General features: G+C 39.1%; 54 protein-coding genes (1 of these 54 cut by a window edge). 24 read left to right on the top strand and 30 right to left on the bottom strand.

The window, feature by feature from the left end:
• A partial coding sequence (locus tag HMPREF0014_RS26380; RefSeq protein WP_020992370.1) for a multicopper oxidase domain-containing protein occupies window positions 1-1,223 on the bottom strand: 1,223 nt, incomplete at its 3' end.
• Window positions 1,224-1,304: 81 nt separating this feature from the next.
• Window positions 1,305-1,655 (bottom strand): hypothetical protein, encoded by a 351-nt coding sequence (locus tag HMPREF0014_RS22475; RefSeq protein ID WP_000853615.1) that lies wholly within the window; start codon window positions 1,653-1,655, stop codon window positions 1,305-1,307.
• Window positions 1,656-1,803: 148 nt separating this feature from the next.
• On the opposite strand from HMPREF0014_RS22475, the gene HMPREF0014_RS22480 reads away from it, so the two are divergent.
• Window positions 1,804-2,487, top strand: a complete 684-nt coding sequence (locus HMPREF0014_RS22480) for a heavy metal response regulator transcription factor (RefSeq protein ID WP_001221582.1) — start codon at window positions 1,804-1,806, stop codon at window positions 2,485-2,487.
• Window positions 2,477-3,850 (top strand): heavy metal sensor histidine kinase, encoded by a 1,374-nt coding sequence (locus HMPREF0014_RS22485; protein WP_000149041.1) that lies wholly within the window; start codon window positions 2,477-2,479, stop codon window positions 3,848-3,850. Before HMPREF0014_RS22480 ends, HMPREF0014_RS22485 begins: the two co-directional genes overlap by 11 nt.
• A gap of 77 nt (window positions 3,851-3,927) precedes the next feature.
• Here HMPREF0014_RS22485 and HMPREF0014_RS22490 read toward each other — a convergent pair whose 3' ends face one another.
• Window positions 3,928-6,285 (bottom strand): heavy metal translocating P-type ATPase, encoded by a 2,358-nt coding sequence (locus tag HMPREF0014_RS22490; RefSeq protein WP_005079053.1) that lies wholly within the window; start codon window positions 6,283-6,285, stop codon window positions 3,928-3,930.
• 278 nt (window positions 6,286-6,563) lie between these two features.
• Here HMPREF0014_RS22490 and HMPREF0014_RS22495 point away from each other — a divergent pair, with 278 nt between their 5' ends.
• Together HMPREF0014_RS22495 and HMPREF0014_RS22500 are read left to right on the top strand one after the other, a co-directional pair.
• A complete protein-coding gene (locus HMPREF0014_RS22495; protein ID WP_000689223.1) occupies window positions 6,564-6,944 on the top strand; it encodes a copper resistance protein CopC in 381 nt (126 codons plus the stop codon).
• Between the two features lie 67 nt (window positions 6,945-7,011).
• Window positions 7,012-7,893, top strand: a complete 882-nt coding sequence (locus tag HMPREF0014_RS22500; protein WP_020992371.1) for a CopD family protein — start codon at window positions 7,012-7,014, stop codon at window positions 7,891-7,893.
• A gap of 265 nt (window positions 7,894-8,158) precedes the next feature.
• On the opposite strand, the gene HMPREF0014_RS22505 is transcribed toward HMPREF0014_RS22500, so the two are convergent.
• The 7 genes from HMPREF0014_RS22505 to HMPREF0014_RS22530 all read right to left on the bottom strand — a co-directional run bounded on the left by HMPREF0014_RS22505 (window position 8,159) and on the right by HMPREF0014_RS22530 (window position 12,425).
• Window positions 8,159-9,208, bottom strand: coding sequence for a DUF932 domain-containing protein (locus tag HMPREF0014_RS22505; protein WP_000951143.1), 1,050 nt, complete (start codon window positions 9,206-9,208; stop codon window positions 8,159-8,161).
• A gap of 54 nt (window positions 9,209-9,262) precedes the next feature.
• Window positions 9,263-9,559, bottom strand: coding sequence for a hypothetical protein (locus HMPREF0014_RS22510; protein WP_000553831.1), 297 nt, complete (start codon window positions 9,557-9,559; stop codon window positions 9,263-9,265).
• Between the two features lie 91 nt (window positions 9,560-9,650).
• Window positions 9,651-9,980, bottom strand: coding sequence for a hypothetical protein (locus HMPREF0014_RS22515; protein ID WP_001068164.1), 330 nt, complete (start codon window positions 9,978-9,980; stop codon window positions 9,651-9,653).
• Between the two features lie 58 nt (window positions 9,981-10,038).
• Entirely contained in the window at window positions 10,039-10,737 is a 699-nt protein-coding gene (locus tag HMPREF0014_RS22520) for a hypothetical protein (protein ID WP_001985473.1), read from the bottom strand.
• 81 nt (window positions 10,738-10,818) lie between these two features.
• The gene (locus HMPREF0014_RS22525) at window positions 10,819-11,844 is read right to left on the bottom strand and encodes a molecular chaperone DnaJ (protein WP_031944371.1); all 1,026 of its coding nucleotides are present in this window, start codon (window positions 11,842-11,844) and stop codon (window positions 10,819-10,821) included.
• Window positions 11,845-11,914: 70 nt separating this feature from the next.
• Complete coding sequence (locus tag HMPREF0014_RS26130; protein ID WP_000682545.1) at window positions 11,915-12,061, bottom strand: hypothetical protein; 147 nt, start codon at window positions 12,059-12,061, stop codon at window positions 11,915-11,917.
• 100 nt (window positions 12,062-12,161) lie between these two features.
• A complete protein-coding gene (locus tag HMPREF0014_RS22530) occupies window positions 12,162-12,425 on the bottom strand; it encodes a hypothetical protein (RefSeq protein WP_000790976.1) in 264 nt (87 codons plus the stop codon).
• A gap of 546 nt (window positions 12,426-12,971) precedes the next feature.
• On the opposite strand from HMPREF0014_RS22530, the gene HMPREF0014_RS22535 reads away from it, so the two are divergent.
• The 5 genes from HMPREF0014_RS22535 to HMPREF0014_RS22555 all read left to right on the top strand — a co-directional run bounded on the left by HMPREF0014_RS22535 (window position 12,972) and on the right by HMPREF0014_RS22555 (window position 17,919).
• Window positions 12,972-13,187 (top strand): hypothetical protein, encoded by a 216-nt coding sequence (locus tag HMPREF0014_RS22535; protein ID WP_000489165.1) that lies wholly within the window; start codon window positions 12,972-12,974, stop codon window positions 13,185-13,187.
• A 361-nt stretch (window positions 13,188-13,548) separates the two neighbouring features.
• Window positions 13,549-14,661: a hypothetical protein gene (locus HMPREF0014_RS22540; protein WP_005079077.1), complete on the top strand. Its 1,113-nt coding sequence runs from the start codon at window positions 13,549-13,551 to the stop codon at window positions 14,659-14,661.
• Between the two features lie 749 nt (window positions 14,662-15,410).
• Window positions 15,411-16,646, top strand: coding sequence for an inovirus-type Gp2 protein (locus tag HMPREF0014_RS22545; protein WP_006580413.1), 1,236 nt, complete (start codon window positions 15,411-15,413; stop codon window positions 16,644-16,646).
• Window position 16,647: 1 nt separating this feature from the next.
• Window positions 16,648-17,628, top strand: coding sequence for a hypothetical protein (locus HMPREF0014_RS22550; protein ID WP_005079078.1), 981 nt, complete (start codon window positions 16,648-16,650; stop codon window positions 17,626-17,628).
• 18 nt (window positions 17,629-17,646) lie between these two features.
• Window positions 17,647-17,919 (top strand): pyocin activator PrtN family protein, encoded by a 273-nt coding sequence (locus tag HMPREF0014_RS22555; protein ID WP_004738135.1) that lies wholly within the window; start codon window positions 17,647-17,649, stop codon window positions 17,917-17,919.
• Here the strand turns inward: HMPREF0014_RS22555 and HMPREF0014_RS22560 are convergent.
• Window positions 17,903-19,051 carry a tyrosine-type recombinase/integrase gene (locus HMPREF0014_RS22560; protein ID WP_004738134.1) on the bottom strand — a complete coding sequence of 383 codons (1,149 nt, stop codon included), beginning with the start codon at window positions 19,049-19,051 and terminating at the stop codon, window positions 17,903-17,905. The two genes, HMPREF0014_RS22555 and HMPREF0014_RS22560, sit on opposite strands and share 17 nt — an antisense overlap.
• Before the next feature lie 152 nt (window positions 19,052-19,203).
• On the opposite strand from HMPREF0014_RS22560, the gene dusA reads away from it, so the two are divergent.
• The gene (gene dusA, locus HMPREF0014_RS22565; protein ID WP_082187662.1) at window positions 19,204-20,202 is read left to right on the top strand and encodes a tRNA dihydrouridine(20/20a) synthase DusA; all 999 of its coding nucleotides are present in this window, start codon (window positions 19,204-19,206) and stop codon (window positions 20,200-20,202) included.
• A 336-nt stretch (window positions 20,203-20,538) separates the two neighbouring features.
• Complete coding sequence (locus HMPREF0014_RS22570) at window positions 20,539-21,048, top strand: hypothetical protein (protein ID WP_006580416.1); 510 nt, start codon at window positions 20,539-20,541, stop codon at window positions 21,046-21,048.
• A gap of 11 nt (window positions 21,049-21,059) precedes the next feature.
• Here the strand turns inward: HMPREF0014_RS22570 and HMPREF0014_RS22575 are convergent, their stop codons facing one another.
• Window positions 21,060-21,953, bottom strand: a complete 894-nt coding sequence (locus HMPREF0014_RS22575; protein WP_020992372.1) for a LysR family transcriptional regulator — start codon at window positions 21,951-21,953, stop codon at window positions 21,060-21,062.
• Between the two features lie 102 nt (window positions 21,954-22,055).
• On the opposite strand from HMPREF0014_RS22575, the gene HMPREF0014_RS25680 reads away from it, so the two are divergent.
• Window positions 22,056-22,178, top strand: coding sequence for a hypothetical protein (locus tag HMPREF0014_RS25680; protein WP_082187658.1), 123 nt, complete (start codon window positions 22,056-22,058; stop codon window positions 22,176-22,178).
• Window positions 22,179-22,242: 64 nt separating this feature from the next.
• Here HMPREF0014_RS25680 and HMPREF0014_RS22580 read toward each other — a convergent pair whose 3' ends face one another.
• From HMPREF0014_RS22580 to HMPREF0014_RS22610, 7 genes are all read right to left on the bottom strand, one after another.
• On the bottom strand, window positions 22,243-23,004 hold the full coding sequence (locus tag HMPREF0014_RS22580; protein ID WP_000130925.1) for a tRNA threonylcarbamoyladenosine dehydratase: 762 nt from the start codon (window positions 23,002-23,004) through the stop codon (window positions 22,243-22,245).
• Between the two features lie 334 nt (window positions 23,005-23,338).
• Window positions 23,339-26,095, bottom strand: coding sequence for an aconitate hydratase AcnA (gene acnA / locus HMPREF0014_RS22585; RefSeq protein ID WP_006580418.1), 2,757 nt, complete (start codon window positions 26,093-26,095; stop codon window positions 23,339-23,341).
• A gap of 124 nt (window positions 26,096-26,219) precedes the next feature.
• Window positions 26,220-27,032, bottom strand: a complete 813-nt coding sequence (locus HMPREF0014_RS22590; protein WP_006580419.1) for a TatD family hydrolase — start codon at window positions 27,030-27,032, stop codon at window positions 26,220-26,222.
• Entirely contained in the window at window positions 27,032-27,973 is a 942-nt protein-coding gene (locus tag HMPREF0014_RS22595) for an RsiV family protein (protein ID WP_006580420.1), read from the bottom strand. Before HMPREF0014_RS22595 ends, HMPREF0014_RS22590 begins: the two co-directional genes overlap by 1 nt.
• 87 nt (window positions 27,974-28,060) lie before the next feature.
• A complete protein-coding gene (locus HMPREF0014_RS22600; protein WP_006580421.1) occupies window positions 28,061-28,903 on the bottom strand; it encodes a hypothetical protein in 843 nt (280 codons plus the stop codon).
• Between the two features lie 69 nt (window positions 28,904-28,972).
• Window positions 28,973-30,565, bottom strand: coding sequence for a peptide chain release factor 3 (locus HMPREF0014_RS22605; protein WP_004710644.1), 1,593 nt, complete (start codon window positions 30,563-30,565; stop codon window positions 28,973-28,975).
• Between the two features lie 227 nt (window positions 30,566-30,792).
• The gene (locus tag HMPREF0014_RS22610; protein ID WP_020992374.1) at window positions 30,793-31,656 is read right to left on the bottom strand and encodes a hypothetical protein; all 864 of its coding nucleotides are present in this window, start codon (window positions 31,654-31,656) and stop codon (window positions 30,793-30,795) included.
• Window positions 31,657-31,986: 330 nt separating this feature from the next.
• Here HMPREF0014_RS22610 and HMPREF0014_RS22615 point away from each other — a divergent pair, with 330 nt between their 5' ends.
• Window positions 31,987-32,559, top strand: a complete 573-nt coding sequence (locus tag HMPREF0014_RS22615; RefSeq protein ID WP_016803720.1) for a TetR/AcrR family transcriptional regulator — start codon at window positions 31,987-31,989, stop codon at window positions 32,557-32,559.
• Window positions 32,560-32,794: 235 nt separating this feature from the next.
• Here HMPREF0014_RS22615 and HMPREF0014_RS22620 read toward each other — a convergent pair whose 3' ends face one another.
• From HMPREF0014_RS22620 to HMPREF0014_RS22640, 5 genes are all read right to left on the bottom strand, one after another.
• Window positions 32,795-33,358, bottom strand: a complete 564-nt coding sequence (locus HMPREF0014_RS22620) for a TetR/AcrR family transcriptional regulator (protein WP_002053434.1) — start codon at window positions 33,356-33,358, stop codon at window positions 32,795-32,797.
• Window positions 33,359-33,962: 604 nt separating this feature from the next.
• The gene (locus HMPREF0014_RS22625) at window positions 33,963-36,017 is read right to left on the bottom strand and encodes a GGDEF domain-containing phosphodiesterase (protein WP_006580425.1); all 2,055 of its coding nucleotides are present in this window, start codon (window positions 36,015-36,017) and stop codon (window positions 33,963-33,965) included.
• A gap of 464 nt (window positions 36,018-36,481) precedes the next feature.
• Window positions 36,482-37,498 carry a ketol-acid reductoisomerase gene (ilvC, locus tag HMPREF0014_RS22630; RefSeq protein ID WP_002053209.1) on the bottom strand — a complete coding sequence of 339 codons (1,017 nt, stop codon included), beginning with the start codon at window positions 37,496-37,498 and terminating at the stop codon, window positions 36,482-36,484.
• 32 nt (window positions 37,499-37,530) lie between these two features.
• Window positions 37,531-38,022, bottom strand: a complete 492-nt coding sequence (ilvN, locus tag HMPREF0014_RS22635; protein WP_001215920.1) for an acetolactate synthase small subunit — start codon at window positions 38,020-38,022, stop codon at window positions 37,531-37,533.
• Complete coding sequence (locus HMPREF0014_RS22640) at window positions 38,022-39,746, bottom strand: acetolactate synthase 3 large subunit (RefSeq protein WP_002053493.1); 1,725 nt, start codon at window positions 39,744-39,746, stop codon at window positions 38,022-38,024. Before HMPREF0014_RS22640 ends, ilvN begins: the two co-directional genes overlap by 1 nt.
• A gap of 503 nt (window positions 39,747-40,249) precedes the next feature.
• Here HMPREF0014_RS22640 and HMPREF0014_RS22645 point away from each other — a divergent pair.
• The 7 genes from HMPREF0014_RS22645 (at window position 40,250) to HMPREF0014_RS22675 (ending at window position 49,824) form a co-directional block, all read left to right on the top strand.
• Window positions 40,250-40,603, top strand: a complete 354-nt coding sequence (locus tag HMPREF0014_RS22645) for a DUF4124 domain-containing protein (protein WP_020992375.1) — start codon at window positions 40,250-40,252, stop codon at window positions 40,601-40,603.
• Window positions 40,604-40,790: 187 nt separating this feature from the next.
• The gene (gene leuS, locus HMPREF0014_RS22650; RefSeq protein WP_004883283.1) at window positions 40,791-43,415 is read left to right on the top strand and encodes a leucine--tRNA ligase; all 2,625 of its coding nucleotides are present in this window, start codon (window positions 40,791-40,793) and stop codon (window positions 43,413-43,415) included.
• A 27-nt stretch (window positions 43,416-43,442) separates the two neighbouring features.
• The gene (gene lptE / locus HMPREF0014_RS22655; protein ID WP_002053498.1) at window positions 43,443-43,952 is read left to right on the top strand and encodes an LPS assembly lipoprotein LptE; all 510 of its coding nucleotides are present in this window, start codon (window positions 43,443-43,445) and stop codon (window positions 43,950-43,952) included.
• Window positions 43,953-43,972: 20 nt separating this feature from the next.
• Complete coding sequence (gene holA, locus HMPREF0014_RS22660; RefSeq protein WP_002053357.1) at window positions 43,973-44,962, top strand: DNA polymerase III subunit delta; 990 nt, start codon at window positions 43,973-43,975, stop codon at window positions 44,960-44,962.
• Window positions 44,963-45,069: 107 nt separating this feature from the next.
• Window positions 45,070-46,410 carry a MacA family efflux pump subunit gene (locus HMPREF0014_RS22665; RefSeq protein ID WP_002053440.1) on the top strand — a complete coding sequence of 447 codons (1,341 nt, stop codon included), beginning with the start codon at window positions 45,070-45,072 and terminating at the stop codon, window positions 46,408-46,410.
• Window positions 46,411-46,412: 2 nt separating this feature from the next.
• Complete coding sequence (locus tag HMPREF0014_RS22670; RefSeq protein ID WP_004710652.1) at window positions 46,413-48,407, top strand: MacB family efflux pump subunit; 1,995 nt, start codon at window positions 46,413-46,415, stop codon at window positions 48,405-48,407.
• A gap of 22 nt (window positions 48,408-48,429) precedes the next feature.
• On the top strand, window positions 48,430-49,824 hold the full coding sequence (locus tag HMPREF0014_RS22675) for an efflux transporter outer membrane subunit (RefSeq protein ID WP_079744810.1): 1,395 nt from the start codon (window positions 48,430-48,432) through the stop codon (window positions 49,822-49,824).
• A 69-nt stretch (window positions 49,825-49,893) separates the two neighbouring features.
• Here HMPREF0014_RS22675 and HMPREF0014_RS22680 read toward each other — a convergent pair whose 3' ends face one another.
• The 3 genes from HMPREF0014_RS22680 to orn all read right to left on the bottom strand — a co-directional run bounded on the left by HMPREF0014_RS22680 (window position 49,894) and on the right by orn (window position 52,286).
• On the bottom strand, window positions 49,894-50,697 hold the full coding sequence (locus tag HMPREF0014_RS22680; RefSeq protein ID WP_002027450.1) for an enoyl-ACP reductase: 804 nt from the start codon (window positions 50,695-50,697) through the stop codon (window positions 49,894-49,896).
• A gap of 136 nt (window positions 50,698-50,833) precedes the next feature.
• Window positions 50,834-51,565 carry a Bax inhibitor-1/YccA family protein gene (locus HMPREF0014_RS22685; RefSeq protein WP_002053496.1) on the bottom strand — a complete coding sequence of 244 codons (732 nt, stop codon included), beginning with the start codon at window positions 51,563-51,565 and terminating at the stop codon, window positions 50,834-50,836.
• Between the two features lie 154 nt (window positions 51,566-51,719).
• Window positions 51,720-52,286 (bottom strand): oligoribonuclease, encoded by a 567-nt coding sequence (gene orn, locus HMPREF0014_RS22690; protein ID WP_002053300.1) that lies wholly within the window; start codon window positions 52,284-52,286, stop codon window positions 51,720-51,722.
• A 125-nt stretch (window positions 52,287-52,411) separates the two neighbouring features.
• Between orn and rsgA the strand changes: the two genes are divergently transcribed.
• The 4 genes from rsgA to secB all read left to right on the top strand — a co-directional run bounded on the left by rsgA (window position 52,412) and on the right by secB (window position 54,739).
• Window positions 52,412-53,470, top strand: a complete 1,059-nt coding sequence (gene rsgA / locus HMPREF0014_RS22695; protein ID WP_006580428.1) for a ribosome small subunit-dependent GTPase A — start codon at window positions 52,412-52,414, stop codon at window positions 53,468-53,470.
• Window positions 53,471-53,567: 97 nt separating this feature from the next.
• Window positions 53,568-53,984, top strand: coding sequence for a rhodanese-like domain-containing protein (locus HMPREF0014_RS22700; protein WP_000443006.1), 417 nt, complete (start codon window positions 53,568-53,570; stop codon window positions 53,982-53,984).
• 11 nt (window positions 53,985-53,995) lie between these two features.
• A complete protein-coding gene (grxC, locus tag HMPREF0014_RS22705) occupies window positions 53,996-54,253 on the top strand; it encodes a glutaredoxin 3 (protein ID WP_000729828.1) in 258 nt (85 codons plus the stop codon).
• Window positions 54,254-54,280: 27 nt separating this feature from the next.
• On the top strand, window positions 54,281-54,739 hold the full coding sequence (gene secB, locus HMPREF0014_RS22710) for a protein-export chaperone SecB (RefSeq protein WP_002053511.1): 459 nt from the start codon (window positions 54,281-54,283) through the stop codon (window positions 54,737-54,739).
• A 71-nt stretch (window positions 54,740-54,810) separates the two neighbouring features.
• On the opposite strand, the gene HMPREF0014_RS22715 is transcribed toward secB, so the two are convergent.
• The 3 genes from HMPREF0014_RS22715 to bamB form a co-directional block, all read right to left on the bottom strand.
• Window positions 54,811-55,467 (bottom strand): 4'-phosphopantetheinyl transferase superfamily protein, encoded by a 657-nt coding sequence (locus HMPREF0014_RS22715; RefSeq protein ID WP_006580429.1) that lies wholly within the window; start codon window positions 55,465-55,467, stop codon window positions 54,811-54,813.
• A 114-nt stretch (window positions 55,468-55,581) separates the two neighbouring features.
• Window positions 55,582-56,991 (bottom strand): ribosome biogenesis GTPase Der, encoded by a 1,410-nt coding sequence (der, locus tag HMPREF0014_RS22720; protein WP_002053398.1) that lies wholly within the window; start codon window positions 56,989-56,991, stop codon window positions 55,582-55,584.
• A 188-nt stretch (window positions 56,992-57,179) separates the two neighbouring features.
• A protein-coding gene (gene bamB, locus HMPREF0014_RS22725; RefSeq protein WP_004883298.1) for an outer membrane protein assembly factor BamB crosses the window boundary here: on the bottom strand, window positions 57,180-57,671 show its 3' end. The gene runs 654 nt beyond the window's last position; the window shows 492 of its 1,146 coding nt (coding positions 655-1,146); the start codon falls outside the window, past its right edge — the gene reads right to left on this strand; its stop codon occupies window positions 57,180-57,182.

Below are 57,671 nucleotides of genomic sequence, written 5' to 3' on the forward strand. Positions count from 1 at the left end.
CCTTTCATTGAAGACATATCATGATCCATACCTTTCATTGAAGACATATCATGGTCCATTCCTTTCATTGAAGACATATCATGATCCATTCCTTTCATTGAAGACATATCATGATCCATACCTTTCATTGAAGACATATCATGGTCCATTCCCATATCTTCCATCGTCAGTAAAGCACGGGGACGAGGTGTCGGCATCGTAGTACTTTTTACAAGTGAAGTATTTTCATCATGTAATGTACCAATAGAAAAACCACTTCGATCAATAGATTCAGCTTCAATCTGATAATTTGCTTGTTTCGGTTCTACAATAACATCATAAGTCTCAGCTGTTCCTATCCGGAATTCATCCACTGGCACGGGTTTTACTGGTTGTCCATCTGCGCTGACTACTGTCATTTTCAGATTAGGAATTCTTACATCGAACAAAGACATTGCCGAGGCATTAATAAACCGAAGACGTACTTTTTCTCCAGCTTTAAAATTTCCAGTCCAATTTTGTTCTGGAGTCTTACCATTCATCAAGAACGTATACTTTGTTACATCAGACATATCTGTCTTAAGCATTCGCATCTGATTCCACATAGAGCGATCTTGCCATGTTGCTTTTAAGCCATCTTTTTTAATCTGTTTAAAAACATCAAAAACCGTTTCTCTTCTATTTTGGTAATAATCAGCCTCTTTTTTGAGATTACTCATAATTTGACCACTAGTCGAATTATGAAAGTCAGATAGTAGGACTACGTAATCTCTATCAGCCTTTTCTCCAGCTGATAAAGGTACTTTATTTTTTGGATAAATCACGAGGGGGCCATATAGGCCATCCTGTTCTTGTCCTTTACTGTGTGAGTGATACCAATAAGTACCATTTTGACGGACTTTAAATTTGTATTCATAAGTTTTATTTGGTGCAATACCATCAAACTGATTAAATCCAGGAACACCATCCATGATGCCAGGTAAGATTAAACCATGCCAATGAATAGATGAATCTTGGTTCTTTAACTTGTTATGTACACGAATAACAGCATCATCACCTTCCTCAAACTCAAGAAGAGGTGCAACAAACTTACCATTTACCGTAATTCGCTTTAAAGGCTTACCTGTTATATTCACCGTCTGTTCAGCAATAGTTAAATCATATTCTTTAACCGCGGCCATAACCCAAGTCGACGAAAATAAACCGATTCCTATTAAAAAGACATGACTTAATTTTTTAGACATTTACTTCACCTATCGGATATCAAGATAAGGGATAAAACATGTTTAACTGCTTTACCCCCAATCTCTCATTTATCGTATTCTTTATTTATTTGATGTATTTGACATGTTCATTTTAGAGTGATCCATGTTCATCATATTTGAGTGATCCATATTTCCCATTTTAGAAGGGTCCATATTCATCATCTTAGAATGATCCATTTGGGACATATCGGACATTTTACTGTGGTCGTGCTGGCTATGATCCTGTTGAGTTGTTTTATCATTCTTCATATCACAGGGTTTTTGACACTTACCTTGTTCTTTGATATCTGCTTGAACAGCAGTACTTACTGTACTGGTCTGTTTAGCCTCTGCAGCCCAAGACTGAGTTCCAGCGAACAAAGACCCAACACATAAAAAAGTAGTTAAACTACGACGAAATAAAGTTTTCATTTTTTGCTCCAAGATTAGCTCATATGAATACATTAAAGGCCGGCACTAAACATCTATATGACATGAAAATGACATTTTTGTAATCTACGCCGATTCACGGATTTATAACGTTATTATGATCCTAATTAATGCAATCAGGTTTTTATAAATGAGAATCTTATTAGTTGAAGATGAACAAAAAACTGGTGATTATCTTAAACAAGGCCTTTCTGAAGCTGGCTATATTACTGACTGGGTTACAGATGGATTAACAGGAAAACACCAGGCTCTTTCTGAAGAGTATGACCTAATTATTCTAGATGTAATGTTACCTAAGTTGGACGGCTGGAATATCATTAATGACATTAGAAAAAGCGGTAAAAGCATGCCTATTCTTTTTCTTTCAGCCCGAGATCAAATTGATGATCGAGTGAAAGGGTTAGAATTAGGGGCTGATGATTATCTTGTCAAGCCTTTTGCTTTTGCAGAGCTACTGGCTCGAATTAAGAGCTTACTCCGTCGGGGACAACAAAAAGAAGATAGCAACCTAATCACTATTGCAGACCTTGAACTTGATTTACGTAAACGTCGTGTTACTCGTGCAGGGCAACGTATTGACCTAACAGCCAAAGAGTTTGCATTGATGGAATTATTTATGCGTAGACGTGGAGAAATTCTACCTCGTGCTTTAATTGCTTCTCAAATATGGGACATGAATTTTGATAGTGATACCAATGTAGTTGAAGTCGCTATTAAACGGTTAAGAAATAAAATAGATAGCAACTTCACTCCTAAGTTAATTCAAAACATCCGGGGGATGGGATATGTCTTAGAGGTAGAAGATGACTCATAAATTGTTTAATGCAATTAGCTTCCGTATTGCAATTATCTTTTCTCTATCAACTGTCATCATCTTATTGATTATGGGGCTGGTCATTCATCAACTTGTTATGCATCATTTTGAAACTCAGGACCGGACCCAGTTAGAAGGAAAAATTCAGCTTTTAGAAAATTTACTTGAACAGAACCCTACAAATACCCATGAATTAAATACATATTTAAAAGATGCTTTAGTAGGTCATCATGATCTGATTGTTCAAATAGAACGTCCAACAGGCCAAATCATTTTTAGTTCAGCACCAGCAGTCATAAAGACGCAAACGTTAGTCAAATCTAAACAAGCCCCTTGGATAGAATGGGAAATTCAAAAAAAAATCTATCGGGGCTTAGTTTATAAAAAGTCCTTTAATAATATTAGTATTCCATCAGCCCAAATTATTGTGGGGATCGATACATCTGAACATCAACACTTTTTAAATGATTTTAGACGACAGTTATTATATATCGGCGTTGTAGGCACAATTTGTTTAATGTTTTTAGGTTGGTTTGCCGCTTGGAGAGGATTACGACCAGTTCAAAAAATGGCAAAAGTTGCAGAAGGCATTTCAGCTCAGCATCTATCTGAACGATTAGCGGTCGATAATACACGCACTGAACTAAAATCATTAGCCATAGCCTTTAACGATATGTTAGATCGGCTAGAAACGGCTGTAGAAAAACTCTCAGATTTTTCATCTGATCTGGCCCATGAAATTAGAACACCTATTAATAATTTAATGACTCAAACTCAAGTATGTTTATCTCGTAGTCGGGATATTAATACTTATCAGGAAGTTCTCTTTTCTAATCTGGAAGAGTTTGAACGTTTGGCTCGAATGGTTTCAGATATGTTATTTCTTGCAAAGGCAGAGCATGGCCTACACTTACCAAACCTACAACAGGTCAGCCTAGTAAAAGAGATTTCTGCTTTATTTGACTTCTATGATGCTATCGCTGCTGAAAAGGGAATGTCCCTAGAACAAAGTGGACAAGGATACGTAAAAGGCGATCCCTCAATGTTACGTCGTGCACTGAGTAATTTACTATCAAATGCGATCAAATATGGTAAACCTGATTCAATAATTAAGATTAATTGCCGACAAAATATTGATACCACTATATTCACAATCGAAAATGAAAGCTCACCAATAACATCTGAACAGCTGAATCGATTATTTGACCGTTTTTACCGTACGGATGCATCCAGACAAAGAGTTGAGGAAGGCACAGGTTTAGGTCTAGCAATTACCAAGTCAATTCTTGATGTACATGGCGCAACGATTCAAGCAGACTATAACAACGGTCGGATAGTTTTTAAAATAACTTTTAAAAACTAATTTTTGTAAATAAAAGACAACTGACTACTCATTTCCAGTATCTAAAAAATTATGAGTAGTCAGAAAATGATCCTTTCTTAACTACGTAGCCTTAAAGCATTACCAATAACCGATGCTGAACTTAGGCTCATTGCTAAAGCTGCGATCATAGGAGAAAGTAGCCAACCAGTAAATGGATATAAAATACCCGCGGCTAAAGGGATGCCTAATGCATTATAAAGGAATGCAAACATCAGGTTTTGCTTCATATTTTTAATAGTGGCCTCTGACAGGGAGCGAGCGATCTCTATACCTCGTAAATCACCTTTGACTAAAGTGACTTGAGCACTATTCATAGCCACATCTGTTCCAGTCCCCATTGCAATACCAATATCCGCTTGAGCTAAAGCTGGGGCATCATTGATACCGTCACCTGCCATTGCAACCATTCTTCCTTCTTTTTGTAATTTATTAACCAGTTCCAGTTTATCTGCTGGTTTAACTTCTCCGTATACTTCATCAATACCTAATTTAGCTCCAACTGATTTTGCAGTAGTTAAACCATCTCCTGTGGCCATTATAATTCTTAATCCAGAATTCTTCAGAGCATGCACAGCTTCAGGTGTACTGACTTTGATTGGATCTGAAACAGCCAATAGTCCTACGAGCGTCCCATCAACAGCCAAATGCATAACACTTGCGCCTTCTGCTCTTAATTGCTCAGCTTGAGGGATATATGTATCAACTGATATGCCGAGTTGTTCCATTAAAGCTGTATTGCCTAATGATAATTGTTGTCCATCTAACTCACCCTTAACACCAATTCCAGAACCTGACTCAAAAGATGTTGGTGTTGTTAGTACAAGATTTCTTTCACGGGCAGCCTGTACAATTGCATCCGCTAACGGATGTTCACTACCTTGATCCAAGCTGGCAGCTAATCTGAGAACTTCATTTTCTTCATATCCAGATAAAGCAATGACCTTATCAAATGAGGGGCGACCTTCTGTTAAGGTCCCTGTTTTATCAATAATTAATGTATCAATCTTACGTAAATTTTCTATTGCTGCAGCATCACGGAAGAGTACGCCATTGGATGCACCACGACCCGTTGCCACCATGATTGACATTGGTGTGGCTAATCCTAAAGCACACGGACAAGCAATAATTAAAACTGCGACAGCATTGATTAGTCCGTATACCCAACTCGGTTCTGGTCCAAATATTCCCCACCCAAAAAAGGTAAGGATAGATATACCGATCACCACCAGTACAAACCAGCCAGCTACCTGATCTGCCATTCTTTGCATAGGGGCTTTAGAACGCTGAGCTTGCGCTACCATTTGAACTATCTGTGAAAGTACTGTTGAAGAACCGACCTTTTCCGAACGTATCACTAATGAACCGTTCATATTCATTGTCGCACCGATTACTTGGTCACCTATACGTTTTGTTACTGGAACTGGCTCTCCCGTTAACATTGATTCATCAATAGAACTTGAACCTTCTGTAATTATTCCATCAACGGGGACCTTCTCACCTGGTCGTACTCTAAGCAAATCTCCAACATGTACATGGGAAAGTGGGATATCTTCCTCTGTGCCATCTTCATTAATTTTTCTTGCGGTTTTCGGTGCCAACCCAAGTAAAGATTTTATTGCTGACGAAGTTTGCGAACGTGCCTTTAACTCAAGAACTTGACCTAATAAGGTCAGTGAAATAATTGCGGCTGTTGCCTCAAAATATACAGCAACACGCCCCATAGAGATGAAAGACGCTGGGAAAACTTGTGGGGCTAGGGTTCCAACGACACTATAAATAAATGCAGCTCCAGTCCCAATTCCAATTAAAGTCCACATATTCGGACTACGATTTAAAATTGATTGCCAACATCTAACAAAAAATGGCCATCCCGCCCAAAAAACTATTGGCAAGGTAAGAAGAAGTTCAATCCAGGTTTGTACTTTAATTTCAAACCAGTTTAATTTATGACCAAACATCGCCAAGGTTATTACGATAACGGTCAAAGGTAACGTGTACCAAAATCTTCTTTTAAAGTCCTTGAGTTCAGGATTTTCATCAGCCTCATCTAAATTTGGAAGTAAAGGCTCTAATGTCATACCGCAAATTGGACAGTTTCCAGGTTGATTCTGTCGAATCTCCGGATGCATGGGACATGTATAAATTGTTGAAGTATTTACATGAGCTGAATTAGTAATTTCATTTGAATCTACTTCAGCTCTATTCATTGATTTTTTAGTTGGAGAAGATTTACCCTCTTCATTAATATAAAACAAAGGATCATTTTCAAACTTTAACTTGCATTTTTCACTGCAAAAGTAAAACGTTTTACTGTCAATTTTTTCATAGAATTTAGAAGCCTGCGTTACGGCCATTCCACAGACAGGGTCAATAAGTCTATTGCTAGTATTCTTATCTTCATGATGATGGTCCATAGAACCTCCTTCATATTAATTCTCAAAATAAAGAGCTCATTAGGATTAAACTAATTTTTCGTTTTCCGGTCATTTAGTGACCATTATTTTCAATAAAGTCAGTGTAACACTTGTGTGTTTTCAATTTTAAAAATGACAAAAATGTAATTTTGGAGTCATCAAGACGTTTCTATCTGTCTTGAATAATAAGCATACGAAGAGTGATGACCAACTCAATCTATTCATGAACGTCAACGGGTCATTACTTAGCTATGTATCAGTTTTAGAAGGATGATGAAATGAAAATTTTCCAAAATAAAGTATCAGTTCTACGCAATGTATTAGTTGGTGCAACTATGGTTGTAGCTGCTTCAAGTGCGTTTGCACATGTAAAACTTGAAAGTGCAACACCTGCTATTAATGCTTCTGTAGCAAGTCAACCCCAAAACATAACTTTAAATTTTGGTGAAGAGGTTATGTTAATGAACGTCAAATTGCTTGATGCCCAACGTAAGGATATCCCATTAAATTATAAAATAACTCATGATATGAAAAAGTCATTTGAAGTGGCCGTACCTAAACTTAAGAAAGGTAAATATACCGTGGTATGGACCACAATGGGTGCAGATGGCCATAACATGAATGGCGAATATAATTTCACGCTTAAAGCAGCAAAATAAAATAAAAACGAAGTTAGTAAACATGCCAGCAATTTGCTGGCATGTCGCTATAACGATGGAGAAAAATATGCTTCCTGAAACTTGGATATACGCAACATGGCTGGCTAAAGTCGTTTTATATTTAGGTATTGCATTTGTTGTTGGTGGCGCTTTCTGTTATTTCTTACTTGGTCGTTATGTAGAAATTAAACAGACTATTCTGAAGTACATAACTATTGGTGCAGGACTGGGTTTAATATCCAGTATTCTTGGCTTCTTCCTTCTCATTGGAAGTTTTGCCAATACAGGTCTTTCTGGCATGTGGGATAGCAACTACATAAACATTTTAATAAATACTCCCACAGGGCACGTTCATATTATTCGATCAATTAGTTTTGCTTTTCTACTTCTATTGATGATCATAAAACTTAGTAAAGGAACTATTCAGGTTTCAAAAATTGAAGGAGTAATATTTCTCATACTTTTAACTCCTATTGTTTTTAGTTTTTCTCAACATGGTCATGTTACAAATTTACCTTTATTCGCACAATTTTTATTATCAATCCATGTACTTGTAATGTCTTTATGGATGGGATCACTTTATCCTTTATGGAGAACAAGTAAAAAAATTACTGGTCTTCCCTTGAAAGAACGCATGCATCTGTTTGGAAGAATTGCTGCTTTTGTGGTAGGAATATTACTTGCATGTGGTGCCAGTATTGCTCTATTACTCATTAAAGATTTCAATATTCTACTGAATACTCCTTATGGGCATGGATTCATTATTAAAATAATATTTGTTTTAAGTATTTTATTATTGGCTGCCTTTAATAAATGGTATTTTACTCCTCGTTTACAGGATCCAAAATTTGCAAAACAATTGGGTTATGCCATTTTATTTGAAATGTCATTAGGTCTAATGATCCTTTTAATGACAGGATATATTACAACTGTAGTGGGAATTGATTAAATAGGTATATAGTAATTTAAAAAAATAAAATGAAAAAAATTATCTGATTCTGCTTGATTTCATCATTGGTTCAATCCTTGATATTTTTTCTAACTCCATAAGCTTTACTATTGTAAGTAGAGTGTAGTGTAAGACTGTAGAGTCTCAGATCTTTTAAAATATAGGGGTAAAATTACTTACCCCATAATCTGCCCATGTTTTTATAAATTAATTACATGATTTTCTGTAATTCATGTATAAATAAACTTAAACAAATAATCATAACTTATACAACCATTCTTAGTGCCTGTTCCAGCCCGCGTTGTTTAAGGTTGGCTCCTACCCCAAACCATGCTGAATCTAATCGGTGATCTTTTGAGATCGCACGTCGCTCATGATCAACAAACTCGGTAATACTACAAAGCAGTCCATACGCCGTATCTTTAGCTGAAGCTAACTCGGCACCACGACCATGCCCGTTAAACATGGTCATGACCTTAGACATCGCACGTCCATTTGGCTCAGTTTTATTGTCGGTTTTGGATGAGTTGATTTGTTTAGGCGTAGCTACATTACGGTAGAACTGAATGATACTTTCATCTTGTTCAGCAATATTCAGGTTTGTATTATTGAACACTGCATCGAAGTAAGCTGCTGCTTCCTGCTGGGTGACTTTACGCTGGCTGAGCTGCTTCATTTCATACATGTGCTCGTCCCATGCATGAACCGAAATACCCAATTGCTGTTTAATCTTTTCAGCATCAAACTTGGTACTGTGTGGAACTTTCACCACACCTGCACTACTATTCTGCCCACGTAAGGCAATCGCTAAGGTGTTATTACACACCACACGTACACTTGTAAATTGCGCCGTGGTGGCTAATGTCCCATCACATGCTGTTGCCAGAAGGATATAACCATTACTCACATCCTTTCCTTTCAGTGCTGTTGATTGTCCAGTCGTAGCCAGTGCCCAGAACTTACGACCACCTTTCAATACCCCTGCTGTTTCCAGTTCAAAGCCTGATTGTTCTGTCAGGTCTTTATAGAAGTTTAATATCTCCATCGGTTGCACCTCCTGATAACGCTGACTTACCACTGATAGCGGCGCATGAGTATCTGAACGATAAAGGACTCTCTGATCTTCATACGGCATGATGATGTTTTGTCCACGTTCATTTTTTGTCATATAGCTGACATTGGATGATTCAATTCGCCAATCCATCCCTGCTTGTTGTGCCCATACTTCTAAAGGTTGATTTCTAGTGAGTTGATTGCCCAAACCATGCCAAGGGGTTTGACCTACAAAAGCCATTGTTTCAACTTGATGTGCCATGATGTTTTTCCTATTAAGTGATTTAAATAATTTGATTAAGAGTTTGGGATGAAGTTAAGAAAAGCTTGATTGCTGGATTTCAAAATGTTGCAGACACTGCTCACACTGATAATGCAAGGACACTGTATTGTCTTGATGCTGGACGTAGAGCAGAAACATGCCCCCTACAACTAAACCAACAAAGCCACCGACTAGTGGGTGAATAGGACTACGTTTTGACAATTGCATACAGGCTGCTGCCAGAGACATGGGGGAGAATGATGAAAGTTTTGCAAATACACCTTGATGGCTTTGTTCTGACTGCCGTAGTAATTTCAGATGTCTCGAATGGCAGTAAGGACATTGATGCATAGTCGTCTCCTCTCAATAAAAGGCATAAAAAAAACCACAAGCAAATGCTTGTGGTTTGATTGAGCTTTATGTCGTTTTAGATTAAGTCAAATTAACGAGTTACTTTTGGAGTCGCTAAACCTTTCTTGCTACAAGGTTGGATACTTTCAATATATTGACCATCTCCAGTGTCTTTAAAGAAACCATGTTTTGATTTGATTTCTAAACATTGCCCCTTCTTAAAAGGTTTAACTTGTGGAACGACTTTAGCTGGTATAGCGTAGCTATTTAAAATGACTTCGCCTTTAGTAGTTGGAAATACAACTGACTCTTCGCCGTAATAGACATTGGCTTTAAGTGTAATCTGCTCAGTTTTAGCAAAAGCAATAGAACTGAGTGAAAGACTTAAAATTCCACATGCGATAAGTTTGATTGGGTTCATGGTATTTTCTCTGATTAAGTAAAGTAATAATTAAACGAATGCTACAGACCAGCTTTAATTAGTGACCAAAGCAGGGCTGGTATCCTTCGTGAAGGACTTGATTGCTGTTCTTATCCCAACTCACCACATACCAAGTACATTGGTAACGGTCAGAGTCCCATGCAGTACGATAGGTCATGGTATTACCTTGCTGGCTCCATCCTTCAACTCGTTTACTCACCTGATCTGGACTTGAGCGGCCCCATACATTCATGAGATGTGACGCTAACATTTGATCAATATTCGGGATGGTTGACTTTAAATCAGCTGGAGCAGATTTGATTGGCTTTAATCCATAGCGAGAAGCATTGGAACTTAAGGTTTTCCCTTCATGGTACTCACCATCAACTTCTGAACTGAGATTACCTAGACTTGTATCTTGTGCTTTTGCCTGATCAACCGCGGCTATTGCCCCCGCAACAACCTCATCTTCAGCTTGTGAATGAGCAGATTCTGATTCCGGGTTTTCCACCATACTTTCAATTCCAGTGAAACCTGATTCAACGGGTTCCGATGCTGCTTGTGTTGTGGCAGATTGATTTTGTACCTTAGATTGTTCTAAAGCGAGTTGTGCTAACTGAAGTTCAGTTTGTCGTTTTTGATGTTGATTAAATAAAATACCGCCTGCAATTAACACCGCCATCATGACTACAGTTAACAACCAATATAACGGTGGTATCTTTTTAGTTGAGTTAGTGCTGTTCTTTATCATATTCATATCATTACCTTGAAATAGAGGATATACGGCGCTTTAGGGCTGCCTTCATTGGGGTAATATGTAAGTAAAAATTCTTTATTTTCAGTTATTGTCCAAATAGCTCTTTAATAGAGTCCGTGCTTCATTCAGTTGCTGTGCTTGGCTTTCAATGAGCTGACGAACAGACTCTGGAAGGTTCTGATATTTATCTGGATGGAACTCAGCCATCTTTTTCCGGTAAGCAGCTTGAAGGGTTTGCTCACACAATACTTCAGACTGAATTTCAAGAAGTTTGCAGGCCTGTAGTTGTTCCTTAGTCAGATAAGAAACTTTTTTCTGATCTATTTCCTCTGCCAGACATTGATAGATAATTTTGACGAGGTCAGGAAGAACTGCCTTAGAGACATTAGCTACACGGCACAAATGGGTCATGAAAAGATAAGCCTGATTCTGCTCAACCAGACCCAGTGCCATGGCGTAGACCAGTTGTTCGATCATCTCCGTACGAAGTTTATAAGCCAGCACATCTTTCAGTTCTGCAAAGCGATGCAATAATTCTTCATAATCGAAGTTTGGTTTTTGATTCATTAGTTGTTCAACATACTGATGTACTGCTTGATTATTCAATTTAGAAAAATGACTGGATAGCGCTTCTTTCGACTGAGCATTCCATTGACCCACAGTAAATGTAATAAAATAAGCAAACAGATCAACAATCACCTTCAGTTCTGCATCAATCTGTGGTGGAGCTTGGTAGGTCTCTGTTTGTCCCTGACAGACTTCATTTAGAAATGAAGCCAATGTTCGTACTGTTCCCTTATCCAATTGGTTAAAGGTCAAAGTTTCCATCCGATTCAGTACGATGCCATGATTAATGACGCCAATATCTGCCTCGACATGATGAATACTTTTAAAGAGATAAACCGCTTCATCTCCAAAGCTTTCTTTATAAAAGAGTCCTGTCGCCGTCACACAAAGTCCAGCTTTAGCACTGCCAAATACCGTATCGTCAATTAGCATAAGGATTTCATCTGGATGAATTCCTTGAGGGAGATAACTCATAGCCCCTTGCAATTTTTTATAAGGAATAGCGGGTGCAAAATAAATATTGTCACTCGCTCTTAACATCAACATCCAACGGCTTTTCTGGAGTGATTCTCTCGATATGATTGTCATGGCAACTTCCCCAATTTAGCGACTAAAACAACCAACGTAGAAAATCAGCAGGCCAAACAAGTGCCCGACCCAAAGAATATGAACCAGAATAAATAGGGTACTGCCAAATCAAATACAGCCAATAACCAATCACAATGGTGAAATAAAGGCCAATCAATGGATGTTTCATTGTAAATTCCTCATTTTTTTAGGTAAGCCTATCCAACCCACTGCTCTATGGCAGCAGGTGAGATCAAAAGACAAACTAAGATTTAATGTGAATACGAGCTCTAAAGTTTATGTGCACATTGCTGACCAGACTTAAAAGACACCTCTTCGAAATCCTCTGGCATCCTGACTTGCATCATGCCAATCGCCTCCAGCTTTTCTTCACCATAATGTTCTTCCATCCTGTCGTAGAAGCAGGAACAGAAACTGCGACTTCCTCCCGTATTCCTACAGCTTTGTTTCATACCCTTTTCGAAATCAGAAGAACAACCAGTAACCAACAAAATACTGACACCTACCAAACCCATCAAAATTTTATTTTTCATCATTTTATCCAGTGACGTCGTCATGGAGCTTAGGCTTTTTTAGGCAACACGAAGCCTTGCCATGGTGTAGCTCACATGACATTTTTTTAAGTAAATTTTTAGACGAAAAGATCTAAAGCTTGAGAAACTAGAAGTTCATCAAATCCTATTAAAACTAATCAGGCGTTATAAAAAGAATATGCATAGCCAACTCCTTTATATTGGGAGTTCTGCCAAAGCATTAGAGAATTATGGTGGCAGAACGAGAAAGGGTTGACAGACCGGATTGGATTGACACCAGCACACTCGAAAGTGTCCCTCTCCCGTCCTACCGCAACGGGAGGAGACGAGATGTACCCTCAAAATTATTCCTCAGAAGGAATAACTCTGATGCAACCCAATAAAACGGTCTGTCAAAACCGACTGGCAATGTGGCCAGCAAGCAAAGGATAATGTGCAATATTTAAGGTGTCAATGATCTATCGACTAAGTCGTAAAGTGATTGTTATTGTTTTTCATTAGATTAATTCTTTAAACTAACCATTAGGTAAATTTAAGGATGATTCAGTGTTTCGGTTAAAGTGTCTTGGTGGTCCACTGTATGGACAAGAATATTCTCATGCTCAGGATGAGTTTATTTTTAAAGACAAACAGACAGGAAAGCAGACGCGTTATCGAAAGCAGGCTTTAAACTTCACCCCACCCCAAGAGTTCTTTATAGCAGAGTCAATTTCTACAACCGTAGCCTACAATCTTGCATTGCAATTAATGAAACGCTATTGAGACCTTTTAGTAATACAAAGACATACTATTAACTAACCAATAATGAGTGATTTTCTAGCACTTGATTCAGTCCATAATAAATTTATAATCCAGTAGAATGCTTCACAGTACTACAAGTTTAGTCCAACAATTATAACTCTAAGCTACATTTTGATTTTGACTACTTTTCACCCAAAACATCGCAAGTCGGTACAGAATCATCATAAGTCGGTACATAAATGGAGTGCAGTTTAACACCTAACACCCCTCTACAAATGCTCATAATTCACTCTCAAGTTAAGCTAAATCATTTTTAAATTATAAGTAGTTACGACTTATAATATATGCACTTCTTTTAAAATGAATAAGTGAACTTGATTACATGGCAACTTCAGCTAAAAAAAATGCTAAGGCTAAACAAGAAACCACATCTACGATTAACATCAAAAAACTTATTGGCTTAATTGACCAACTTGAAGAACATATTATTAAAAGACATAAATTTCCCTATGGTTTGCCATCAGCCTATGCCGAACACTACAAAGCTTATTTACCCGAACAAATGGAACCTATCAGTGAAGAAATGACGGATAATGACCGAAAGTGGTTTTATGAACAGCTTGATCAAGGCTTATTAAAAGAATCGCCAGAACAAAAGGCTCTCCGTCAACAGGCATGGAGATTACCCCCACCATTACTTCGAGGTAAATCGGAAATTTACATCTACATTCCCGAAGAGGACCGACTTGCCCGACACTATAGCGAAATCGCGACTGAAATTCGTAAATTCAAAAACTTGGTATCAACTAAAACCAGAATATTCAAAAAAACAGCACAACAAGCTGAGAAACATTTTGAAGAAGCATTTCGTCTCTACTCCAAACATTATGATTGTTCTTTCTATATTTACACGCTACCAGAAGATATCTATAAACAGATTAGGCAATCTCAATTAGCCCGAAACAGCCATAAAAAATCCCAGAGGGTAAAAAAAACTTACCTCTCACTTGTTCAACGTTTTATTACCAGTAATCAAAAAACTTACTCAAGTATGGATACGGTTCTAGGAGCCATTGAGCAGCAAGCTATCTCAAAAATTCCAGAATACCTCACTCAAGAATACAATGCTGAAATAGAACATTGTTTACGAAAAAAAGAAGAAGCTGAATATTTTCTTTTTGCAGCTCGAAATGATCTATCTACAGCTGAAGTCAAAGAAATTGAAGAATATGGTAAAAAAACTGTAATCATACAAGCTCAGAACCGTGATCAACCCCTAACTTCTTTTGCAGGTCGCCCTATCGAACGTTATAAGGAAATAAGAGTATTTTATCAGAAAAAGATTTCTGCCTTAGAAACTCAAAAAAGTAAAATTAGAACCGACGATCAGAGAATGAAGTTACTGAATAGCGCTAAATCTTGGTTAAAGGAAAGCGAGCCAAGCCTATATGATGCGCTGAACATTTTTATAGAAAAGAAAGGTAGAAAACTTTAGAATTCCCCTCCCACCCCAATAAAAATCCGATCACTCACATAATTTATTTAGAGCCTGTTAGTTCTACACTGACATGCTCTTAAAAAAAATTAATAAATTTTTAAAAGAGTAATAATTACAATGAAATTTCTATATTTTAAAGATTTTAAATACATATATATCAGTAGCTTAAATAAATTCTTCGCAGATTTTTAGAGGGTGCTTAATTTTTTTCTAGAATTTCCCTTATGCAATCAAGCATACAAAACTTGCTACATAAGGAACCAATATGACCAACTCAAACCTAAGCCAGCAACACATCAAATTAATAAGTACATTCAATTGGAAGCTTAGCAATTTACGGGTGTGGGTCACCCGAAGAATAGCTCAACGAAGCCATTTAAATGCTGCATAACGCAGGACATCACAACTTTTAAAAAGTCCTCGTATTACCGTCATTTTTTGGTAGAGCATTCTCGAAGTAAAGTGCAATCGGCTTTTCGGTTTAAATACAATTGTAATAAGTAATATTAGATATATGTAATTAATCTACTAGATACTTATTGTCATAAGCAGTGTGCCTTAGCAAATACTGCTTATAGATTAGATTGATTTAATTGTGTATCCATTTGAGATGAATACATTCCAGATAGATTAGCCAATATCCACTCTACGCCTACCCTAATGGACATTTCTAAACGATGTCCATAGGGAGAGCATTTACCTCATGACGCCTGATACGTAATTAATTATTTGTATGTAGGTATACTATGAAATCTCTGAACAACACAGCTAAACCAATTCTTCCACCTATCGCACAGTTCTCAGTTGCAGATAGAGATGCATTCCTAGAACAGCTCAAGGAAGATTTTTCAACTCATGAGTACATGACAGAAAACGGTAAGATTAAAATATTCAAAACGAGTATAAACCCTGAAGTTGAAAAAATGCTCAGTCGTGTTGAGTTCATCAAGTATTTTGAGAAAGAGCGCCCAATCGCTACTCTTAAATCTGTTCAAAGTTTTAAGGGCAAAGAGCAACTACGTGTTGAATATGCGAAGGATATTCCACTTTTGCTTAAGTGCCAGCTTACAACAATCTTTGTGTCTGCTCACTCTGGCAATTACAAGATGGGCATAGAGTTACAGGCCTTTAAGGATTCATTCTTAGAACTTTCAAAGGAAGAACAATATACCCTTTATGAATTTTCTCTGATCAATCAGTGTTACACATCTGAACAGGCTCAGGCTTATGTTGCAGCTTTAATTAAATTTCAGAAGTTGTTTGCAATAAGAATGAGCAGTGCCTCAATTCGTAAACAACTTTCGAATCGTGCTAGTAATCGACGCCGTTCTAAAGAGCGTTGTGTTGAGCTTGTAGAGACTCTACTCAAGATCCATTCTCGAATCCTTGTTGTTCGAGTAGACCTAGGATTAATACGCGATACAGCTAAGCTTCAACAGCTTGCTATCTCAACTGATTTTGCTCAGGCTGAACATGATAGTGAGTTTATGCAAGAGTCTTTTATTCGGTTCTATGATGCATCTAAGCATAATCAGCTTAAGCAAGCGCTCGGGTATATCCTGCGTATTGAACACACCCCAACCAAGGGATTCCATGGACATCTTTATTACTTCTTCAATGCCAATGACCATCGTGAGGACATCACGTGGGGGCAATATATTGCTGAAAAATGGAGGGTTGCTACAAACAATCTTGGGACTGCTTTTATCTGCAATATGAAGAAAGATGAGTACCGCTATCGTGCCTTAGGCATTTTGGAGTATACCGACCATGAAATGCTTAAGAATCTCAAGGCTACGTTTGACTACATATGCAAAAATGATCAGTACTTCGCCTTTACTAATGGAGAACAAATTCGGAGCTTCCGAACAAGCCAAATACCAAAAGTTCCTGCTACCAAACTTGGCCGTCCACGCAAGTTCGAGCAACTTAACCTACTAGACTCTGATCAGTCAGATGATGCTCAAGTAGGAGGACAGTAACATGACTAAGTACGCATCAGATGCTTTACTTGCAGCTACACATTCGTCATGCAGCATTCAACCTATTTGGGCTTACGATCTGATTGGTTCTGAGAAGTCAGCAAAAGCTCTTGGGAGATCAAAAACTACAAGCATGTTTGCAAAACAAAATTCTCAAAATAGTAATCAGGCATTATCTCTCAGTAAACCTGTTGAGTTGATTAGATCAGCATATCCATTAGTGACAGGCTCCCCTGTCACTAATGGGATGTTATCTGTTCGGCTAAAGCCAGAGAACGAATTGTTTATTCAGTTTATTAAACATATGGGGCCTATGCTTAATGGGGGGATTTACTGCCATGATCAGTATTTTTCTAATCAAATTACGGGCTACCAATATATGCTCAACACTAGGCAGTTTAATGAGGATTTAACAGCTTGGAATACAGAACAAATTCGTGCTGAAGAGTTATTTGATTCGACAATGAAGGTTCTATTCAAAGACTACGCAGGCTTCGAAACACATGAGCTATATTTGCCAATGCTATTTACGCTTTCAGCGAATACTCCAATATATTCAAAACAACAATATTTAGATCAGCAGAAGAAAGAGATGATCGCCATTTTCTTTAATGAAGGTGGTAATAATGAAATTATTGCCGTATTTTCGAAATGGGAACTTACACCCCAAGGACAATTAGCACTCAGACTGGTGTTTTTACTGGAACGCCAGTTCATAGATGATCCTGTTGGTTCTTCTGATGAAAATGCTTTCATTGCTTTACGAGGTAATCTGGAAGGCCTATTTAATTGCAAAGCATATCCTGTATCTATGCCATTAAACGGGTTTATGCAAACTAATCATTTTTTTAAAAGTGATCCAAGGTGCAAAGATCTTATTAAGCTGCTCAAAACGTACCTAGTAGGCAGTGATGCAGTCCTTCGAATTTGGGATACACAGTCCAATTTTGATGTGTTGTATTCCAAGTTTAAAACTAACTAGTTAAAAGGCTATTTCACAATGGGTGCATTCCAGTTAAACACAGCTGATTACCTATTTATGAAATATCGCTCTATGACTGTCGAATTAATGAGTGTAGTACAAGACTATTATCCTCACTTAAGCAAGGCAGAGGCGCTAAGAAAGGCAAATAATCAAGAATTTCCTTTCTCTGTCTTTAAAATAGATTCAAGCAAACGCGCACCATTTCTGGTGCACGTTAAAGACTTGGCTGATATCTTAGATAAGAAGTATTCTGAAGCTGCTAAAGACTTTGCTACGTTTCATCAATGAGGCGTAGCACCTCTTCCAATTGAATTACATTACGTCTTGACTTCACAGAAACATAACGTTGTAAGCTCCCCCAAGAATCATGCAAACTTACTTTCTGAATTTCAGGAATAGTAAAACTTTGTTCTGCAAGCCTCGTACATCCTTCATGCCTCAAATCATGAAAATGTAAATCTTCAATTCCCAATATTTTACATGCTTCACGAAACTCTTTTCCTATGCTTTTTGGGTTCAGAGGCAATAAAAGTTGTTCATCATATCCTAATCGAAGCATACGACTCCGCACTTCATTATCTAATAAAAGTTCAATTATTGTTTTACAAGGTTCCAACACGTCAAAAGACTTGTGATTACCTTTAGAACCGTTCGGATTTTTCAAATCATGAACTTTCCATGATGAATGGTAAGAATCATAATCTTGCAGCCATAAGCGTGTTAACTCTGCTTCACGTCTGCATGAAAAAATTGCGAACCAAATAATTAAATGCATTGGATACTTAGTACCATATTTATTTAATTTCCAACGCTCAGCAAAAAGTTTTGTTAAAGCAATTAACTCTTCATTTGTAGGAAGTCTATCTCTCACTTTGCTAGAGGAGATTTGGCGAGTTTTTCTAAGCTGTGCCGTAGCTTTATCGAAGCTACTTAAATCAACTTCCATGCCCCACATAACAGATGCATGAGATAGAACACCTCTAATATGTAAAAGCTCATGCTGCTGTGTACTTGTTGCAATAGGGTCTAAACCAAGATTCGGCACGCCTCTCCGTCTTAGAGCAACATGCTCAGCCAAATGTATTGAATGTATTTTTGTGATAATATTGCGCGCGATTGGCAACTTCTTAATTAAGAGTAGAGAATAGCGTTTCGTCCTACCGTACTCGCTCCCAACTTCATCCAAATATTTATCTATGGCATCTGACAAAGTTAGATCAATCAGTTGTTCTTTGCCAAGTAAAATGTCTGGATTTTCTTGAATCTCAACTTCTCTTTTTTTAAGCCAGTTTTCTGCCACTTTTTTTGAATGAAATGTTTTGCTTTCAGAATAAGCTGGATAACCTTTTTTGTTGATCCGGATAGCAGCTCGGTAACTAACACTTCCATCTGCACCTTTTCTGGCAGTAATTGACCCCATAAATTTACACCATGAACCATTTTCTCCATTATGGTGTAAATTTTGGTGTAAATGCAAACTGATTAACGCAGCTAAATATGAGTTCCCACAGATTCAAACAGGTTGCAAAACACTGATTAAAGGTATGATTTTTAATGACTATTAATAAAACCATTGAAACTATTAAATCTCCAAGAATCAGTGTAGCCCCAATGATGGACTGGACTACAAAGGATTACCGATTCTTTGCACGGTTGTTTAACCCAAACGTTGTGCTGTATACCGAAATGGTGACAACAGGCGCGATTTTATTTGGCGATGCAAAACGCCACTTGGACTATAACGCTCAAGAACACCCAATCGTACTGCAACTTGGTGGTTCAAATCCTCAAGAGCTTGCCACTTGTACAAAAATGGCTGAAGACTGGGGCTATGACGAAGTCAACCTGAATGTAGGCTGCCCAAGTGACCGTGTACAGAACAATAAAATCGGCGCATGTTTAATGGCAGAGCCAGACTTAGTTGCTGAATGTATTCATAGCATGCAAAAAGCGGTGAATATTCCAGTAACGGTTAAGCACCGTATTGGTATTGATGACATGCAGTCTTACGAAGAAATGCTGCACTTCGTAGACACCGTTGCGGCAACGGGCTGCACGCACTTTGTCGTCCATGCCCGTATTGCGATATTAAAAGGTTTATCTCCGAAGGAAAACCGAGAAGTACCACCGCTACGCTATGAAGATGTTTACCGTTTAAAGCAAGAACGCCCGCACTTAACGATTGAAATTAACGGCGGAATTAAAACTTTTGCCGAAACTCAAGCTCATTTACAGCACGTTGATGGCGTGATGATTGGTCGTGAAGCCTATCACAACCCTTACCTACTTGCTGAGCTTGGCCAACTTTGGAACTTAGAAGCACCAGACCGTTTCGATATCATGGAACAGATGTTGCCTTATATTGAACAACGCATGGCTCAAGGTGCGCCACTCTCTATCATTACGCGCCATATTTTAGGTTTATTTCAAAACCTACCGGGTGCCCGTAAATGGCGTCAAGCATTAAGCGGTGGAAATGCAAAAACTTTAACTGATGTCGAGAATGCTATTCGAAACATGCAAGCTGCAATTATTCGTACTGAAGAATATGTGAAAGAGCATCAGGCTTAAGCCCACTCAGCCTTCTTAAATTGTAAGAAAATGTGGCATTTTAAATCAGAGACTTAGATTTTGAGTATATTCGCAAATGTCGGCTCGAAATATTCAAATTTAAGCTCTGATTATTTATTTATACTCAATAATATCAGTTACTTAAATTTTACTAGTTTTAGCCACTATTTTAACTAGGCTATTTTTTCGCAGTCAGAAATAAAAACTGGAAAAAAGATACGTTATTACATAACATAAACAAAACTTTTAAGTTTGGGCAATTAGTATCTCTGAACGCCACAGGTAGGTGGTGATTTTCTAAATACGGATATAGGTAGTACGGGTAGAGATTTCACGATGATTATTTATGCCGGACAAGTAGCTGATAACTATATGTATCAGGATTCAAATAAGGCAGCGATTGTTGTATCACACAGCACACCAAGCCTTCCTTATCCCTTCACCATGAAACCCAACAATCACCGCACTGAAAGCAATACCCCTCCCGCCATTGATGTAGAAAAATTCGTAGCAAAACTAGAAAGTGTTACTTCTAGACGCAGCAAAGCTCGTTGTGCACGTAGCATTCGTCTTGCACTTGAATCTGCTGGTGCCGATGTTGAAAACCACCCAATTGCAGCATCTGATTGGGGCGATACCCTGAAAAAGATTGGCTATAAAGAAATTAACCCAGCTTTTGATGAGCCTCAAGAAGGCGACATTTACATCATTCACAGAACCCGCAATCATGTTTATGGTCACATCGCTGGTTACACAGGAAGTGAATGGGTTTCGGACTTCAAACAAAGCAGTTACGACGTCTATAAAGATGACAACGTCACCTATACTTACTACAGATTAGGTTAATTTACTGCTTTTTAAGATCGGAACATTTGATGAATTTGCTCGGCACAATGCTGAATCATTTCATCCTGATCTTTTCTATAAACCAAGAAAACTTCTGAGAATGACAAATCATCTGCCAAAGGTAATAGCTTTACCTGATTAGGTAAAATTTGTTTGAACTCTTCAGGAACTATACTGATTCCCAAATTTGCAGCGACCAATTGTAACTGCGAAACCTTACGTGACAGAATGGGGGCTTTTTGTGGAGTAAATCCTGCAGCTAAACACAGATTTGCGACCAAATAACTCAAGCCCCCTCTTTCGGCATGAGGTGTAGTTACAAAACACTCATCTTTCAAGTCTTTTAAATAAACCTTTTCTGCTTTAGCAAATTTGGCATGCTCGGTATGCACAGCCACCATTAAAGGCTCTTCATATAACTTAAAAATGCTCATCTCATCTAGAGTGTGCCGAACGGGAGGTCTAATAAAACCAATATCAATTTCACCGTTCATTAAAGCTAAGATTTGCTGCTCTGATGACAAGGTATTGATCTCAAAACCCAGCTGCTGCGTTAAGCTAACTTCTTTTAATATTTGTACCTTTTTATGATCCATAACAATGCTACTTGAATGAGCAATTTTAATCTGGCGGTTTTTCCCTTCCGAAACACTCTTGGCAAGATCAATAATTTCATTTAAGTAGAGCAAATTATCTTTTATTTTCTTATAAAACACTTCTCCCGCTGCCGTGAGTTTTGCCCTTTTATCAGTGCGATCAAACAACTGAAAACCTATCTCTTCTTCTAATAGCTTCATTTGTCGACTTAAAGCAGACTGAGCAATAAATAGTTTTTCGGAAGCAGCGGTAAAACTCCCTTCTTCAACAATTTTTATGAAATATTGGAATTGTTTTAATGTGAGCATTACCATCTCAAAATTAGATCATTCGGTCTATTTTCTATATTAGATTAGATGAATATCCTTGACTAGAATTTTATTAAGACCATTCACTTGATTGAATTCTTCATGAAGTATTTAAAAGGTTTCGCAATATGCAGCATCGTTATTTTAATTTTATGGTGCTTTAAATTTTATGATCAGCAACTACCTACACAGCCACAGCAAGACCGCATAGAGCTCTACGATTAAATAGTTTCTCTAAAAAGACAAAAGGCATGCCCTCACCTAAGCGCATGCCTTTTCAATATTTAAATTAGGCTTTCTTTAAATCGAGCTTTTTCAAAACTTCGGCCACAGCAATCATGGCAAAGCTTGAAGTCACTACTACTGCTGAACCATAGCCACCACAGCGCAACCCTGCCGATGGGCAGACATCCGCACTAGAAAACGGATTGTCGATAGAATAAATGCAGGTAATGCCAAATTTCTCTTTTGGCTTTTTACAGATGCCGCGAGCACGAAGTTGACTACGTAGCTTCGCTAACATTGGATCTTGTTCTGTTTTTGATAAATCAGCCACACGGATTTTAAGTGGATCGAGCTTACCACCTGCTCCGCCCGACACGATCAAAGGAATTTTATTAAAACGACAATGCAGCATTAAAGCCAGTTTTGCTTTAACATCATCGATGCAGTCCAAAACAATATCCGGTACAGGATTTAAAAGTTCTGCAACATTTTCTGGTGTTAAGAAGTCATCAATAATATTAACTTTAATACGTGGGTTAATTTGGCGACAACGCTCCGCCATAATCTCAACTTTTTCACAGCCCAGAGTTGATGTCATCGCAGGTAGCTGACGATTCACATTTGATGCCGCGACTACGTCCATATCAACTAGTGTGATCTCACCAATCCCCGTGCGTGCTAAAGCTTCTACCGCCCAACTGCCAACACCACCAATACCAATCACCATCACATGACTTTTTTCATAGTGCTGGAACGATGAATCACCATAAATTTTGGCTACACCTGCAAAACGGCGGTCATATTCATCTTGTTGGAGATCGGTCATTGCTACTCTTTGAAGGGATATAAAACACGGGAGGTATTTTACTGCTTTTCAGAAGAAAGTGTATTTCAGATCAAAGAAAACTTGAGATAGCGATATTTGAGTTCACGACAATTCTTATCATTATAAATCAAATTATATTATTTAAGATTTAAGTCATTATTTACTAACGTGACAGGCGGCATGGATGCCGCCCAGTTGGGCTGCGGTATAAGGATATACCGTCAGCCCGACAAAGGATTTTTGTTACTTTTTATCCTTAAAAAGTAAGGATACGCCTATATAGTCAACATTAGCCAAAGCACCCTCATTACAAGGCTATGCAAACTTAGCCAAATTAACCAGCAATCAAATTCCGCAGTACATAATGCAAAATACCACCTGCCTTAAAGTACTCAACCTCATTTAACGTATCAATTCGACATAACACATTAAAGTGGCTGGCTACTCCATTTGGCCCTTTCACATCAACTTCAAGAATTTCATGAGGCTGAATGCCATCCGATAAACCACGAATCGAAATAACCTCATGACCAGTTAAGTTAAGCGACTGTCTGGTTTGACCATCAACAAACTGTAATGGCAACACGCCCATACCCACCAAGTTTGAACGGTGAATACGTTCAAAACTTTCGGCAATGACAGCTTTAACACCTAGCAAATTCGTACCTTTGGCAGCCCAGTCACGTGAAGAACCTGTTCCGTACTCTTTACCAGCAATAATCACAAGCGGTGTATGTTCTTGTTGGTAACGCATCGCCGCATCATAAATAGCAAGCTTCTCGCCACTTGGCACATGAATGGTATTACCACCTTCTTCGCCACCCAACATTTCGTTTTTAATACGAATGTTGGCAAAGGTGCCTCGCATCATGACTTCGTGGTTACCACGTCGTGAACCATAAGAGTTGAAGTCTTTTGGCTCAACACCTTGTTCTTGTAAATATCGACCTGCCGGACTGTCTTTTTTGATATTACCCGCTGGTGAAATATGGTCAGTGGTTACCGAGTCACCAAGCACTGCCAAAATACGTGCCTGTTCAATATTTTTAATTGGTTTTGGTGGCTCACCAATGCCTTCAAAGAACGGCGGATGGCGAATATAAGTCGAATCATCAGCCCATTCGTAAGTTTTACTTTTTGGAATCTGAATCGCTTGCCAGCTTTCATCACCATCAAACACCGCAGCATATTCTTTGTGGAACATGTCGGTATTTACTTTTTGTAAGACGGCATCAATTTCTGCCTGACTTGGCCAGATATCTTTTAAGTAAACAGGTTGCCCATCTTTACCTTGCCCAATTGGTTGAGTCGTTAAATCGGTACGGATATTCCCAACTAAACCATAAGCAACTACAAGTGGTGGTGAAGCAAGCCAGTTGGTTTTAACCAATGGATGCACACGCCCTTCAAAGTTACGGTTACCCGAAAGTACAGATGCCACGTTTAGATCATGACACTGAATTGCATCTTCAATTGGTTCAGGTAAAGGACCCGAGTTACCAATACACGTTGTACAACCATAACCTACCAAGTTATAGCCTAACTCATCTAAATACGGGGTAAGTCCAGCAGCCAATAAATAGTCGGTTACGACTTTAGAACCAGGTGCAAGTGAACTTTTTACCCATGGTTTACGCTGCAAGCCTTTTTCAATGGCTTTTTTAGCAAGTAAACCTGCCGCCAGCATTACACTTGGGTTAGAGGTATTGGTACATGAAGTAATCGCTGAAATGACGACATCGCCATGATTTAATGGATATTCCTGTCCTTCAATCACACAAGATGGGCTTTCATGCTGAATATTGGCTTTGGTCGCTTCTACAGCCGTACCACCACCGCCTTCATTTTCCAAACGCTCTTTCGCTTCTTTGGCTGGCTTAAGTGTTAACTCCATGAGCGCATTAAACGTTTTTGGTACTTCCGATAAAAGCACACGGTCTTGAGGACGTTTTGGACCTGCCAAACTTGCCTGAACCGTACTCATATCTAAACTTAAGGTATCTGTGAAAACAGGTTCATCACCCGGATTACGCCATAAGCCTTGTGCCTTGCTATATGCTTCAACCAGTGCAATACGGTCACTTTGACGACCAGTTAATTTCAAATAACCCAAAGTCACTTCATCAATTGGGAAGAAGCCACAAGTTGCGCCATATTCAGGTGCCATGTTGGCAATGGTCGCTCGGTCAGCAAGTGGTAAGTCGGCTAAGCCATCGCCATAGAATTCTACAAATTTACCTACCACACCTTTTTGGCGAAGCATTTGAGTAATGGTGAGTACCAAGTCAGTTGCCGTAATTCCCTCTTGTAATTTTCCGGTCAGTTTAAAACCGATCACTTCAGGAATAAGCATAGAGATAGGCTGACCCAACATGGCAGCTTCTGCTTCAATACCACCAACACCCCAACCTAAAACCCCTAAACCATTAATCATAGTGGTATGTGAGTCTGTACCTACTAATGTGTCAGGGAAAGCAAAGGTTTGACCATTGTCTTCACCTAACCACACCGCTTGAGCCAAATACTCTAAATTGACCTGATGGCAAATACCGGTACCCGGTGGCACAACACTAAAGTTATTAAATGCAGATTGTCCCCAACGCAAAAATTGATATCGCTCGCCATTACGCTGCATTTCAATTTGAACGTTTTCTTCAAAAGCCTGATCATCGGCAAAATAGTCCACCATCACGGAGTGGTCAATGACTAAGTCTACAGGTGATAAAGGATTAATTTTTTCAGGGTCGCCGCCCGCTTGTGCCATTGCAGCACGCATTGCAGCCAAGTCAACAACTGCCGGAACACCGGTAAAATCTTGCATTAAAACCCGTGCAGGTCGATATTGAATTTCCTGATCGGAAGTACGGGTTTTTAGCCACTCAGCTAAAGCATGAATGTGTTCTGTTTTAACACTGTGCTGATCTTCAAACCGTAATAAGTTTTCCAACAGTACTTTTAATGATTTCGGCAGTTTGGCAATGTCACCTAGCTTTTTCTCGGCTTGGGTTAAGCTAAAAATCTGATAATTGCTGGAACCTACTGTTAGCGTCTGTAGAGCATTAAAACTATTGATATTGCTATACTTAGCCATTGGGTTATCCTCCCATGTCTGGCAATGTTATTTTTCACGTTTTTACATGTTGTTTTCTTACTTTAAGCTTCTTTTTTCATCGCTGTGTTTTGTTTTAGTTACTATTTCTAATCTTTGATTTTTATTACGATAATTTCAATGCTGATAGTGAGTTTTTCCATAGCAAATCAGCTAAATCTGACTCGGCCATATTTAAATTTTCGGCCAAACTTTTGAGTACATAAGGTAAGTTCACAGGCGTATTGCGAGTACGCTGCTCAGTTGAAGTTTGACAGCAAAGCGGGGTCATATCAGGACAGTCTGTTTCAATCACTAAATGCTCTGCACCTATAGCCTGTACCACAGTATGAAGCTTTTTCGCATTCGGGTTAGTCACTTGTCCCGTCACACCAATTTTAAAACCAAGCTTAATCAGGCCTTTTGCCTCTTCCACACCACCACTAAAGGCATGAGCAATTCCGCCGAGTTTAAACTTATGTGCTTTTAATATTGCTAATACGTCCCAGTGTGCTTTTCGAATATGAAGTAACACTGGCTTTTGATATTGAGTTGCCAGATCTAACTGGTCGGCAAAATACTGTTTTTGTTTGGCATATATATCGGGCTGCTTATGCTCTTTCAAAAAAGTGTCGAGGCCAATTTCACCCACTGCCACGCAGTCTTCTTGCTGCAAAATTTGTTCAAGATGAGAAAGATGTTCTGGCCTGTGTTGCTCAATATAAAATGGATGCAACCCTGGCGCTAAATAAGAAGTGGGCACATTCTCCCACTGTTTGAGCTGATAATGAGTGCGTACCAACTCATCAAAACGTGACTGTAAAAAGCCAATTAACACCAAAGCATCCACACCCACTTTTTTAGCCTCAAGTGCTAACTGCAGCCGATCTTCATTAAAATCGGCAACATCGAAATGGGTATGGGTATCAAACAAATGCATTAGCTAGCACTTTTTTCGGCAGGTGTCGAAGCTGGTTTAGCTTTAGCCTGCGGCAAATATTCTTCTTTCAATACATCTTGTAATTGGTCGTATGGAATAACTAAACGAGGCAACCCCACAACATAAGGACCAATTTCATATTCGCCATATTGAAGAATCAAGCCCTGATCACCGAGCAAGAAGTTTTCAGTGAGTTTAAATGGCCAAGCTTGTTCATATTCACTCACACTATTGGCAAGTTTTGAGTCAGTCACCCAAGCTTTAAACGCCTCATGTGCTAACTTTTCTAAAGCGGCTTTTTTCTCTGGACGCAGCAAGTTTTCAAGTTTGACTTGCTTTTCCTCTTTTAAATCAAAATTGTAATAGTGCTGGGCAGCCGAACCATGCGCCCCACCCAAATAGCTACTACTGTTAACTACAACAGTTACGACTTTACCTTGCGACTGTATGATTTTAGGTTTTACTAAAAGATTAATCTGATGATTACTACTTAACTCTTTTAGTTCCTTGTCTAAACCAATAAATGAGTTTGCATAGCGCTGAACCTGAGCATCGAAACTATCTTGTTGGTCAGCAGCAGCAACTCCCGAAGCTTCTGCCTTTTTATCAGTTTTTGCTGTTTTTGCATCTGGTTCTGCAATTTCAAGAATCTGGCCGAGTGCTTTTAAAACTTGTTGATCAATAATCTTATCAATAAATGGATAGTTACTTTGCAAGCGCTCTACAGTAAATTCAGGGCAAGTTTTACCACTACAGTCTGGCAAAACCACCTTACTTTGAACTGTTTCCCCTTTTAAAGTCAGTTCCACAGGCTTTTGCTCAACCACTGCTGGCTTTTGCTGATCTTTCGACTCTTTAGGATCACTTTTAGGCTGACATGCCACTAAAAATAGTGCAGAAGCAAGTAGCGTTAAACGTAGCGAGGCCTTAGAAGTTAACATCATATTTTGCCTTTATTCTGAGAAGATTATGCATAACTCATATGAAGTTAGCGCATCTATAAGTAGGTTGCAAATTCTGCTACCAACTTAAAACATTTGTTCATAAACCTCAGGTTGTAATATTTTTTTGGTTTGTTCTGTCGTTAAATAAATATCGAGCTGAGGCGCATCTTTGGTAATCTGATTTGCCTGATAATGCAGACCTACACCCTCACCATCAAAGAACCAGTCGGCCTGTCCCCAATACAAAGTTTTTGGTGCGTCTTTTTTAACGTCAGCATTTTGTTTTTTCAGCCAATCCTGATACGCAGTTTGCACGATTTGATGCACAGTGGTTTGCTGATCTTTTTGAAGTACATCAAGCAAAGTTAAGCTTTTATGCAATTTACGATCAGCCACGAAAAAATAATAACGATCTTTTATGGTGATCTCTTCTTGTTTACTGTCCAAAGCCAGTTGTAGTAATACATATTGATTACGCTGCGAGGCAATGCGTGTATGAATGTGTAATTCATAGGCACGGTTTTTAGAATATTTATCTTGCCATTCGTCTGACTTTTTAACGTAAGCATCAACTGCTTGTTGCAGGTTCAAATCTTTTTTCAAATTAATTTGAGTCTGAATGACTTTCGCCTGATTTTTTTCGATCCAGCTATTTAACCACGCATCTTGGGTTTTTATGGTTTGAATATCGACATCAATACAGTTTTTCTTTTCACAAAAAGGCACTGCATAATTTGCCTTGGTTTCAGTCAAGTTTAAGTAAGGTAAAACCTCTGCCTTTTCAGTAGTATTCTTTTGGGCAGAAGCTATATTTTTTTCAGAAGATGATGAGGACTGAGTGCTTTTCCAGACAAATGCAGAAATAGCAGAAATTAGTGCTATGGCTGCAACCACAAGCGCAATAATAGCCTTTTTACTCAAATTCATTTCATCATCCTTTCTTATTTTTCAAAACAAAACAGCTTCTGTTCGAAGCTGTTTGTCACATTTATATGCTTAGTGTTCACGTGTACTACGGAACTCAATATCAGGCCAACGCTCTTGCATAATCTGCAAGTTTACTCGGCTAGGAGCAAGATACGTTAAGTGACCGCCGCCATCAATTGAAAGTTGATCATGTGCTTTTTTCTTGAACTCATTAAGAATCTTGTCATCATCACAATGAATCCAACGCACAGTATTTACACTTACTGGCTCGTAAACACAGTCAACTTTATATTCTTCTTTCAAGCGGTAAGCAACAACGTCAAACTGAAGCACACCAACCGCGCCCACGATCAAATCATTGCTAATTTGTGGCATAAACACCTGAGTTGCCCCTTCTTCAGACAACTCTTTCAAGCCTTTTTGCAATTGTTTTGACTTTAATGGATCTTTCAAACGTACACGGCGGAACATTTCTGGCGCAAAGTGTGGAATACCAGTGAAGTGTAAGTTTTCACCGCTAGTGAAAGTATCACCAATCTGGATGGTACCGTGATTGTGTAAACCAATAATATCGCCCGGCCATGCTTCTTCTAAGTGCTCACGCTCGCCTGCAAGGAAAGTCAACGCATCACTAATGCGGACTTCTTTACCAATACGCACGTGGTTCATTTTCAGGCCTTTTTCATACTTACCTGAACAAATACGCATAAAGGCAATACGGTCACGGTGTTTAGGGTCCATGTTGGCTTGAATTTTAAATACAAAGCCAGAGAAACCTTCTTCTTTCGCTTCAACCATACGCTCTTGCGTTGGATGTGCTTTAGGTTCAGGTGCCCAGTTCATAAATGCATCAAGAACATGGTCAACACCAAAGTTACCTAATGCTGTACCAAATAGAACAGGTGTTTGTTTACCTTGTAAGAAAAGTTCACGGTCTAATGGTTCGTTTGCCATTTGTACCAACTCAAGCGACTCTTCAAAAGAAGCCCAAGCCAACTCACCTACTTTTTCACGAATATCGGCGTGATCATAGCCATCGCGTACTTCAATATCGGTAATGGTTGAACCAAAACCTGCTTTGTAAACATACAATTTATCTTCAAGAATATTGTATACACCAGCAAAGTCACGACCCATACCAAGTGGCCATGTAATTGGTACACAGCGAATATTTAAAACGTTTTCGATTTCGTCTAACAACTCAAGTGGCTCACGAATTTCACGGTCCATTTTGTTGACGAAAGAAATAATTGGTGTGTCACGCATACGACACACTTCCATCAATTTGATGGTACGTTCTTCGACACCTTTTGCACCGTCAATCACCATCAGTGCAGAGTCAACCGCGGTAAGCGTACGATAAGTATCTTCCGAGAAGTCTTCGTGCCCCGGTGTATCGAGTAAGTTAATGGTGTGACCTTTATATGGGAACTGCATAACAGACGTAGTGATCGAGATACCACGTTCTTTTTCCATTTCCATCCAGTCAGATGTAGCTGCACGGTCAGATTTACGGCTTTTTACCATCCCTGCAACCTGAATCGCTTTACCCCATAACAACAGTTTTTCTGTCATGGTGGTTTTACCGGCATCGGGGTGGGAAATAATAGCAAATGTGCGTCGTTGAGCGACCTGTGCCGCTAACTCATCTTTAAAACTCATGAAATACACCTACTGCGGAGATTGCAGTGCCAAAGATCTAAAGTCGATCAAAATAAAAATTGGCGTAATTGTAGCAGATTTATAGGTACTGTTTAGAGATTGTTGAGTTGTTGGCCCGTGTTTTCATATTTGAAATAACTTTGGTGAAAATATAAAAATTTGGGTCCTCACACCAATAAAAAAGCCTGTCCAATATAAACAGGCTTTTACGAGTGAACTTAAAAAACTTATGCCAATTTCTTTTCTTCAATAAAATGAACATCGGCAATTTGTGCATCCCAAAACTCAGTCCACAATGCACAATAATCAAGACATAGTTTGGTCAAGCTTTCATAATCATCTTTGGTAATCGCTTGAGCCAACGCAAACCACAAATCGTCTTGATGATCATCGTCAGCAGCTTCTGCTGTTTCATCTGTTGAGACGCCGTGGACGTGATAATAACCACCACCCTCAACATCAATATTAACGAACTTGGTGGCTTGTCTTAATGGCGGGCTAAAAAGAATAACCTCTTCTTCTGCTACAGCCAATAAAGCCACTACATTCATATAGCTATCATAAGAAGCTTCTAAAAATGTTCTCACCTGATCTGCAATTTTTGAAGGTTTATAATTACGGCGGTCGTTCTCAGACAAACCATAGTCATTTAATAAATCTTCATATAATGGATAATGTGCGTATTCTGGGTTTCCTAAATAATAATTATCTTTACCCAAACCCGGTCTAAAACCAAATTCATCTAATATATTTAGGCTTAATAACACACGTGGAAACATTTTGGCGCCAGAGTGAAGCTTTGGTTCCAATTGCTTTGTTAAAAACTGTGCCTGTAATAAAGCATCAGTAAAAATTTGTACGATGGCATGACGATATTCTAAATGAATACGTGTCAAGGTTTGTTTATCAAGATAACCGTTATTTAATATTTCAATGGCTGGATGATGACTTACTGGTAAATGTGCAATTCTATTCCTTAACTGTTTGAGAAATTGTAAGTTTTCTTCCCACTGTTGGGCAGAAATACTATTTTTCATACCTTGTAATGCTTTTTGTCTTGGATTATCAAAGTCTTCAAATTTTTTTGACATAATCATTCTCAATAAAAAGTTTTTCTTATAGTTAAGCTAAGGCTTATCCCTCTATTTCCATTTCGCACTCTATTGCTAAAAGGATAAATTCCATATACCCATACTTAACGAGTCGATATTATGTTTATTATCTCAACAAATCAATGGATTAATTAATATTATTTAAAAAAGTAAACTATTGCCAATAAAAAATATATATTATTGTTTTTTAAAATAAACCAAACTATTGAATAAATATAATTTTTTAAATATCATAAAATAAGTTTTATTTAAGCTTTCATACTTTACAATAGCAAAGTTAATCAAAAAATATCTATGACGGGGCAACCAATGTCAAAAAGAGAAACGATTATAACAACAGCAATGACCCTTTTTAATCAGAAAAGTTATACCTCAATTGGGGTAGACAAAATTATTGCTGAGTCCAATGTTGCAAAAATGACTTTCTATAAGTACTTCTCTTCTAAAGAAGTTTTAATTGAAGAATGCCTTCAGCGAAGAATTTTAGAAGTGCAGGCTTCTTTACTAGAAAAGGTAAACCGCGCACATGATCCGTTAAATAAACTTAAAAATGTTTTTAACTGGTATATAGACTGGATTAACACTGAAGATTTTTATGGTTGTTTATTTAAAAAAGCGACTATAGAAGTTTTACAAATGTATCCATCCATTAAAAGCCAAGTGAACCAATATAGACAATGGATTTACGACTTAGTAGTCTCTATGTTTTTAGAGCTAGACATTGAAGATCCAACAGTTCTAAGCAGCCTTTTTCTAAATATTATTGATGGACTTATTATTGATGGCACCATTAATAAACCAGAAATTAATGCTGAAAGAACATGGTCTTATATAAATAAACTCATTGAGCTTGAAACAACGCAGAGCTGTGCGGCTGCGTAAATAGATTTAATTATTTATGATGCTATCTCATAAATAAACCTTGTTTTAACCCATACGAAAGCTTGAATACATACTCTTTTACATGAACAGACTTGTTTCATCTTCTTAGCTATATATAGATTAGGCCGTTATGTTTTAAATGCATAGCGGCCTTATTTTATATAAGTTCAAGCTTTTCTTAAAAAAAATTTATTAATAAAACTCTAATGTTAGTTAAGCTCATCTATTTAATTAATTAATCACTAAGAAAAATACTTTTTAAAATATATTGCAATAACAGTTCTCTATTATCAGCCTTTGTTTCATCTAGCAGTTGAATAATGGCACCATCAATTACAAATAAAAACATATGAGCATCTTTTTTAGTAGCATCGTTCTTCGCTGTTAAAAGCAATTTATAAACTTCATCAATTAACCATTGACGGTACTGTATAACCACTTGATAGGCTGTAGGGTAAATTTTTTCAATTTCAAAAATAGCTCTAAATGGCAAATAATAATGCCCTTCCAGATTGACATGTAAAAAGAATATTTCCTTTAACTTTTCACGCACCACTAAATCTTTTTGTGTGTAAATAATTGAGAAGACTTTTTCTTTTAAAGCATCTTTTTGAAAGTTTAAACTCATTTCAATAAGCCGCTCTTTAGACTGAAAATATTTATAAAACGTGGTTTTGGTCACTTCCGCTTCTTCTACAATGCGGTCTACACCAACGTTGTGAAAACCATGGTCATTAAAAAGATAACGGGATGTATGAAGCACACTTAACGCGCGAAATGAGAGATCTGAATATGGCATATATGTACCGTTATAAAATAATTTGTTGTTGTGTCTAAATGAGATAAAACAGCCGCAACTTTTACTCTAGGCAAAAAAAGCATGCAAAGGCCCCAAAGATGGCCCTAGGGCATCTCAAGTTTTATTGTTGATATGATTTTTTAGTCATGACGAACTAAAGTCTGAAAACTCGAAAGTGATCAAACAACGCTAAAGACTAATCGGGAGGTGTAAAAAAAGTATGCACAGCCAACTCCTTATATGGGGAGTTCTGCCAAAGCATTAATAAAGGATTATGGTGGCAGAACGAGCAAGGGTTCGCAGACTGATAGTAAAGAATCAGCACACCCGAAGGTGTCCCTCACTCGTCCTACCGCAACGAGCGAGGGACGATTTACACACAAGACTACTCCTCAGAGGGAATAATCTGATGCCTTTACTAATCGGTCTGCGACAACCGGCTGGCAATGTAGGCCAGCAGGCAAAGGATAATCTGAGAGTTTAGAAGTGTCAATGTGGAATTTATGACAAGTTTTTAAAATTCTTATTATTTTTCATTAGATTAACTAAATTATTATTTTAGATATTATATAAAGTTATAATTTTAAAATTTATCACAAGTTCGTTAAACAAAATGAGCGCCTTGTGACTGAATCAGTTGCCCTACATTTACAGGCATTCCTAACAAGTAACCTTGGAACTGCTGACAGCCTAAACGCGTTAAAATTTCGACTTGCTGCTGAGTTTCCACCCCTTCGGCTGTTACGGTTAAGCCTAACTTTTTCGCCAAATGAATAATACTTTCTAAAATGACTTCTTCTTTTGAGCCCGGTTTTAAATCGACAATAAAACCACGGTCAATTTTAAGCTCATCGACTGGTAAGTCTTTTAAATATAAGAAGCTTGAGTGCCCTGTTCCAAAGTCATCAATTGCGACACGAATGCCCATATCACGCAGCCGCTCACAAGCACGAATGCTTAAGTCGATATGCCGCATTGCAGTTGATTCAGTAATTTCAATAATGAGGTGATGAGGCTTAATTTGGTATTTTTTTAACAAACCTTCGAGGGTACTAAAGAGCTTTTTATTTTCAAACTGCAAAGCCGATAAATTGACTGCGATTGGATAAAACTGAGTGTTGCTGCGTTCCCATTCCTGAATTTGCTGGCAAGCTTGCTCAAGCGCCCAATATCCCATTGGAATAATTAAACCCGTCTTTTCCGCGCCACCAATAAACATGTGTGGTGTCAGCATACCTAAAGATGGATGATTCCAACGAATGAGCGCCTCAACTCCGCAAATCTCAAGATTGGTATTAAATTTTGGCTGGTAGTAGAGAACAAATTGTTTTTCTTCGACTGCTTTATATAAATCATTGATCAGTTTTGACTGACTTCTGGTTTCTTGTTGGTGGGTTGAATAACTAAAGACGGTGTAAGTATTGCGGCCCTGCTCTTTAGACATCAGCATGGCAGCATCGGCATTCATTAGCAGGTCTTGAACATTCTGCCCATGTTCAGGAAACAATGCGATGCCAAGGCTTGCCGAAATGTTAATTTCTTTACCGGAAATCTGGTAACTGTCTTGAATAAGCTGCAATACTTTTTCAGCAAGTTGCATTGCCTCTTCAGTATCGGTATTTTCAGCTATTAATAAAAACTCATCTCCGCCAATTCTAAGCAACTTACACTTTTCATTGAGTTGCCAATGTAAGCGATTGGCCATTTGTATAAGCAGTTGATCACCAATGTGGTGACCAAAGGCATCATTTACCGATTTAAAACGGTCTAAATCAATATAGAGAAAAGCAATTTTCTGGTCTTTATAACGATGGTCTGACAGAAGAACTTCTGCGTAATCAACTAAATAAAGTCGGTTTGGTAATTTAGTTAAGTTATCTTGAATGGAGAGATTGGCGAGTTCTTTATTGGCTTTACGGAGTTCTAAATTTCGTTGGTTCAGTCGTTGTTCCAGCACGGCGACAATAAAACTCGCGACCAGCACCAGACATGTAACCAGAATAATAGTAAACAGCAACAGGTCATGTTCAGCCTGATATTGGCTCACAAATTTATCGGTAATATTAGTCGCAATGAGTGCCGTATAGTGCATGCCCATAATGCTTAAAGTCATCATGACTGCAAAAGCGAGTTTTAAACTTACTCGATTACGCTCGCTCTCTTTTAATTTATAGGCCAACAAAAAAGCTAGACCTGAACCACTCATGGCAATTAAGACAGAAAATAAAATGAGAAATGAGGTGTAATCTTTCTTATAAATATCAATATTCCAGCCCAGCATACTCACATAATATGAAGCTGAAATACCAATGCCCATAATGACTGAGCTTAAAACCAACCTAAATAATGGTAGTGTAAAACGGGAAGTGAGCCAAATTGCGACACTTGAAAGTACAGCACTAATTCCAAAAGACAGTGTAATTAAAGGAACGTTCGAAGAAGCTGCTTCAAATAAATGGTAAGCATGCATGCCGACAATATGGACAATACTAATCGCTGCTGCGAGTAATAATCCATTAAGTAATAGAATAAACGGCTCAATCTTTTTATAAGTTTGCTTAAATATTAACTGCTCCATGGAAATCACAATATAGCAAATAGCGCCAGCCGCAATAAAAGAGCCGACGATCAATGTGCTATCGTAATCAACATGACCCATATTGGACTTCCATGATTATTCAATACTTTTTTTTATTTTGTTCAACTCATTGCACAAAATACAATTAAACACGTTAAAGAAAAATTAGTAAATTCGACTTTTTTAGTCAGTTATAAACAATAACATTATCTAACATTTGGTCAAGTATTTTTTACTTTAGAAATCAATAAAGTAAACAAAAATTAAGCATCCAATTATATGAAAAATATAGGATTTCTTAAGTCTAGGTCAATTGACCTTAATGATGTTTTTTTAAACTTGTTTTAGGGGCTAATAAAATAAAAAAACCCTGCATGAAGCAGGGTCTTTTTAAACAATAGAAAAGAGTATTAGTTTTTCTCTTTATCTACGATCTTGTTTGCTTGAATCCAAGGTATGAGCGAGGACTAGTAGAGCATTGCTCTACCCGAGCGCAAGAGCGAAGTTTTTCTTCGCTAACGCGCGTTTCAAGCTAAAGAAAAAACTTAGTTTTTCTCTTTGTCTACGATTTTGTTCGCTTGAATCCAAGGCATCATCGCACGTAATTTAGCACCAGTTTGTTCAATACCGTGTGCAGCATTTTGACGACGACGAGCTGTCATAGATGGGTAGTTCAACGCACCTTCTTGGATGAACATCTTCGCGTATTCACCAGATTGAATACGTTTTAATGCATTACGCATTGCTTCACGAGACTGTTCGTTAATTACTTCAGGACCAGTTACGTATTCACCGTACTCAGCGTTGTTAGAAACTGAGTAGTTCATGTCAGCGATACCGCCTTCGAACATCAAGTCAACGATTAACTTAAGTTCGTGTAAGCATTCGAAGTAAGCCATTTCTGGTGCATAACCAGCTTCAACCAAAGTTTCGAAGCCCATTTTAACAAGTTCAACTGCACCACCACAAAGAACTGCTTGCTCACCGAATAAGTCAGTTTCAGTTTCTTCACGGAATGAAGTTTCGATAATACCTGTACGACCACCACCTACGCCAGAAGCGTAAGAAAGTGCAACGTTACGTGCATTACCAGAAGCGTCTTGGTGAATCGCGATTAGGTCAGGAACACCTGAACCACGTTGGAATTCAGAACGTACAGTGTGACCAGGAGCTTTAGGCGCAACCATGATTACGTCTAAGTCTTTACGTGGAACAACTTGGTTATATAGAACAGAGAAACCATGAGCAAATGCTAAAGTCGCGCCTTCTTTGATGTTTGGCTCAATCACGTCACGGTAAAGTTGTGATTGGAATTCATCTGGAGTCAAAATCATTACGAGGTCAGCTTGCTTAACTGCTGCTGGGACTTCAGCAACTTTAAGACCAGCGTTTTCAGCTTTCTTCCAAGAAGCTGAACCTGCACGTAAACCTACAGTTACGTCTACGCCTGAGTCTTTAAGGTTAAGTGCATGAGCATGACCTTGAGAACCGTAACCAATAATCGCAACTTTCTTGCCTTGGATGATTGATAAGTCACAGTCTTTATCGTAAAAAATTTGCATTTGTGTTCTCCGCTAAAATACTTTTTAAAAAATTAAATGGCTAAAACTTTTTCGCCACGGGCGATACCTGATACACCTGAGCGAACGACTTCAAGAATGGTGTTTTCTGCAAGCGCATCGATAAAACCATCTAATTTTTCAGTTGTCCCTGCTATTTGAATGGTATAGGTCGTTGGTGTCACGTCTACAATTTGCGCACGGAAAATATCCGCAGTGCGCTTAATTTCGGCACGTGATGCACCTAATGCTTTTACTTTGATTAGCATAAGTTCACGTTCAATGTGTGAACCTTCTGATAAATCAACTACTTTTACCACCTCAACAAGTTTGTTGAGCTGTTTCGTAATTTGTTCGATCTTATGGTCATCGCCATAAGTCGTTAACGTCAAACGCGATAATGTCGGATCTTCGGTTGGTGCAACATTCAAAGTTTCAATGTTGTAGTTACGTTGGCTGAATAAGCCCACCAAACGAGAAAGCGCACCAGCTTCGTTTTCAACGAGTACAGAAATAATATGTCTCATTAAATGCGCTCCCCTTTAGAAATCCACATGTCACGCATAGATTGACCTGCAACCTGCATTGGATAAACGTGTTCGCTACGGTCAACCATAACATTGATAAATACGCATTTATCATTGATGGCCATTGCTTCTGCAAGCTTAGATTCAAGTTCATCGGCATGATTAATTTGAATGCCTACATGACCATAAGCTTCCATTAACTTGGCAAAGTCAGGTAATGACTCAACATAAGAACTTGAATGACGACCTTCATAGTTCATATCTTGCCATTGTTTCACCATACCTAAAGCACGGTTGTTCAAGCACAAGATTTTTACGTTCAAGCCATATTGTTTACAGGTTGAAAGTTCCTGAATACACATCTGAATTGAAGCTTCACCCGTAATACAAACAACTTGTTGGTCAGGGAAAGCAAGCTTCGCAGCCATTGCATAAGGTAAGCCAACACCCATGGTGCCAAGACCACCTGAGTTAATCCATTGACGAGGACGTTTGTACTTATAATAAAGTGCACCAAACATCTGATGTTGACCAACGTCAGAAGTAATGATGGCATCACCATTGGTTACTTTATATAAAGTTTCAACAACCTGCTGTGGCTTCATGGTGCCATCAGATGGGTTTTCATATTTCAAACCATGAACTTTGCGCCATTCATTAATTTGAGACCACCAAGCCGCAATTGCTTCAGGATTTGGTTTAGACACATTTAACTGTTTTAACTGTGCCAACATTTCTTGAAGAACAGGCTCTACTGCACCAACGATCGGAATATGCGCCATAATCGTTTTTGAAATGGTCGCAGGATCGATATCGACATGAATCACTTTTGAGTTCGGGCAGAATTTGGCTGGGTTATTTGTTACGCGGTCATCAAAACGCGCACCAATCGCCAAAATTACGTCTGCATGGTGCATTGCCATATTGGCTTCGTATGTACCGTGCATGCCCAACATGCCAATAAACTGTGGATCGTCGCCCGGGAATCCGCCTAACCCCATAAGTGTGTTAGTTACCGGATAACCAAGTAAATGTGCAAGTTCGGTTAATAACGCAGAAGCATTACCTTGTACGACACCACCGCCTGTATAAATAACAGGACGTTTTGCAGTAAGTAATTCATCAATTGCTTTACGAATTTGACCAGAGTGGCCACGTGAAGGCGGTTGATATGAACGCATCTTCACTTTTTCAGGGTATTCGTAGGCAAACTTTTCTGCAGGGTTCGTCGCATCTTTAGGAATATCAACTACAACTGGACCAGGGCGCCCACTTGACGCGATATAGAATGCTTTTTTAATAATTGCAGGGATTTCACTCGCGTGACGGACCTGAAAGCTGTGTTTCACGATAGGACGTGAAATACCAACCATGTCAGTTTCCTGGAAAGCGTCTTCACCAATCAGATGTGATGCAACCTGGCCAGACAAAATCACCATTGGGATTGAGTCCATATAAGCTGTTGCAATTGGAGTTACTGTATTGGTTGCGCCCGGACCAGAAGTGACCAGTACTACGCCAGTCTTACCTGTAGCACGCGAGTAGGCATCTGCCATATGACCAGCAGCTTGCTCATGGCGCACGAGGTAATGATTGATTTTGTCTTGTTGAAATAGCGCATCATAAATATGTAATACAGCGCCGCCTGGATAACCAAAAACATGTTCAACGCCTTCGTCCGCAAGAGCACGAACGAGCATTTCACCACCAGATAAAAGTTCCAACGTGATTCACCCTAAAATTTTTATCACTATTTATGGAAGGCACAAATAGTGTTTCATTCATTGAATTGTCTGCACTGTTATAGCACACATATTGTCTAGTTTTCGTTGCAATAGAAAAATTTCTGTTTTTCAGCCGTATAAGCTGTTTTAACATTAATAAAGCATGTCTGGATATACATACTTTAGTAAAATCAATCTCTCGGCTAGAGAGAATGTCTATTACAAAACATGATATTTATTCGAAGGGTGATCGAGTAAATACATATAAAACTAGAGAAAGCATTTTTGTTGTTTCTATATACAAAGTCAAGAATAAAGAAATGGTTTTTCCATAAAAAGTTTTAGCTGTTGTTTTTTTAATCTAATATTAAGCCGTAAATTTGTCCATTCCCTCTCCATTTTTATTAAAAAAACACTCTTTTTTATATAAAACCATGCATTCTAAATTGCTTATTTATGAACTTTATTTAAATATAGTCAGTATTTTTTGGGGAACATCTAATATGAATTTATCTTATTTAAAAACAAGCTTATATACAGCAATCACCACAGCAATTTTAGTTTGCTCAACTCAAAGTCAAGCCGAGCAATATTATAAATGGGTAGATAAAAACGGCTCGACACATTACACCACGACGCCACCACCTAAGGGTGCGAAACATTTGAACAAAGTTTCAACTTACGGTACCCAGCCTTCTGTAAAGAATCCGACATCAAACCCAGAACAACCAGCTCAGACTAAAACAGATAAAGCCGTACCAGAAGCAGCTAACGCCACGCAGGAAAAAACTGCACCTGCAGTAGCAGCTCCACCTGCTGCACCCGCACCTGCTCCATCAGCTTCAGCACCACGATAAGTAAAATGAGAGTGGTGAATACTTTCACCACTCTTCTCGGATTTAAAATAAAGAAGAATAAGTTGGGAAATTTTTATAGCGCATATTAAAAGATAAAATCGTGATCTAAAAACTGACATTTTCCTCTATTTTGCGCTATGCTGTGCAGCAATCTTTCATTTCAATTTTCGTTGTATAGCTTACGTCTATGACTATTTCTCACATTGACCCAGAATATCAAGCAAACACGATTGAACCATCCGTCCAACAAGATTGGGAAAATCGTAAAGTCTTTAAAGTTGCCGACACTGTCGAAGGTAAACATCGTTACATCCTGTCAATGTTCCCTTACCCAAGTGGCAAACTGCACATGGGTCATGTGCGTAACTATACAATTGGCGACGTAATTAGCCGTTTCTATCGTTTAAAAGGCGAAACCGTACTACAACCTATGGGTTGGGACGCTTTTGGTTTGCCTGCGGAAAACGCTGCAATTGCCCATAAAGTTGCTCCGGCAAAATGGACATTTGAAAACATCGCTTATATGCGTGACCAATTAAAAAAATTAGGTTTATCTGTTGATTGGGACCGTGAATTTGCAACGTGTACACCAGAGTACTACCACTGGGAACAATGGTTGTTTGTTCAGCTTTATAAAAAAGGTTTGATCTACCGTAAACTTTCAACAGTGAACTGGGATCCGGTTGACCAAACAGTTTTGGCAAACGAACAAGTTGAAAATGGTCGCGGATGGCGCTCTGGTGCATTGGTTGAAAAACGCGATATTCCAATGTACTACTTCCGTATTACGGACTATGCACAAGAATTATTAGACGACCTAGACACACTACAAGACGGCTGGCCTCAACAAGTGTTGACCATGCAACGTAACTGGATTGGTCGCTCTACAGGTATGGAAATTACTTTCCCATCTGCCAATACCGAAATTTATGCTGACGGCTTAACTGTGTATACAACACGTGCTGATACGCTTATGGGCGTAACATACGTTGCTGTTGCAGCAGAACACCCTCTTGCGCTTAAAGCTGCTGAAAACAACCCTGAATTAGCTGCATTTATTGAAGAATGTCGCATGGGTTCAGTTGCAGAAGCTGACTTGGCAACAGCCGAGAAAAAAGGCATGGCAACAGGCTTGTTTGTAAAACATCCTGTCACTGGTGAAGAGCTTCCTGTCTGGATCGCAAACTACGTATTAATGTCTTACGGTTCTGGCGCAGTAATGGCTGTACCAGCACATGACGAACGTGATTTTGAATTTGCAAACAAGTTCAACTTGCCAATTAAACAAGTGATTGATGCTAAAGGCGCTGACGATGCAGACTACTCTGCAACTGAGTGGCAAGAATGGTACGGTTCTAAAGAAGGTAAACTTGTTAACTCTGGCGAGTTTGACGGTTTAGAATTCCAAGCTGCGTTTGACGCATTCCTTGCGAAATTAGAGCCACAAGGTTTAGCAAACTCTAAAGTTCAATTCCGTTTACGTGACTGGGGTGTTTCTCGTCAACGTTACTGGGGTTGTCCAATTCCAATGATTAACTGTGATACTTGTGGTCAAGTCACAGTTCCAGAAGACCAACTTCCGGTTGTATTACCAACTGACGTTGTTCCAGATGGTTCAGGTAACCCGCTTAATAAAATGCCTGAATTCTATGAAACAAAATGTCCTTGCTGTGGTGGCGATGCACGCCGTGAAACAGATACATTGGATACATTCGTAGAGTCATCTTGGTACTACGCACGCTATGCGTCTCCAGACTTCACTGGCGGTATGGTTAAACCTGAAGCAGCTCAAAACTGGCTTCCTGTAAACCAATATATTGGTGGTGTTGAACACGCGATTCTTCACTTACTTTATGCACGTTTCTTCCACAAATTAATGCGTGATGAAGGCGTTGTACAAGGTAATGAACCATTTACTAACTTGTTAACTCAAGGCATGGTGCTTGCAGATACATTCTATCGTGAAGCGGAAAATGGTAAGAAAACTTGGTTCAACCCTGCTGACATCGAATTAGAACGTGATGAGAAAGGTCGCATCATTTCTGCAAAATATTCAGGTGATGGTCAAGAAGTGATTATCGGCGGACAAGAAAAAATGTCTAAGTCGAAAAATAACGGTATTGACCCACAAGCAATTATCGATCAATACGGCGCAGATACAGCACGTGTATTTATGATGTTTGCTGCTCCACCAGATCAATCTTTAGAATGGTCTGATGCTGGTGTTGAAGGCGCAAACCGTTTCTTGAAACGTGTATGGCGTCTGGTAGCAAGCTTCCTTGAAAAAGGAAACGCTGCAACTGCAATCGATACGGCAAACTTGTCTAAAGATGCTCAAGATTTACGTCGTAAGACTCACGAAACGATTCAAAAAGTAAGTGATGATATTGAACGTCGTCATGCATTCAATACTGCAATTGCCGCGTTAATGGAATTATTAAACGCAAGCAATAAGTTTGAAGCAAAAGATGACAACGACGTTGCTGTAGAACGTGAAGCAATCACAACATTGTTAACGTTGCTTGCTCCATTTGCTCCGCATTTAAGCCAGACTTTATTGGCTCAGTTTGGTACGGACTTAACAGAAGCAACTTTCCCTGAAGTTGATGCTTCTGCGTTAACACGCAATACCCAAACGATTGTTGTACAAGTAAATGGTAAACTTCGCGGTAAACTTGAAGTTTCTGTTGATATTTCTAAAGATGAATTATTAGCTCAAGCTAAAGCGTTACCAGAAGTTCAACAGTTCTTAACAGGACCAACCAAAAAAGAAATTGTGGTTCCAAACAAATTGGTTAACCTCGTGGTTTAATTACAGGTATTAATGAGAGGATCAAGCATGCACTTAGCCCAACGTTTAGCCGCTGTTGTTTTAACCTTAGGCCTTAGTGCAGGCTTAGTCGGGTGTGGTTTCCATTTAAAAGGAACTAACCCGACTGCGACTCCACTTGTTTATAAAAAGTTGAGCCTTGAGTTACCGGCAAAAACCGATGACTTAGAAACACAATTAAAAGTGTACTTAACAGCAAATGGCGTTCAGCTCACCAATGACAACGACGCCTATGTTCTTCATGTTTTAGAGTACACTCCTCGTCGCCAACTTCTAAATGGTAAGCTTACAGAAGTTCTATTACGTCTGACTGTGACTTTCCAAATTGAAGACCGTCAAGGGAATAAAATTACCGAGCCACGTACTTTAACCGCAGCTCGTAGTTATCAATACGACTTGGCAACTGTCAACACTGAAAACCAGCAAGAAGGTTACTTGCAACGTATTGTGATTGATGACATTGCTCAGCAAATTACTCGTCAAATTTCAGCTAATCGCTTACCAAAAGCTCAACCATAAGATTTATCTATTCTTTAGTAATGAAACTTGACTACTTACAAGCCCTTAAACGCATTCCGGAAGCTCGGGGTGCGTGGATCCTGCATGGTCAGGAACCATTACTTGAACAAAATTTACTAGATACTTTCCGTAAAAGCTGGCAGCAACAAGACATTGAAAGACAGCGCTATGACATTAGTAGTGTGAGTGACTGGAAAAATGTGTTTAATGCCTTGAACAGCTTGTCTTTATTTTCACAGCAACTTGCTATTGAAGTTCACGGCAATATCAAGCCCGATGCAAATGGTTTAAAACAGCTTAAAAGTTATATTCAGCATAATGAAACCAACCTGCTGTTAATTGTTTTACCCAAACAAGATAGCAGTAGCTTAAAGTCTGCTTTTTTCCAAGTTGTTGAAGCAAACGGCGTTGTTGTTGCTCTTACTGCAAACTATCCGCAAGACCGCCAAAGAATTTTAGCTGCTGAAGCAGAAAAGCTCGAAATTCAACTCGACAATGATGCTTGGCAGTGGCTCATGCAGCATCATGAGCACAATTTACTCGCAGCTAAAAATAGTTTGATGCGCGTAAGAGATACTTTCCCAGACCAGAAACTGATTCAAATTGAACAGTTATATGCTTGTTTGCAAGATCAGTCTCGTTACACCACTTATGATTTAAGCGATGCTTTATTAGAAGGCAATCTTGCTCAGTCTATTAAGATTTTCCAATATTTAATTGGTTCGGGTGAACCAGAAAGTCTGATCTTATGGACATTAAGTAAAGAAATGCGTTTATTAATGCAGTTGTTTGAACAGCCACACAATGCATTGCAACTCGGTATTTGGAAAACCAAAGTTAGCTTATATCAACAAGCTTTAAGAAGACTCAATCCACAGCAATTTCTGGGATGGTCTGCTCTACTCTTGCAAATCGATGCGGCAATTAAAGGCATGTCTAATGAAAATGCCGAACATTTAATGCAACAAGCGATTGCCGAGTTGTGTGGGAAAACATTATTTATACAATAGAGCGGTCAAATCCTTTGTCTGCTTTGTTGAAATATCATAAAAATTCACGTTTTATCCTCAATTGACTCTTATACTAATTAAAATTTTAGACTTTTCGACCTCTCACCATGCCAAAAATAAAGCCCATTAAACTCGTTATTATTGTCGTCTGTATAGCCGTTATTGCTGCATTAGCTTGGAAGTTTTTTAAACCTAAACAGCAGCAGCCTCAATATATTACAGCTGAGGTAACTCGCGGAGATATTGAGAATAATGTACTTGCAACCGGTACGCTTGATGCAACCAAGCTCATTAGTGTCGGTGCTCAGGTATCCGGCCAGGTTAAAAAGATGTATGTGCAGCTTGGTGATCAAGTGAAACAAGGTCAACTTATTGCACAAATTGACTCAACCACCCAAGAAAACAGTTTAAAAACATCTGATGCCAATATTAAAAACTTAGAGGCACAGCGCCTTCAACAAGTGGCATCTTTAAATGAAAAGCAACTCGAATATCGTCGTCAGCAACAAATGTATGCTCAAGATGCGACACCTCGTGCAGATTTAGAGTCAGCTGAAGCTGCTTATAAAACAGCCCAAGCACAAGTCAAAGCATTAGATGCACAAATCGAGTCTGCGAAAGTTACTCGTTCAACAGCACAAACAAATATTGGCTATACCCGTATTGTTGCGCCAACTGATGGTACCGTTGTTGCGATTGTGACTGAAGAAGGCCAAACCGTAAACGCGAACCAAAGTGCTCCAACGATCGTTAAGATTGCAAAACTGCAAAATATGACAATTAAAGCACAGGTAAGTGAAGCGGATATCATGCGAGTAGAAAAAGGTCAAAAAGTCTACTTCACTACTTTAGGCGATGACAGTAAGCGTTATGCGACATTACGTCAGATTGAGCCAGCACCAGATTCAATTTCTAGTGAGTCAAACAGTACTACAAGTTCAACCAGTAGCTCAGCTGTCTACTACAACGCTTTATTTGACGTTCCAAATACAGATGGCAAATTGCGTATTGATATGACTGCTCAAGTTTATATCGTATTAGATTCAGCAAAAAATGCCTTACTGGTTCCATCTTCTGCCTTAAGTAGCAAACAATTTTCTGGTCAGAAAAAACCTGGTCAGTCAGCAGATAAAGCGGCTTCAACTCCAAATGCCGAAAGAAAACATTCAGGTAATGGTGCCCGTTTAGAACGCTTAAACTTAACTCCTGAACAAAAACAACTTATTGAACAAGGTAAAGCAACCTTGAGCGTAGTTCGTGTTTTACAAGCAGATGGCACAACTAAACCAACACAAATTTTGGTAGGTATTAATAACCGTGTAAATGCACAAGTACTTGCCGGATTAAAACAAGGTGATCAAGTTGTAATTGCGGATAGTTCAGAAAACTCTGCTGCCTCTGCAAATAGTGGCAATAACCGTCGCCGTAATGGTCCAATGGGAATGTAAGCATGACAAAACAAGCTTTGCTTGAAGTCAGCAATCTGGTCCGGGAATTCCCTGCTGGCGAAAGCACGATTCAAATTTTAAAAGGCATTGACCTGACCATTTATGAAGGTGAACTGGTTGCGATTGTCGGCCAGTCCGGTTCTGGTAAATCAACGCTTATGAATATTTTGGGCTGTCTGGACCGACCAACAAGTGGTAGTTACAAGGTTAATGGTCAAGAAACTGGTAAGCTAGAACCTGACCAGTTGGCCCAATTACGCCGTGAATATTTTGGCTTTATTTTCCAGCGCTATCACTTACTTGGTGACTTGTCAGCCGAAGGTAACGTTGAAGTTCCAGCCGTTTATGCAGGTGTTACACCTTCAGATCGTAAACAGCGTGCAACTGCCTTACTTACCGAGTTAGGTTTAGGCACAAAAACACAAAACCGACCAAGCCAACTTTCAGGTGGTCAACAGCAACGTGTTTCAATTGCCCGTGCCTTAATGAATGGCGGTGATGTGATTTTAGCCGATGAGCCAACAGGTGCACTCGACTCACATAGTGGTATTGAGGTAATGCGAATTTTGCGTGAACTCAATGCGGCTGGTCACACCATTATTTTGGTCACGCACGATATGCAAGTTGCGAAAAATGCAACGCGTATTATCGAAATTAGTGACGGAGAAATTATTAGTGACCGTCCTAATGTTCCAGACCAATCTACAGAAGAAGTTAAATCTGACCCCGATGCTGCCCCTGCTCTACAAAATAAGCAGAAAAAAGGTAAAAGCATTTCAGCTTGGCGTTCAACTTTAGACCGCTTATCTGAGGCGTTCCAAATGGCTTTGCTGTCTATGAATGCCCACCGTATGCGTACCTTTTTAACCATGCTCGGGATTATTATTGGTATTGCATCTGTGGTGACCGTGGTCGCACTTGGTAATGGTTCACAAAAGCAGATTTTGGAAAATATTAGCGGCCTCGGTACTAACACAATTACGGTATTCCAAGGGCGTGGTTTTGGTGATAACTCCAAGACGGCCAATTTTAAAACATTGGTACCTGCCGATGCCGATGCATTAATGACGCAGCCTTATGTGAGTGCGGTCAGTCCAATGGTCAGCACATCCAAAACTATGCGTTATCAACAAAATGAAGCGAACGCGACCATTAATGGCGTAAGTAACGATTTTTTTGATGTAAAAGGTCTGGTTTTTAAAGATGGTCAAACTTTTGATCAACGTAGTGTACGTGACCGTTCACAAGATGTAGTGATTGACACGAATACGCAAAAACAATTCTTTAGTGATGGTACTAACCCAATCGGGCAAGTGGTCTTACTAGGTAGTGTGCCGGCTCGTATTATCGGCATTGTTGAACCTCAGACCAGTAGTATGGGCTCAGATGATACGCTTAATGTGTATATGCCATATACCACGGTCATGAGCCGTATGTTAGGGCAAGCGCATGTCCGTAATATTGTTGTACGTATTAATGATAAATACTCGACCAGCGCTGCTGAAAACGCCATCGTTAACTTATTAACGCAGCGACATGGTGCCCAAGATATTTTCACTATGAATAGTGACAGTATCCGTCAAACCATTGAGAAAACAACCAGCACCATGACCCTTCTGGTCTCAGCAATTGCCGTCATTTCTCTGGTAGTTGGTGGTATTGGTGTAATGAACATTATGTTGGTTTCGGTAACTGAACGTACGCAAGAAATTGGTGTACGTATGGCTGTCGGTGCTCGACAAAGTGATATTTTGCAACAGTTCCTAATTGAAGCAATTTTAGTGTGTTTAATTGGTGGTGTTCTCGGCGTATTACTTTCGCTAGGGTTAGGACAACTTATTAACAAAGTAGCCGCAGGTAATTTTGCAGTGGCATATTCAACGACTTCGATTGTGGCAGCATTTGTTTGCTCAACACTGATTGGTGTCGTATTCGGTTTCTTGCCTGCCAAAAATGCCGCAAAACTTGACCCTGTTGCAGCACTATCACGAGAATAAGGAAAATTGCATGTCTTTTTCAATGACTAAACTTAGCGCAGCACTTCTCCTCAGCAGTTCTCTTGTGGGATGTGCAGCAATGGTTAAAACGCCTTACCAAGCACCGTCTGTACAGGTTCCGGGTAGTTTTCAGTACGATACGACTAAAACTAAAACAGCATCAGTTGAACAATACTCTGACCGTTGGTGGACACTGTTTGGAGATGCACAGCTCAACCAACTCGTAAACAACGTATTAGAGCGTAATAGCGATTTAGCTGTAGCGGGAATTACCTTAAAGCAAGCTCGCTTGAAAGCTGATTTAACGGCAAATCAACAAGGCTTACGTACCAGTTCAAATGTTTCTACAGGCCATACTTTCGACTTAAATTCAGGCGATGATAGTGCTAAAGGACTATCCTTAAGTGCAGGCGTAAGTTATGAACTTGATTTGTTTGGCAAGCTTGCTCGCCAAACCGAAGCGAGCAAATGGGAAGCTTTAGCGACTGAACAAGACTTACAGTCTACAGGTCAAAGTCTGATTGCCACTACAGCGAAACTCTACTGGCAACTGGGCTACTTAAATGAACGTTATGCAACTGCACAGCAGAGCTTAGCCACTTCACAAAAGCTTTATCAGTTAGTTCAAACTCAGTATAAAGCAGGTGCAGTTTCAGGCTTAGACCTTACGCAAGCCGAGCAGTCTGTTCAAAGCCAAAAAGCAAGTTTAAGCCAAATTGAACAACAGCTTGTGGAAACACGTACAGCCATTGCAGTGTTATTGCATGAGCCAGTACAGCAACTCAACATCCAAGAACCACAGCGTTTACCACGTACAGCGCTTCCTGCTATTGGTGCAGGTTTACCGGCGGATATTTTGTCACGCCGCCCTGACTTGCAAGCAGCCGAGCTTCGTTTAAGAAAGGCTCTGGCAACCAAAGATGCGACCAAAGCAAGTTACTATCCGTCTATTAGCTTAACCAGTAGTTTAGGTTCAAGCAGCACATCGTTAACCGAGTTATTACGCAACCCTGCCCTCACGCTTGGGGCAAGTTTGAGTTTGCCATTTTTGCAATATAACGATATGAAAAAAGATATCGCGATTAGTAATCTTGATTATGAAAAAGCGATTATTCAATATCGCCAAACGCTTTATCAGGCTTTTGCTGATGTAGAAAATGCGTTATCAAGCCGTACAGAACTCGACAAACAAGTAGAACTGCAAGAGCGTAATCTTCAACTTGCAGAAAAAACCGAACGTTTAACCGAAGTACGTTACCGTTATGGCGCTGTTGCGTTAAAAACACTTCTCGATGCTCAGCAAACTACACGTACTGCGCGCTTGAGTCTTGTTGAAACCAAACAAAGCCAATACAACGCTTATGTCACCCTTATGCAGGCATTAGGTGGTTCACCTGTAAAAGAATTGCCACAATAACTTGCGCCCAGTAAAAAAGCCGTAGTCCTTCAACTACGGCTTTTTTTATGTCTGAATAAATCTTAAGACTTATTCATCATCCATCATAGATTGGCTCATACCGACAGTATTGAAACCAGCGTCTACATATAGAATTTCACCAGTAATACCTGAAGCCCAAGGTGAGCATAGGAATAACGCTGCGTTACCCACTTCTTCAATGGTTACGTTACGTTTTAATGGTGCAACTTTTTCGTTAGCATCTAACATTTTACGGAAAGATTTAATACCAGAAGCAGCTAAAGTACGGATTGGACCCGCAGAAATCGCGTTTACACGGATACCATCAACACCTAAGCTTGATGCTAAGTAACGAACACCAGCTTCTAAAGAAGCTTTTGCCATACCCATTACGTTGTAGTTAGGCATAACGCGCTCAGAACCTTGGTAAGTCAAAGTTAATAAACAACCTTGGCGAGCTTGTAACAAAGGTTTTGCAGCACGTGCCATTGCAACAAAGCTGTATGCGCTAATGTCATGAGCAATTTTAAAACCGTCACGGTCAGTCACGTCAGTAAAATCACCATCAAGCGTATGTGCAGGTGCAAAACCGATTGAATGTACAACACCATCTACGCCGTCCCAATGTTTTGCAAGTTCCGCAAATGCATTATCAATTTCAGCATCAACGGCAACATCACATGGAAACACAAGTTTAGAACCGAATTGCTCAGCAAACTCATCTACACGTTTTTTTAATTTTTCGTTTGGATAAGTAAATGCAAGCTCAGCACCTTCACGGTGTAATGCTTGTGCAATACCATAAGCAATTGATAATTTACTAGCAACGCCTGCAATCAAAAAGCGTTTACCTGCTAAAAGTCCTTGTGTCATGCCGATCTCACTCAAAACAATTTCCAGCATAATGCCAATATTCAACATTTTTCGAAATTGCATAATGCATCTTTTTTCAAAAATCGCACGAAAAAAAATCGCCCCGATTTAGGAGCGACTTTTTATCATCTCATTTTTAGTCATCAGACAATAAGCCAAGTAGACGTAAGAAAGAGATATACATCCAAACTAAAGTTGCAAGTAAGGCAATACCACACAACCATTCCATGAATTTTGGAGCACGGTATGCTGCATTGGTTTCGATCAAGTCAAAATCTAAAATCAGGTTAAGTGAAGCAATGACTGCAACAAATGCAGCAAAACCAATACCCAACCAGTTGCTTTCAAAAATATAAGGAATGCTTGAACCAAACGCTAAACGCATCACCATCTGTACAATAAATACAATAAAGATTGCTAGAGATGCCGAAATTACAACTGATTTGAACTTTTCGGTTGCGCGTATAATTTGGAACTTATAGAGACCAAACATCACTAAAGTGGTAACGAAAGTTGCTAATAAGGCTTGAAGCGGAACGCCCGGATATTTCAACTGGAAAGTAAAAGAAATACCTCCAATAAATGCCCCTTCGAATAAAGCATAAGGAATTGCTAAAGTTGGCGCAGTCGTTGGTTTAAACGTTGTGATTAAAGCTAAAACCAAGCCACCAATTGCACCCACAATTGAAGCTGCGTAAGCAATACCAACATTTGCAGTAAAGGCTGCATAGAAAAATAAAGCGACACCCACTGCAGCAGCAATGATAGTCAACATCACAGATTTTTGAATCGCACCTTGCACGGTCATTGGTTGACTGTAGTCACTGACCGTTTCAACGCGAGTCAGTATCGGGTTATTACTTTGCATAAATGCTCTCTTTTTATAATAAATAAACTTAAAACATCATTTTAAGCAAAATGAATATGAAAGCCAAATTACCCCTTGGTATTATTGTAACGATGTCTTATAAGCAATAAAAAAGGAGGCTACTGCCCCCTTTCATATGACTTGAACAACGTAATCAATCTTTACCATCAGTGTTCATAATGAAGAAATATTCGCGGTAGTATTTCAACTCTGAAATTGAATCGCGAATGTCATCCATAGCTAAATGTGATGCATTCTTTTTCAGACCGCTCATAATTTCAGGGCGCCAGCGTTTTGAGAGTTCTTTGATCGTAGACACATCGAGATTACGATAGTGGAAATACTGCTCTAGCTCAGGCATAAGACGATGCAAGAAACGGCGATCCTGACAAATCGAGTTACCACACATTGGTGAAACTTTTGGATTAACCCATTTTTTTAAGAATTCTAAAGTCTGTAACTCAGCGTCACGAGCTGTCAATTTACTACGGCGAACTCGCTCAATTAAACCTGACTGGCCATGCTGGCGAGTATTCCACTCATCCATTGCATTTAAAATACGATCAGGTTGATGAATAGCCAAAACCGGACCTTCGGCAAGTACATTTAAATGATCATCTGTAATAATTGTTGCGATTTCAATAATCTGGTCGTTGTCGGTATCCAAACCGGTCATTTCCAGATCAATCCAAATTAATCGTGTATTTAAAGTACTGCTCATGTATGTACGTTCTAAAATGCCGTAAAAACATCAATAGTAGCAAATTTCTTGCTTCTGCGCTGTAATTCCATACCAGCTTCGTGCTATTTTTGCGGTCTTCAAACAATGGTTTTTTTGGGATATGAATGGCTCTAATTCGTAAGCGTCGTTTAACTGAGCAACAGCAACGTCGTATTGAAAAACAGCATAAAACTCGCCAAGAAGAAGTCGATACTTCACAAGATCTAGATGGGCTGGTGGTACAGCACTATGGCCGTCAACTTGAAGTACAGGCACTTTCTGTACCCGAGCATCACCCAGAAAAACCTCAAGTTGCCGAAGGCGAACCAGAACCATTTTGGAAACCGATTGAACTAAAAAGTATTTGGCGTTGCCACACTCGTACAAATCTTGAATTACTAGTCACGGGTGACAGAGTGAAGTGGCAAGCAGACCCTAACACAGGCTTAGGGATTATTACTGCAATTCACCCTCGTACTTCATTACTTACTCGTCCAGATCGCTATCATAAAGTAAAGCCTGTAGCAGCCAATATTAGTTTAATCGTTATTGTTTTTGCTCCGCTTCCAGAACCGGCACCGACTTTAATTGATCGCTATTTAGTAGCATGTGCAGATGCAAATATTCCTGCTCTTCTAGTACTAAATAAATCGGATTTACTCACTAAAAATGATCCGATTCTCGACATGCTCAAAGAGTATGAAAATTTAGGTTATGAAGTCATGATTTGTCATTCTAAAGGTGATATTTCAGCATTATCTCAACGACTTGATGGTGAGACAGTAGCTTTTGTAGGCCAGTCAGGTGTTGGTAAAAGCTCACTTATTAATGTGCTCATTCCAGATGCCGAACAGAAAACCAATATCATTTCTGAAAACTCGGCACTTGGACAACACACCACGACTTCTACGCGCTTAATCAACTTTGGTAAAAATGGCGCCTTAATTGATTCGCCGGGAATTCGCGAGTTTGGGCTTTGGCATCTCGATTTAGATAAAATTCGTATGGGTTTTCCTGAAATTGAAGCGCATTTAGGTTCATGTCAGTTCCGTAACTGCACGCATACTCATGAAAAGAACTGTGGCTTAAAACAGGCTGTTGAAGCAGGTGAAATTTTGCCGCGACGCTTAGATAGCTTCTTACGTTTAATCGACGAGATTCAAGAAGCGCAGCAAAAAAACTAATTTTCTACCCCTTTTGCCCTTGAAGTGGTGATTTTGATCACCATCTATATACGCTATACTCTAGGTCAATTTTGTTTTTAATTTTTTTAGGTGACTTGTGGAACGCTGGTTAGAGTTTATGGGGAATCACCCCATTTTGTTTGGTACACTCGGAGTCTTGATCGTATTGTTCTTCATTTTCGAAGGTCAACGTAACGGTCGTAAAATTTCTCCACAGTCGCTTGGTATTTTAGTGAAAGCGAAAAATGCTCTTTTGATTGACTTACGCGATAGCAAAGACTTCCGCGAAGGTCACATTAGTGGTAGCCGCAATATTCCTTATAGCCAAATTGCAAGTCATGCTGATGAATTAAAAGCAAGTGACCGTCCATTGGTATTTATCTGTAACCTAGGGCAAGTTGCTGGTAGCGCTTTACAGAAAGTTGCTCACCATGACAGCTATCGCCTTGATGGTGGTATCAGTAACTGGAAAGCTCAAGGCTTACCTCTCGTTAAAAGCAAACCAAAAGCTTAAGGAGAATTGTTATGGCAGCAAATGTCATTGTTTACTCAACTTCTGTATGCCCGTACTGCGTTCGCGCGAAACAATTACTTGAGCGTAAAGGTGTTGCTTACAAAGAAGTAAATCTTTCTGTTGAAGCACCAGAAGTACGTGCTGAATTAATGCAACGTACAAACCACCGTACTGTTCCACAAATTTTTATTAATGATCAGTTTATCGGTGGTTTTGACCAACTTTATGCTTTAGAGCGTGAAGGTAAACTCGACGAATTATTGGCTTAACATCGCATCCATATTAAGGAAAAAACAATGAGCGAAGAACAACAAGTTCAACCACAATTAGCTTTAGAGCGTATTTATACAAAAGATATTTCTTTTGAGGTTCCAGGGGCACAAGTTTTTACTAAACAATGGCAACCTGAACTTAACATCAATCTTTCTTCTGCTGCTGAAAAGATTGACCCAACTCACTTTGAAGTATCTTTAAAAGTTGTGGTTCAAGCCAATAACGACAATGAAACAGCATTCATCGTAGATGTAACTCAATCTGGTATTTTCTTAATCGATAATATCGAAGAAGACCGCTTACCTTACATTTTGGGTGCATACTGCCCGAACATTTTGTTCCCGTTCCTACGTGAAGCTGTAAACGACTTAGTTACTAAGGGTAGCTTCCCACAATTACTTCTTACTCCAATCAACTTTGATGCAGAGTTCGAAGCAAATATGGAACGTGCTCAAGCTGCTGCTGTTGAAGGTCAAGCTTAATTTTATAGCTTGCTCTCAACTCAAAAAACCGCGTAATTCGCGGTTTTTTTATACGTGCTATTTGGCACACTCTATCTTTCAAGTGAATGAAGCTGAATAGAAGGAAACTGAAACCCACGGCAAGACTGCTCGGAACGCCATGCGACCGTTAAAATCATGTTACCTGACATAAAGTTTTGATAAGCAAATGTTCCAATAAGTTCATGTGAACATAATCCGCCATGATTTGTAGGGTGTGCTTGAGTATTTAAAGTATTTAAATCTAAACGTATACCAAGGCCCGATGCTTTTAGAACAGCTTCTTTAGTGGTCCAGACTTTAAACCAATATTCTCTATCTTGTTCTAGATTTTGCCATGTCGCATATTCATCAGGATGAAAGGCATGTTGTGCCAAACTATCTAAACGTACTTTGCGGTCGAGCTCTTCAACATCTATACCAATATCTTTAACTCGCTCACTTAGCGCTAAAGCATAATATTGCTGGCTATGTGAATGATTAAAATGCAACGTATGATTTAACAAATAAGGTTTGCCATACTCATGTTTCGCAAATATCAAATCTGTTGGGGTTACATTTAGCTTTTGAGCTAATAAATTATTTTTAATGTGCTGTATTTGCTGCTTTTTATAATTATTAAATGTACGAAAGTCAGGAAAGTCTTGCTGTTCTTGTTTTAAAAACTCATTGAGCTTTCCTATATAAACTTCAATTTTCCTATCATTCATTTTTTTAAATCCATCTAATTAAGGATTAAAGCTAATATAAAAATACCAATAACTTATTAAACCATATAATAAAAAGCCCAAAGAATACTTTGGGCTTTTTTACATTTATACAGATTAACGATTAAATTTCTTTTCCGCTTTTTTGAATTTCTGAATATAACGACGACGGCGCGCAGCTGTACGTTCATCAACTTGACTCTTACGACCTTCAAACGGGTTTTCAGAAGTTTTAAAGTCAATACGAACTGGCGTACCTTCAAGTTTATACACTTTACGGAACACGTTTTCTAAGTAACGACGATAGTCCGCAGGTGTCTTATCAACCTTGTTACCATGAATCACAATAGTCGGTGGGTTTTGTCCACCCATATGCGCATAACGCATTTTGATACGGCGACCACTAATCATTGGCGGTTGGTGAGCTTCTGTCGCATCGCTCAAAATTTGAGTTAATTTTGCTGGTGAAACTTTTAAATTTGCAGACTCATAAGCACGGTGGATAGAAGGATATAATTCGCCCACCCCTGTTCCATGTAAAGCAGAAATTAAGTGAATTTTTGCCCAAGGAATGAAGTCAAAACGACGTTCAACGTCAAGTTTACATTGTTTACGGTCGTACTCGCTCATGTTGTCCCATTTGTTAATGGCGATCACCATGGCACGACCAGCTTCAAGCGCATAGCCAATTAAATGTAAGTCTTGCTCAACAATACCTTCACGAGCATCGACCACAACAACCACAACGTGAGCATCTTTCATTGCCTGTAAAGTTTTCACAATTGAGAACTTCTCAATCATTTCATCAACTTTACCTTTACGACGTACACCCGCTGTATCAATTAAAGTGTATTTACGGCCTTCACGTTCAAAAGGAATATAAATAGAATCACGAGTTGTACCCGGTTGGTCAAATGCCACTACACGGTCTTCACCAAGTAAGCGGTTTACCAACGTTGATTTACCCACGTTTGGACGACCAATAATGGCTAAACGTAAACCAGTATCTTTATCATGCTCTTCTGGGTTTTCATCTTCAGGAACATCTTGAAGTACATCTTCAAGCATTTGCTGAACGCCACGACCATGACTCGCTGCAACTTGTAATGGTTCACCCATACCAAGTTTATAGAACTCAACTAAAGCAGCTTCAGCATGTACACCATCCACCTTGTTCGCAACAAGATAAATTTTCTTGCCTAACGTACGAAGTTCACGAGCGATTTGTTCATCAGAAGCTAACAATCCGGCACGTGCATCAACCACAAAAATAATAATATCTGCTTCGTTGATGGCTGTTTTTGACTGCTCTGCCATGTAGTTATCGATACCACCTTCACTTTCACCGATACCACCCGTATCAACAACAATGAAAGACTTATTTTGATAAGTCGCATCACCATATTTACGGTCACGAGTCAGACCCGCGAAGTCGGCTACAAGTGCATCACGACTCTTGGTAATCTGGTTAAATAACGTTGATTTTCCGACATTCGGACGACCAATGAGCGCAATAACGGGTTTCATACAATAACCTTAATTCAAGACCAGCCATATCTCATGGCATGAGCATTAGAAACAGTACAGGAGATATATTTTAAGGTCAGATATGACCATAATAAAAGACGGGGCTTTGAACTGATTTAATTCAAACACCCCGATATTTTTTAACAGCGTAATTTGTTAAGCGGCTATTTTAGCACAAGCGAACAAAATTAACGATTCTGCCAAATACTTAAATCGCCTTTTCGGGTCGAAACGTAGAGTTGATTCTCAATAACACGTAAAGTATTAACCTCACCACTTGTTTTAGAACGACCTACCAATTTACCAGTTGCTGGGTCGATCAGGTGTAAAACACCATCCAAATCGCCAACAATAAGGTCCGACCCCAACACAACAGGGTTACTTAAATGACGATTCAACAAGCTATCATTTTCCCAAAGCTTTTCGCCTGTAGATAAATCATAAGCAGTCAACTTGCCATCAGTTGATGAAACAAATACTTTATTGTCATAAACTTCTGGACGCTTGGTGCTGCTTGAATCTTCACTCCAAACTACACGTTGAGAAGCCAAATCAGTCACTGTGACTTGACCTTGGAAGCTGGTTGTAACCATGAGTTGGCCTGCAACAACCGGATCACCATCAATATCAATTAGACGTTGAATATCAGAACGACCTTCACTTACCGCAACACGACGTTG

This window comes from Acinetobacter sp. RUH 2624 (genome assembly GCF_000162375.2).
Classification (GTDB): Bacteria; Pseudomonadota; Gammaproteobacteria; order Pseudomonadales; family Moraxellaceae; genus Acinetobacter; species Acinetobacter nosocomialis.

What these genes read in the sequence shown, in the direction of transcription:
- HMPREF0014_RS22475 (WP_000853615.1), bottom strand. Translation starts at nt 1,655, where the DNA reads ATGAAAACTTTATTTCGTCGTAGTTTAACTACTTTTTTATGTGTTGGG.
- HMPREF0014_RS22480 (WP_001221582.1), top strand. Translation starts at nt 1,804, where the DNA reads ATGAGAATCTTATTAGTTGAAGATGAACAAAAAACTGGTGATTATCTT.
- HMPREF0014_RS22485 (WP_000149041.1), top strand. Translation starts at nt 2,477, where the DNA reads ATGACTCATAAATTGTTTAATGCAATTAGCTTCCGTATTGCAATTATC.
- HMPREF0014_RS22490 (WP_005079053.1), bottom strand. Translation starts at nt 6,285, where the DNA reads ATGGACCATCATCATGAAGATAAGAATACTAGCAATAGACTTATTGAC.
- HMPREF0014_RS22495 (WP_000689223.1), top strand. Translation starts at nt 6,564, where the DNA reads ATGAAAATTTTCCAAAATAAAGTATCAGTTCTACGCAATGTATTAGTT.
- HMPREF0014_RS22500 (WP_020992371.1), top strand. Translation starts at nt 7,012, where the DNA reads ATGCTTCCTGAAACTTGGATATACGCAACATGGCTGGCTAAAGTCGTT.
- HMPREF0014_RS22505 (WP_000951143.1), bottom strand. Translation starts at nt 9,208, where the DNA reads ATGGCACATCAAGTTGAAACAATGGCTTTTGTAGGTCAAACCCCTTGG.
- HMPREF0014_RS22510 (WP_000553831.1), bottom strand. Translation starts at nt 9,559, where the DNA reads ATGCATCAATGTCCTTACTGCCATTCGAGACATCTGAAATTACTACGG.
- HMPREF0014_RS22515 (WP_001068164.1), bottom strand. Translation starts at nt 9,980, where the DNA reads ATGAACCCAATCAAACTTATCGCATGTGGAATTTTAAGTCTTTCACTC.
- HMPREF0014_RS22520 (WP_001985473.1), bottom strand. Translation starts at nt 10,737, where the DNA reads ATGAATATGATAAAGAACAGCACTAACTCAACTAAAAAGATACCACCG.
- HMPREF0014_RS22525 (WP_031944371.1), bottom strand. Translation starts at nt 11,844, where the DNA reads ATGTTAAGAGCGAGTGACAATATTTATTTTGCACCCGCTATTCCTTAT.
- HMPREF0014_RS26130 (WP_000682545.1), bottom strand. Translation starts at nt 12,061, where the DNA reads ATGAAACATCCATTGATTGGCCTTTATTTCACCATTGTGATTGGTTAT.
- HMPREF0014_RS22530 (WP_000790976.1), bottom strand. Translation starts at nt 12,425, where the DNA reads ATGAAAAATAAAATTTTGATGGGTTTGGTAGGTGTCAGTATTTTGTTG.
- HMPREF0014_RS22540 (WP_005079077.1), top strand. Translation starts at nt 13,549, where the DNA reads ATGGCAACTTCAGCTAAAAAAAATGCTAAGGCTAAACAAGAAACCACA.
- HMPREF0014_RS22545 (WP_006580413.1), top strand. Translation starts at nt 15,411, where the DNA reads ATGAAATCTCTGAACAACACAGCTAAACCAATTCTTCCACCTATCGCA.
- HMPREF0014_RS22550 (WP_005079078.1), top strand. Translation starts at nt 16,648, where the DNA reads ATGACTAAGTACGCATCAGATGCTTTACTTGCAGCTACACATTCGTCA.
- HMPREF0014_RS22555 (WP_004738135.1), top strand. Translation starts at nt 17,647, where the DNA reads ATGGGTGCATTCCAGTTAAACACAGCTGATTACCTATTTATGAAATAT.
- HMPREF0014_RS22560 (WP_004738134.1), bottom strand. Translation starts at nt 19,051, where the DNA reads ATGGGGTCAATTACTGCCAGAAAAGGTGCAGATGGAAGTGTTAGTTAC.
- HMPREF0014_RS22570 (WP_006580416.1), top strand. Translation starts at nt 20,539, where the DNA reads ATGATTATTTATGCCGGACAAGTAGCTGATAACTATATGTATCAGGAT.
- HMPREF0014_RS22575 (WP_020992372.1), bottom strand. Translation starts at nt 21,953, where the DNA reads ATGCTCACATTAAAACAATTCCAATATTTCATAAAAATTGTTGAAGAA.
- HMPREF0014_RS25680 (WP_082187658.1), top strand. Translation starts at nt 22,056, where the DNA reads ATGAAGTATTTAAAAGGTTTCGCAATATGCAGCATCGTTATTTTAATT.
- HMPREF0014_RS22580 (WP_000130925.1), bottom strand. Translation starts at nt 23,004, where the DNA reads ATGACCGATCTCCAACAAGATGAATATGACCGCCGTTTTGCAGGTGTA.
- acnA (WP_006580418.1), bottom strand. Translation starts at nt 26,095, where the DNA reads ATGGCTAAGTATAGCAATATCAATAGTTTTAATGCTCTACAGACGCTA.
- HMPREF0014_RS22590 (WP_006580419.1), bottom strand. Translation starts at nt 27,032, where the DNA reads ATGCATTTGTTTGATACCCATACCCATTTCGATGTTGCCGATTTTAAT.
- HMPREF0014_RS22595 (WP_006580420.1), bottom strand. Translation starts at nt 27,973, where the DNA reads ATGTTAACTTCTAAGGCCTCGCTACGTTTAACGCTACTTGCTTCTGCA.
- HMPREF0014_RS22600 (WP_006580421.1), bottom strand. Translation starts at nt 28,903, where the DNA reads ATGAATTTGAGTAAAAAGGCTATTATTGCGCTTGTGGTTGCAGCCATA.
- HMPREF0014_RS22605 (WP_004710644.1), bottom strand. Translation starts at nt 30,565, where the DNA reads ATGAGTTTTAAAGATGAGTTAGCGGCACAGGTCGCTCAACGACGCACA.
- HMPREF0014_RS22610 (WP_020992374.1), bottom strand. Translation starts at nt 31,656, where the DNA reads ATGTCAAAAAAATTTGAAGACTTTGATAATCCAAGACAAAAAGCATTA.
- HMPREF0014_RS22615 (WP_016803720.1), top strand. Translation starts at nt 31,987, where the DNA reads ATGTCAAAAAGAGAAACGATTATAACAACAGCAATGACCCTTTTTAAT.
- HMPREF0014_RS22620 (WP_002053434.1), bottom strand. Translation starts at nt 33,358, where the DNA reads ATGCCATATTCAGATCTCTCATTTCGCGCGTTAAGTGTGCTTCATACA.
- HMPREF0014_RS22625 (WP_006580425.1), bottom strand. Translation starts at nt 36,017, where the DNA reads ATGGGTCATGTTGATTACGATAGCACATTGATCGTCGGCTCTTTTATT.
- ilvC (WP_002053209.1), bottom strand. Translation starts at nt 37,498, where the DNA reads ATGCAAATTTTTTACGATAAAGACTGTGACTTATCAATCATCCAAGGC.
- ilvN (WP_001215920.1), bottom strand. Translation starts at nt 38,022, where the DNA reads ATGAGACATATTATTTCTGTACTCGTTGAAAACGAAGCTGGTGCGCTT.
- HMPREF0014_RS22645 (WP_020992375.1), top strand. Translation starts at nt 40,250, where the DNA reads ATGAATTTATCTTATTTAAAAACAAGCTTATATACAGCAATCACCACA.
- leuS (WP_004883283.1), top strand. Translation starts at nt 40,791, where the DNA reads ATGACTATTTCTCACATTGACCCAGAATATCAAGCAAACACGATTGAA.
- lptE (WP_002053498.1), top strand. Translation starts at nt 43,443, where the DNA reads ATGCACTTAGCCCAACGTTTAGCCGCTGTTGTTTTAACCTTAGGCCTT.
- holA (WP_002053357.1), top strand. Translation starts at nt 43,973, where the DNA reads ATGAAACTTGACTACTTACAAGCCCTTAAACGCATTCCGGAAGCTCGG.
- HMPREF0014_RS22665 (WP_002053440.1), top strand. Translation starts at nt 45,070, where the DNA reads ATGCCAAAAATAAAGCCCATTAAACTCGTTATTATTGTCGTCTGTATA.
- HMPREF0014_RS22670 (WP_004710652.1), top strand. Translation starts at nt 46,413, where the DNA reads ATGACAAAACAAGCTTTGCTTGAAGTCAGCAATCTGGTCCGGGAATTC.
- HMPREF0014_RS22675 (WP_079744810.1), top strand. Translation starts at nt 48,430, where the DNA reads ATGACTAAACTTAGCGCAGCACTTCTCCTCAGCAGTTCTCTTGTGGGA.
- HMPREF0014_RS22680 (WP_002027450.1), bottom strand. Translation starts at nt 50,697, where the DNA reads ATGACACAAGGACTTTTAGCAGGTAAACGCTTTTTGATTGCAGGCGTT.
- HMPREF0014_RS22685 (WP_002053496.1), bottom strand. Translation starts at nt 51,565, where the DNA reads ATGCAAAGTAATAACCCGATACTGACTCGCGTTGAAACGGTCAGTGAC.
- orn (WP_002053300.1), bottom strand. Translation starts at nt 52,286, where the DNA reads ATGAGCAGTACTTTAAATACACGATTAATTTGGATTGATCTGGAAATG.
- rsgA (WP_006580428.1), top strand. Translation starts at nt 52,412, where the DNA reads ATGGCTCTAATTCGTAAGCGTCGTTTAACTGAGCAACAGCAACGTCGT.
- grxC (WP_000729828.1), top strand. Translation starts at nt 53,996, where the DNA reads ATGGCAGCAAATGTCATTGTTTACTCAACTTCTGTATGCCCGTACTGC.
- secB (WP_002053511.1), top strand. Translation starts at nt 54,281, where the DNA reads ATGAGCGAAGAACAACAAGTTCAACCACAATTAGCTTTAGAGCGTATT.
- HMPREF0014_RS22715 (WP_006580429.1), bottom strand. Translation starts at nt 55,467, where the DNA reads ATGAATGATAGGAAAATTGAAGTTTATATAGGAAAGCTCAATGAGTTT.
- der (WP_002053398.1), bottom strand. Translation starts at nt 56,991, where the DNA reads ATGAAACCCGTTATTGCGCTCATTGGTCGTCCGAATGTCGGAAAATCA.